The organism is Nocardia sputorum, assembly GCF_027924405.1.
Lineage (GTDB): Bacteria > Actinomycetota > Actinomycetes > Mycobacteriales > Mycobacteriaceae > Nocardia > Nocardia sputorum.
On sequence record NZ_AP026978.1, the window covers coordinates 5,033,990 to 5,091,330 of the forward strand.

The 57,341-nt window shown below is 69.5% G+C and carries 53 protein-coding genes, 1 tRNA gene and 1 pseudogene (2 of these 55 running past the window's edge); 22 read left to right on the forward strand and 33 right to left on the reverse strand.

The genetic code is table 11. From position 1 onward, the window contains the following. Window positions 1-313: the 3' portion of a helix-turn-helix domain-containing protein gene (locus tag QMG86_RS22760; protein ID WP_281874709.1), read on the forward strand. It extends 506 nt beyond the left edge of the window; only the last 313 of its 819 coding nucleotides appear in the window; its start codon lies off the left edge, out of view; the stop codon is at window positions 311-313. A 7-nt stretch (window positions 314-320) separates the two neighbouring features. On the opposite strand, the gene QMG86_RS22765 is transcribed toward QMG86_RS22760, so the two are convergent. The 7 genes from QMG86_RS22765 to cobC form a co-directional block, all read right to left on the reverse strand. After that, entirely contained in the window at window positions 321-7,574 is a 7,254-nt protein-coding gene (locus QMG86_RS22765) for an amino acid adenylation domain-containing protein (RefSeq protein ID WP_281874710.1), read from the reverse strand. 177 nt (window positions 7,575-7,751) lie between these two features. Then, window positions 7,752-10,223, reverse strand: a complete 2,472-nt coding sequence (locus tag QMG86_RS22770) for an FAD-dependent monooxygenase (RefSeq protein ID WP_281874711.1) — start codon at window positions 10,221-10,223, stop codon at window positions 7,752-7,754. 315 nt (window positions 10,224-10,538) lie between these two features. Next, window positions 10,539-11,726, reverse strand: coding sequence for a bifunctional RNase H/acid phosphatase (locus QMG86_RS22775; RefSeq protein ID WP_281881090.1), 1,188 nt, complete (start codon window positions 11,724-11,726; stop codon window positions 10,539-10,541). Between the two features lie 37 nt (window positions 11,727-11,763). After that, the gene (locus QMG86_RS22780) at window positions 11,764-12,501 is read right to left on the reverse strand and encodes a zinc ribbon domain-containing protein (RefSeq protein WP_281874712.1); all 738 of its coding nucleotides are present in this window, start codon (window positions 12,499-12,501) and stop codon (window positions 11,764-11,766) included. A gap of 72 nt (window positions 12,502-12,573) precedes the next feature. Beyond that, a complete protein-coding gene (locus QMG86_RS22785; RefSeq protein WP_281874713.1) occupies window positions 12,574-13,218 on the reverse strand; it encodes a hypothetical protein in 645 nt (214 codons plus the stop codon). 123 nt (window positions 13,219-13,341) lie between these two features. Next, window positions 13,342-14,463, reverse strand: coding sequence for a Nif3-like dinuclear metal center hexameric protein (locus QMG86_RS22790; RefSeq protein WP_281874714.1), 1,122 nt, complete (start codon window positions 14,461-14,463; stop codon window positions 13,342-13,344). After that, window positions 14,460-15,524, reverse strand: a complete 1,065-nt coding sequence (cobC, locus tag QMG86_RS22795) for an Rv2231c family histidinol phosphate aminotransferase CobC (protein ID WP_281874715.1) — start codon at window positions 15,522-15,524, stop codon at window positions 14,460-14,462. Before cobC ends, QMG86_RS22790 begins: the two co-directional genes overlap by 4 nt. A 44-nt stretch (window positions 15,525-15,568) precedes the next feature. Between cobC and QMG86_RS22800 the strand changes: the two genes are divergently transcribed. Both QMG86_RS22800 and QMG86_RS22805 read left to right on the forward strand, forming a co-directional pair. Further along, window positions 15,569-16,090, forward strand: coding sequence for a low molecular weight protein-tyrosine-phosphatase (locus QMG86_RS22800; RefSeq protein WP_281874716.1), 522 nt, complete (start codon window positions 15,569-15,571; stop codon window positions 16,088-16,090). Further along, the gene (locus QMG86_RS22805; protein ID WP_281874717.1) at window positions 16,090-16,989 is read left to right on the forward strand and encodes an SURF1 family cytochrome oxidase biogenesis protein; all 900 of its coding nucleotides are present in this window, start codon (window positions 16,090-16,092) and stop codon (window positions 16,987-16,989) included. Before QMG86_RS22800 ends, QMG86_RS22805 begins: the two co-directional genes overlap by 1 nt. A gap of 26 nt (window positions 16,990-17,015) precedes the next feature. On the opposite strand, the gene QMG86_RS22810 is transcribed toward QMG86_RS22805, so the two are convergent. Continuing rightward, window positions 17,016-17,414, reverse strand: coding sequence for a VOC family protein (locus tag QMG86_RS22810; RefSeq protein WP_281874718.1), 399 nt, complete (start codon window positions 17,412-17,414; stop codon window positions 17,016-17,018). Between the two features lie 258 nt (window positions 17,415-17,672). Then, window positions 17,673-18,590 (reverse strand): cobalamin biosynthesis protein, encoded by a 918-nt coding sequence (locus QMG86_RS22815; protein ID WP_281874719.1) that lies wholly within the window; start codon window positions 18,588-18,590, stop codon window positions 17,673-17,675. Window positions 18,591-18,737: 147 nt separating this feature from the next. Here QMG86_RS22815 and sigJ point away from each other — a divergent pair, with 147 nt between their 5' ends. After that, window positions 18,738-19,697, forward strand: a complete 960-nt coding sequence (gene sigJ, locus QMG86_RS22820; RefSeq protein WP_159840242.1) for an RNA polymerase sigma factor SigJ — start codon at window positions 18,738-18,740, stop codon at window positions 19,695-19,697. On the opposite strand, the gene ald is transcribed toward sigJ, so the two are convergent. Further along, on the reverse strand, window positions 19,698-20,807 hold the full coding sequence (gene ald / locus QMG86_RS22825; protein WP_281874720.1) for an alanine dehydrogenase: 1,110 nt from the start codon (window positions 20,805-20,807) through the stop codon (window positions 19,698-19,700). Between the two features lie 129 nt (window positions 20,808-20,936). Beyond that, complete coding sequence (locus QMG86_RS22830) at window positions 20,937-21,704, reverse strand: MBL fold metallo-hydrolase (protein WP_281874721.1); 768 nt, start codon at window positions 21,702-21,704, stop codon at window positions 20,937-20,939. A gap of 71 nt (window positions 21,705-21,775) precedes the next feature. Between QMG86_RS22830 and QMG86_RS22835 the strand changes: the two genes are divergently transcribed. From QMG86_RS22835 to QMG86_RS22845, 3 genes are all read left to right on the forward strand, one after another. After that, window positions 21,776-22,723 (forward strand): GlxA family transcriptional regulator, encoded by a 948-nt coding sequence (locus QMG86_RS22835; RefSeq protein ID WP_281874722.1) that lies wholly within the window; start codon window positions 21,776-21,778, stop codon window positions 22,721-22,723. A 62-nt stretch (window positions 22,724-22,785) separates the two neighbouring features. Then, on the forward strand, window positions 22,786-23,301 hold the full coding sequence (locus tag QMG86_RS22840) for a gamma carbonic anhydrase family protein (protein ID WP_281874723.1): 516 nt from the start codon (window positions 22,786-22,788) through the stop codon (window positions 23,299-23,301). 167 nt (window positions 23,302-23,468) lie between these two features. After that, window positions 23,469-23,654, forward strand: coding sequence for a hypothetical protein (locus tag QMG86_RS22845; protein WP_039803648.1), 186 nt, complete (start codon window positions 23,469-23,471; stop codon window positions 23,652-23,654). A 27-nt stretch (window positions 23,655-23,681) separates the two neighbouring features. On the opposite strand, the gene QMG86_RS22850 is transcribed toward QMG86_RS22845, so the two are convergent. Together QMG86_RS22850 and QMG86_RS22855 are read right to left on the reverse strand one after the other, a co-directional pair. Next, window positions 23,682-24,674 carry a GAF domain-containing protein gene (locus QMG86_RS22850; protein WP_281874725.1) on the reverse strand — a complete coding sequence of 331 codons (993 nt, stop codon included), beginning with the start codon at window positions 24,672-24,674 and terminating at the stop codon, window positions 23,682-23,684. Between the two features lie 128 nt (window positions 24,675-24,802). Then, on the reverse strand, window positions 24,803-25,615 hold the full coding sequence (locus QMG86_RS22855) for an SDR family NAD(P)-dependent oxidoreductase (RefSeq protein WP_281874726.1): 813 nt from the start codon (window positions 25,613-25,615) through the stop codon (window positions 24,803-24,805). A gap of 342 nt (window positions 25,616-25,957) precedes the next feature. Here QMG86_RS22855 and QMG86_RS22860 point away from each other — a divergent pair. Next, window positions 25,958-26,353, forward strand: a pseudogene (locus QMG86_RS22860) (TetR/AcrR family transcriptional regulator); the annotation flags it as partial. Here the strand turns inward: QMG86_RS22860 and QMG86_RS22865 are convergent. After that, window positions 26,282-28,231 carry an Eco57I restriction-modification methylase domain-containing protein gene (locus QMG86_RS22865; RefSeq protein WP_281874727.1) on the reverse strand — a complete coding sequence of 650 codons (1,950 nt, stop codon included), beginning with the start codon at window positions 28,229-28,231 and terminating at the stop codon, window positions 26,282-26,284. The pseudogene QMG86_RS22860 and the gene QMG86_RS22865 overlap by 72 nt on opposite strands. Before the next feature lie 172 nt (window positions 28,232-28,403). Between QMG86_RS22865 and QMG86_RS22870 the strand changes: the two genes are divergently transcribed. Further along, a complete protein-coding gene (locus QMG86_RS22870) occupies window positions 28,404-29,090 on the forward strand; it encodes a nitroreductase (protein ID WP_281874728.1) in 687 nt (228 codons plus the stop codon). A gap of 86 nt (window positions 29,091-29,176) precedes the next feature. Here QMG86_RS22870 and QMG86_RS22875 read toward each other — a convergent pair whose 3' ends face one another. The 8 genes from QMG86_RS22875 to aceE form a co-directional block, all read right to left on the reverse strand. After that, the gene (locus QMG86_RS22875) at window positions 29,177-29,932 is read right to left on the reverse strand and encodes an SDR family oxidoreductase (protein ID WP_281874729.1); all 756 of its coding nucleotides are present in this window, start codon (window positions 29,930-29,932) and stop codon (window positions 29,177-29,179) included. Between the two features lie 243 nt (window positions 29,933-30,175). After that, on the reverse strand, window positions 30,176-30,658 hold the full coding sequence (locus QMG86_RS22880) for a winged helix-turn-helix transcriptional regulator (protein WP_281874730.1): 483 nt from the start codon (window positions 30,656-30,658) through the stop codon (window positions 30,176-30,178). Between the two features lie 190 nt (window positions 30,659-30,848). Then, window positions 30,849-32,282 carry an acyl-CoA carboxylase subunit beta gene (locus tag QMG86_RS22885; protein ID WP_281874731.1) on the reverse strand — a complete coding sequence of 478 codons (1,434 nt, stop codon included), beginning with the start codon at window positions 32,280-32,282 and terminating at the stop codon, window positions 30,849-30,851. 123 nt (window positions 32,283-32,405) lie between these two features. Continuing rightward, on the reverse strand, window positions 32,406-33,656 hold the full coding sequence (locus QMG86_RS22890; RefSeq protein WP_159840133.1) for a KasA/KasB family beta-ketoacyl-ACP synthase: 1,251 nt from the start codon (window positions 33,654-33,656) through the stop codon (window positions 32,406-32,408). A 10-nt stretch (window positions 33,657-33,666) separates the two neighbouring features. Then, on the reverse strand, window positions 33,667-33,969 hold the full coding sequence (gene acpM, locus QMG86_RS22895) for a meromycolate extension acyl carrier protein AcpM (RefSeq protein ID WP_039796877.1): 303 nt from the start codon (window positions 33,967-33,969) through the stop codon (window positions 33,667-33,669). A 120-nt stretch (window positions 33,970-34,089) separates the two neighbouring features. Next, entirely contained in the window at window positions 34,090-35,004 is a 915-nt protein-coding gene (locus QMG86_RS22900) for an ACP S-malonyltransferase (protein WP_281874732.1), read from the reverse strand. Between the two features lie 128 nt (window positions 35,005-35,132). Next, window positions 35,133-36,467, reverse strand: coding sequence for a PucR family transcriptional regulator (locus tag QMG86_RS22905; RefSeq protein WP_281874733.1), 1,335 nt, complete (start codon window positions 36,465-36,467; stop codon window positions 35,133-35,135). An 11-nt stretch (window positions 36,468-36,478) separates the two neighbouring features. After that, entirely contained in the window at window positions 36,479-39,421 is a 2,943-nt protein-coding gene (gene aceE / locus QMG86_RS22910; RefSeq protein ID WP_491565751.1) for a pyruvate dehydrogenase (acetyl-transferring), homodimeric type, read from the reverse strand. A 185-nt stretch (window positions 39,422-39,606) separates the two neighbouring features. Here aceE and QMG86_RS22915 point away from each other — a divergent pair, with 185 nt between their 5' ends. The 5 genes from QMG86_RS22915 to QMG86_RS22935 all read left to right on the forward strand — a co-directional run bounded on the left by QMG86_RS22915 (window position 39,607) and on the right by QMG86_RS22935 (window position 42,178). Further along, complete coding sequence (locus QMG86_RS22915) at window positions 39,607-40,164, forward strand: Rv2240c family protein (protein ID WP_281874735.1); 558 nt, start codon at window positions 39,607-39,609, stop codon at window positions 40,162-40,164. Between the two features lie 126 nt (window positions 40,165-40,290). After that, window positions 40,291-40,713 carry a DUF3052 domain-containing protein gene (locus QMG86_RS22920; RefSeq protein ID WP_159840357.1) on the forward strand — a complete coding sequence of 141 codons (423 nt, stop codon included), beginning with the start codon at window positions 40,291-40,293 and terminating at the stop codon, window positions 40,711-40,713. 77 nt (window positions 40,714-40,790) lie between these two features. After that, window positions 40,791-41,255, forward strand: a complete 465-nt coding sequence (locus tag QMG86_RS22925) for a peroxiredoxin (RefSeq protein ID WP_067800944.1) — start codon at window positions 40,791-40,793, stop codon at window positions 41,253-41,255. A gap of 17 nt (window positions 41,256-41,272) precedes the next feature. Further along, window positions 41,273-41,347: transfer RNA gene (locus QMG86_RS22930), tRNA-Val, on the forward strand. Window positions 41,348-41,626: 279 nt separating this feature from the next. After that, window positions 41,627-42,178, forward strand: a complete 552-nt coding sequence (locus tag QMG86_RS22935; protein ID WP_281874736.1) for a hypothetical protein — start codon at window positions 41,627-41,629, stop codon at window positions 42,176-42,178. Window positions 42,179-42,389: 211 nt separating this feature from the next. Here QMG86_RS22935 and QMG86_RS22940 read toward each other — a convergent pair whose 3' ends face one another. Beyond that, entirely contained in the window at window positions 42,390-42,635 is a 246-nt protein-coding gene (locus QMG86_RS22940; RefSeq protein ID WP_281874737.1) for a hypothetical protein, read from the reverse strand. Between the two features lie 116 nt (window positions 42,636-42,751). On the opposite strand from QMG86_RS22940, the gene QMG86_RS22945 reads away from it, so the two are divergent. Continuing rightward, window positions 42,752-43,330 (forward strand): GNAT family N-acetyltransferase, encoded by a 579-nt coding sequence (locus tag QMG86_RS22945; RefSeq protein WP_281874738.1) that lies wholly within the window; start codon window positions 42,752-42,754, stop codon window positions 43,328-43,330. Between the two features lie 32 nt (window positions 43,331-43,362). Next, window positions 43,363-44,085 (forward strand): hypothetical protein, encoded by a 723-nt coding sequence (locus QMG86_RS22950; protein WP_281874739.1) that lies wholly within the window; start codon window positions 43,363-43,365, stop codon window positions 44,083-44,085. A 71-nt stretch (window positions 44,086-44,156) separates the two neighbouring features. Here QMG86_RS22950 and QMG86_RS22955 read toward each other — a convergent pair whose 3' ends face one another. The 3 genes from QMG86_RS22955 to QMG86_RS22965 form a co-directional block, all read right to left on the reverse strand. Continuing rightward, window positions 44,157-44,975, reverse strand: coding sequence for a class I SAM-dependent methyltransferase (locus tag QMG86_RS22955; RefSeq protein WP_281874740.1), 819 nt, complete (start codon window positions 44,973-44,975; stop codon window positions 44,157-44,159). A gap of 328 nt (window positions 44,976-45,303) precedes the next feature. Then, complete coding sequence (locus QMG86_RS22960; protein WP_281874742.1) at window positions 45,304-45,459, reverse strand: hypothetical protein; 156 nt, start codon at window positions 45,457-45,459, stop codon at window positions 45,304-45,306. Further along, window positions 45,446-46,465 carry a hypothetical protein gene (locus tag QMG86_RS22965; protein ID WP_281874743.1) on the reverse strand — a complete coding sequence of 340 codons (1,020 nt, stop codon included), beginning with the start codon at window positions 46,463-46,465 and terminating at the stop codon, window positions 45,446-45,448. Before QMG86_RS22965 ends, QMG86_RS22960 begins: the two co-directional genes overlap by 14 nt. Before the next feature lie 359 nt (window positions 46,466-46,824). On the opposite strand from QMG86_RS22965, the gene QMG86_RS22970 reads away from it, so the two are divergent. After that, window positions 46,825-47,667 carry a methyltransferase domain-containing protein gene (locus tag QMG86_RS22970; protein ID WP_281874744.1) on the forward strand — a complete coding sequence of 281 codons (843 nt, stop codon included), beginning with the start codon at window positions 46,825-46,827 and terminating at the stop codon, window positions 47,665-47,667. Between the two features lie 558 nt (window positions 47,668-48,225). On the opposite strand, the gene QMG86_RS22975 is transcribed toward QMG86_RS22970, so the two are convergent. The 4 genes from QMG86_RS22975 to QMG86_RS22990 all read right to left on the reverse strand — a co-directional run bounded on the left by QMG86_RS22975 (window position 48,226) and on the right by QMG86_RS22990 (window position 50,600). Next, window positions 48,226-48,576, reverse strand: a complete 351-nt coding sequence (locus QMG86_RS22975; protein ID WP_281874745.1) for a hypothetical protein — start codon at window positions 48,574-48,576, stop codon at window positions 48,226-48,228. A 226-nt stretch (window positions 48,577-48,802) separates the two neighbouring features. Then, window positions 48,803-49,021 carry a hypothetical protein gene (locus tag QMG86_RS22980; protein WP_281874746.1) on the reverse strand — a complete coding sequence of 73 codons (219 nt, stop codon included), beginning with the start codon at window positions 49,019-49,021 and terminating at the stop codon, window positions 48,803-48,805. A gap of 116 nt (window positions 49,022-49,137) precedes the next feature. Then, a complete protein-coding gene (locus tag QMG86_RS22985; protein WP_039796858.1) occupies window positions 49,138-49,671 on the reverse strand; it encodes a DUF3145 domain-containing protein in 534 nt (177 codons plus the stop codon). A gap of 95 nt (window positions 49,672-49,766) precedes the next feature. Then, window positions 49,767-50,600 carry a serine hydrolase domain-containing protein gene (locus QMG86_RS22990; protein WP_281874747.1) on the reverse strand — a complete coding sequence of 278 codons (834 nt, stop codon included), beginning with the start codon at window positions 50,598-50,600 and terminating at the stop codon, window positions 49,767-49,769. A 42-nt stretch (window positions 50,601-50,642) separates the two neighbouring features. On the opposite strand from QMG86_RS22990, the gene QMG86_RS22995 reads away from it, so the two are divergent. The 4 genes from QMG86_RS22995 to QMG86_RS23010 all read left to right on the forward strand — a co-directional run bounded on the left by QMG86_RS22995 (window position 50,643) and on the right by QMG86_RS23010 (window position 53,396). Further along, the gene (locus QMG86_RS22995) at window positions 50,643-51,836 is read left to right on the forward strand and encodes a serine hydrolase domain-containing protein (protein WP_281874748.1); all 1,194 of its coding nucleotides are present in this window, start codon (window positions 50,643-50,645) and stop codon (window positions 51,834-51,836) included. 80 nt (window positions 51,837-51,916) lie between these two features. Further along, window positions 51,917-52,195 (forward strand): helix-turn-helix transcriptional regulator, encoded by a 279-nt coding sequence (locus QMG86_RS23000; protein WP_281874750.1) that lies wholly within the window; start codon window positions 51,917-51,919, stop codon window positions 52,193-52,195. Then, a complete protein-coding gene (locus QMG86_RS23005) occupies window positions 52,192-52,728 on the forward strand; it encodes a hypothetical protein (protein WP_281874751.1) in 537 nt (178 codons plus the stop codon). The genes QMG86_RS23000 and QMG86_RS23005 overlap by 4 nt, the downstream gene beginning before the upstream one ends. Beyond that, entirely contained in the window at window positions 52,728-53,396 is a 669-nt protein-coding gene (locus tag QMG86_RS23010; protein ID WP_281874752.1) for a GOLPH3/VPS74 family protein, read from the forward strand. Before QMG86_RS23005 ends, QMG86_RS23010 begins: the two co-directional genes overlap by 1 nt. Window positions 53,397-53,555: 159 nt before the next feature. Here QMG86_RS23010 and QMG86_RS23015 read toward each other — a convergent pair whose 3' ends face one another. From QMG86_RS23015 to QMG86_RS23025, 3 genes are all read right to left on the reverse strand, one after another. After that, on the reverse strand, window positions 53,556-54,686 hold the full coding sequence (locus tag QMG86_RS23015) for an NDMA-dependent alcohol dehydrogenase (protein WP_067800980.1): 1,131 nt from the start codon (window positions 54,684-54,686) through the stop codon (window positions 53,556-53,558). A 145-nt stretch (window positions 54,687-54,831) separates the two neighbouring features. Continuing rightward, window positions 54,832-55,362, reverse strand: coding sequence for a DinB family protein (locus QMG86_RS23020; protein WP_281874753.1), 531 nt, complete (start codon window positions 55,360-55,362; stop codon window positions 54,832-54,834). A 72-nt stretch (window positions 55,363-55,434) separates the two neighbouring features. Continuing rightward, window positions 55,435-56,490, reverse strand: a complete 1,056-nt coding sequence (locus QMG86_RS23025; RefSeq protein ID WP_434085504.1) for a phosphotransferase family protein — start codon at window positions 56,488-56,490, stop codon at window positions 55,435-55,437. Window positions 56,491-56,579: 89 nt separating this feature from the next. Here QMG86_RS23025 and pabB point away from each other — a divergent pair, with 89 nt between their 5' ends. After that, window positions 56,580-57,341 carry the beginning of an aminodeoxychorismate synthase component I gene (pabB, locus tag QMG86_RS23030; protein ID WP_281874755.1) on the forward strand. 1,470 nt of this gene lie beyond the right edge of the window, so the window shows 762 of its 2,232 coding nt (coding positions 1-762); it begins with the start codon at window positions 56,580-56,582; the stop codon falls past the right edge of the window.

Below are 57,341 nucleotides of genomic sequence, written 5' to 3' on the forward strand. Positions count from 1 at the left end.
GGAGCGGCTGGGCAGGCAGGTCGGCGCGAGCGGTGACGCGGAACTGGCCGCACTGTACGAGGAGGTGTCGGCCTACCCCCATCCAGCCGGAGCGGGCGGATCGGAAGCGGAGGCAGGCGCGCCGCCGAGCCCGTTCGAGGTGCCGATCCGGATCCGGACGCCGGTCGGCGAATTGTCGATGTTCAGCACGATGGCCACCTTCGGCGCGCCCGCCGACGTGACGCTGTCGGAGCTGGCCATCGAATTGTTCTACCCTTTGGACGACTTCACCGCGGCCGCGCTGCGCGAGGCGGCGGCCGCGGCGAACACGTGAGCGACGCTCAGGCGTCCAGCATGGTTTCGTCCCACTCGCGATCCAGGTCCGGGTCGGCGGCGGAGAGCACCTCGTCCAGGCGCAGGCCCAGCTCGCCGATGTTCGGCTCGCTCATCATGTTCAGGTGATCGCCCGGTACGTCGATCACCGTGAACCGGCGGGCCGCGTACTGCTTCCAGCCGTTGTCGGCGCTGTCGAACATGCTGCCGACGGTCTTGTGCGCCAGGTCGACGCCCGGCGGCAGCCCCTCGGTCGCGCGCAACAGCGTGATATCGCGGTCGTACGGCGCGAGCTTGTAGTCCAGCATCGCCGAGTAGTTGGCGTAGAACACCTCGTAGAGCCGCCGGATCGCCTGCGGCGAGCTGTCGGCGGGCAGGATGCCCGACCGCACCGACTCCGCCAGCATCGCCGCGAACAACTCCTCGGAATTGTGCACGTCGGGCTCGAAATCCACCAAGGCGGACCGGCTCCCGCGCGCGTACCACAGCAGCTCGAGGAAGAACCACCGGATGAGTTTCTCCTCCGGGATCGGCGTCCGCGTGCGAGCGCGCAGCGCCATCGTGTCCAGCAGCGTCACGCTGGATACCTCGTGCTCGGGAAGCTGCCGGGCCATCTCCAGGGCGACGTAGCCGCCGAACGACCAGCCCGCCAAGTGATACGGGCCGGTCGGATGAACCCGTCGTACGGCCTGCAAGTACGACTCGGCCATCGCCGGGATGGTCTTCTCCGGCGCGCTACCGGGATCCGCGCCCGCCGCCTGCAACCCGTACACCGGTCGATCGGGGTCCAGGTACCGCGCGAGAGTCAGGTAGCACAACACGTTTCCGCCGATCGGGTGCACCAGGAACACCGGCGGCTTGGCACCGCCCACGCTGATCGGCACCAGCGGGTCGAACGTGCGCCGGACGTCGCCCGCCCGCACCAGCGTGGCGAGCCCAGCGGCGGTCGGCGCGCCGATGAACGCGTCCAGCGGCACCTCGACGCCCCATCGGCGCGACAACGCCATCACCACGCGCATCGCGCCGATCGACGTGCCGCCCGCGGCGAAGAAGTCGTCGTCGACGCCGATCGCGCGCAGTCCCGCGTACTCGGCCAGCAGTTCGACCGCCGACCGCTCGTACTCGTCGGCGGGCTCGCGCCGCGCCGACACCGAATCCGTGGCGTCCTCCCCGTAATCGCGCAGCGTCGCGTCGTCGCGCTTGCCGCTGGGCGTGCGAGGCAGTTCGTCGAGCCAGACGAACCGGGTGGGCACCATGTGCGCGGGCAGCATCGAGCGCAGATCGTGCCGCAGCGCGGCCAGATCGGTCTGCTCGGCCGCGCCGACCAGGAACGCGATCAGCGAGCCGTCGATGCCGCCGAAACCGCGGGCCACCACGGCGGCCTCGGTGATGCCGGGGAACTTCTCGACCAGGCCCAGGATGCACAGTTCCACTTCGGCCGGCTCCACCCGGAAGCCGCGGATCTTGACCTGGCTGTCGCTGCGGCCGAGGCAGACGATGTCGCCGGAGAACAGCCGGACACCGAGGTCGCCGGTGCGGTAGCGGATGCCGCCCGCGTGCGTGGCGACGAACCGCTGTGCGGTGAGCGCGGGCCTGCCCTCGTAGCCGCGGGCGATGCTGCGGCCGCCGAGGTAGATCTCGCCGATCACGCCGTCCGGCACCGGCCGCAGGGCGCTGTCGAGCAGTTCGACGGTGTCGCCGTCGACGGCGCGGCCGATGGGCGGCAGCGCGGGGAACTCGTCGGCCGGACCCGTGAGCGTGAACTTGGTCGCGACATGGGATTCGGTGGGGCCGTACTGGTTCTCCAGCACCAGGCCCGGCACCACTTTGCAGAGCGCGCGGATCTCATCGGTGATGCGCAGCTGCTCGCCGGAGGAGATCAGCACCTTGAGCTCGGTCGGGAACATCCGCCGCCCCACGGCGGCCTCGGCGAACGCCTGCAAGGCCACATACGGCAGGAACAGTCGTTCGATGCCCTCCTCCACCACCGTGTGCAACAACTGCTCGACGTTCGAGCGCAGATCGGCCGAGCTCACGCGCAGGGTCGCCCCGGCCGCGAGGGTGGTGAAGATCTCCTGGAACGACACGTCGAAACTCAACGGCGCCAATTGCAGTGTGCTCAGCAGGCCGGTGCCGGTGACCGCGCGATTCTGCCACTCCACCAGGGAGGTCAAGCCGCGGTGCGGCATCGCGACGCCCTTGGGCTCCCCGGTCGACCCGGACGTGAACAGCACGTACGCCACCGCGTCGGGCGAGATGTGATCCGGCAGCGCGACCTCGGCGCCGGGCGCGGAGTCGTCGTAGAGCGCGGAGTCGTCGAAGAGCGCGGCACTGTCCAGCACCAAGGCGGCGTCGTCGACGATGTCGCGATAGGCGGTGTCGGCGATCACCCGGTGCGGGCGGGCGCGATCGATCATCAGATTCAGCCTGGCCCGCGGATAGCTGACGTCCAGCGGGACGCACGCGGCGCCGATCCTGGTCAGGGCGAGCACGAGCAGCACCAGCTGCGGGCGGCGCCCCATCAGGATGCCGACCCGGTCGCCCGGCGACACCCCGAGTCCCACCAGGCGCCGGGCCAGCCGATCGGAGCGCTCGATCATCTCGTCGTAGGTGACCGATTCGTCGTCACCGGCCAGGGCGACGCGGGCGGGGTTGAGCGCGGCCGCCTCGGCCACCAGCGTGCCCACGTCACGCGCGGTCGCGGGACCGACGCCACGGTCGATCGCCCCGTCGGGATCGGCGACTATGCCGGCCAGCATGCGCAACTGGGTCAGCGCCACGGTCTCGCACTGCTCGGCGGTCAGCGTGTGATCGCCGTCGACCCGCAACCACATCCGGCCGTCGCGCGGGTCGGTGGCCGCGGTCACCAGCAGCTGGAAGTTGGTCTCCTCCCGCGCGTCGAAGTCCAGCAGGCGCACCCCGTCCAGCACCAGCATGGGCTGGAAGACGTGATAGTTGACGAAGTTGAACGCCGTCTCGAAGACCGGCCCGCCGTCGGCCAGGATCGACCGCAGCGGGTAGCGGCGGAACGGGTAGGCCTCGCGCTCGCGCCGGGCGAGCTGCTCCACCGCGGCGCGCCAGGTGGTCGCGGTCCGGTCCAACCGGATCGGCAGCGTGTTGAGGAACAACCCGGCCACGCGTTCGGCGCCGGCCCGGTCCGGGCGGCCGTGGCTCACCACGCCGGTGGTGACGTCCGTGCGGCCGGTGAGCGCCCGCAGCGCCAGGCAGTGCGCGGCCAGATAGACCGATTTCTCCGGAACCTGGTGGCGCGTGGCGAACGCCGACACCCGTTCGGCCAGCGCGCGCGGCACCAGGGCCCGGGCCTGCGGCACGCCCGCGACCACCGGCTGGTGCACCCCCAGCGCGGTGAGCGCGGTGGGTTCGGCCCCGGCCAGCGCGGTCCGCCAGTACGCGCGGGCCGCGGGGTCGTGCGCCGCGCCCTGCTCGGCCTGCGCGTACTCGGCCAGCACGGTGGCCGGATGCGGGGTGGCCTCCACCTGGGTCCGGGTCATGCCGAGGTGGTTGAGGTAGTCCAGCAGCAGTTCCAGCACCGACGTGGCGACGCTCCAGCCGTCCAGGATGGCGTGGTGGAAGCTCAGCACCAGGTCCACCGTGCCGACCGGTTCCTGCGGGCCGGGGCGGACGAACGCCCGGATGGCGAACAGCGGGGCCACCGAGATGTCGTACTGGGCGTGGGTGCGCTCTTGGAGATAGATCTCGATCAGGTCCTCGCCGTCCGCCTCGTCCATCGCCCCCAGGTCGACGATCTCGAGCTCGTAGGGCGGCGCGACGTGCACGATCTGCAGCGGGACCGAATGCCTGCTCAGTTCGAACGACGAACGCAGCGCGGGTTGCCGCCGCACCAGCCGGTCCACTGCCTGCCGGAATTGCGCTGTATCCCAGGGGATTTCGAGCCGGTAGCGGAACGCGTCCTTGTAGGTGACCGAGTCGGTGCGTTCGATGCTGTGATACAGCATGCCCAGTTGCAGGGCCGTCGCCGGAAAGGCGTCCTCGGCTTGGTGCAATGCCGCCCGGTCGATCAGCGGCACCGTCTGCAGGGGCGCCGCGACGAGCTCACGGTCGTCGCGCCGGTCATCGCGCACGACGCGGGCCAGCTCGGCGATGGTCGGCGCCTGGTAGAAGGCGTCCACGTCGAAGTAGAGCCCCGCGCGTTCGGCGGCGGTGCGCACGGCCAGCGCGAGGATGGAATCGCCGCCGTGGGTGAAGAAGTTGTCGTGCACGCCGATCGACTCGACGCCGAGCACGGTTTGCCAGACCTGCGCGAGCCTGGCTTCGACAGCGGTTCGCGGTTCGCGGCCGACGACCGGCTCGGCGCCGTGGCCGAGCACGAGGTGTTCGGCGAGCGCGCGCCGGTCCAGCTTCCCGTTGCGGGTCAGTGGGATGCGGTCCACCCGGATCAACCGGGAGGGCACCATGTAGCGGGGCAGCCGGGCCGTGAGCTGCTCGGCGATCCGCTCGCCGGAGACGTCCTCCCCGACGAAGTAGCCGACCAGTTGCACGCCGTGTGCCTCTGAGACTTCGTCCACCACGGCCGCCGCGCGCACCCCGGCGCAGCCCAGCATCGCGTTCTGCACCTCGCCGAGGGTGATCCGGTTGCCGCGGATCTTCACCTGGTCGTCGAAGCGGCCCAGGTACTCGAGGTTGCCGTCCGGCAGCCACCGCGCCAGGTCGCCGGTGCGGTACCGGCGGCGTCCCGGCACCCCGCGATCGTCGACGAACGCCGCCGCGGTCAGCTCCGGCCTGCCGCGATAGCCGCGGGCCACGCCGACGCCCGCGATGTTCAGCTCCCCCGGCACGCCGACCGGCACCCGGCGTCCGATGTGGTCGAGCACGAGCAGGTCGATGTTGTCGATGGGGCGCCCGATCGGCACCACGTCGAGCGGTTCGTCGGCGGGGCAGTCGAAGTAGGAGACGTCGACGGTGGCCTCGGTCGGGCCGTAGAGGTTCACCAGCTGCGGCGCTGTCGCCCCGGCCGCGGCGAAGACCGCGTGGAACCGGCGCACCAGCGCCGGCGGTAGCGCCTCGCCGCTGCAGATCACCCGGCGCACGCTGCCGATCCGCGCGACCGTCGCCGGATCGGCCGCCAGCTCGTCGACGAACGCCGCCAGCATGGAGGGCACGAAATGCAGCACCGTCACGGCGTGCGCGGCGATCGCCTCGGCGATGCGACGCGGATCGCGCTCCCCGCCCGGTTCCAGCAGCGCCACCCGGGCGCCCGTGATCGCCCACCAGAACAGTTCCCACACCGACACGTCGAACGTGACCGGCGTCTTCTGCAGGATGACGTCCGCCTCGTGCAGGGGGTAGCGCCGCTGCATCCAGACAAGGCGGTTCACCACCGACCGATGCTCGATCATGACGCCTTTGGGCACGCCCGTGGAACCCGAGGTGTAGATGATGTAGCTGAGATCCGCTGGATGCGAGACGTTTTCGATCCCGCGCGCCGGGACGGTGTCGGCGACCGCGATCCTGGTGACGCCCAGCTCGTCGAAGACCGCCCGATGCCGCTCCCCCGCCACGACGAAGCGAGCCCCGCAATCGGCGAGCACTGTCTCGATGCGGGCGGCCGGGAAGTCCGGGTCGAGCGGCACGTAGGCGCAACCGGCCCGCAACACACCGAAGATCGCGACGAGCATCTCGGTCGAGCGGGCCAGCACCACCGGCACGCATTCGTTGCCGGTCGCGCCCAGCGCGCGCAGCCTCGCGGCGAATCCGTCCGCCAGCGCGGACAATTGGGCGTATCGCAGCGGTTCTTCCCCCGACCCGGCGACCGGTTCGATCGCGATGCGTTCCGGATGCCGGGCGGCCACCTCGGCGACCAGCCGGTCGAGGGTGGTGTACGGGAAGTCCTCGCGCGGACCGGATTCGAACGCCGCGATGGCCGCCCGCTCGCGCGCGGGCATCAGCGGCAGCGCCGAGATCGGCTCCTCGGGCCGGTCCAGCGCCGCCACCAGCAGGGCGCCGATGCCGCGCACGACCGACTCCAAGGGGAAATTCTCGTCGAAGACGTCCCGGTCGTAATAGAGCTGAAGGTTCAGCGAGCCGTCGCGCGCGTGCTCGACGCCGAGGATGTTCAGCGCCTCGAGTACCGTGCCCGGATTGACGATGTCCAGGGTGCCGAGGATCTTGTCTAGGTGATCCGACGGCGGCATCTTGATGTAGGAGTACGCCACGTCGAACAGCGGGGGCGCCGTCGGGTCGCTGCTGAGCGCGCGGGCCAGGTCACCGTAAGGAAAACGCTCGTAGCGCTTGAGTTCCCGGATCTGCGCGGCGACCTCGGTGGCGACCGCCGACAGCGGTCGGGCGGGGTCGACGCGGATGCGCAGGGGCACCACGTTCGTGCGGTGCCCGGAGGTGCGGAAGGTCTCCGGGCTGTGCCGGTTGAGCATCGGGACCCCGATCACCACCTCCTCGGAGCGGTGGATGGTGGTCAGGTAGGCGGCCAGCGCCGAAACGGTGAACGCGAAGACGGAGAAGCCGGTGGCTCGGATGCGGTCCAAGAACGCCGGTTCCACGACCACGCGCTGCCGTCCCCGGTTGACGTCGGGCGTGCTCGCCCGGCCGGAGAACAGGGCGGGGACCACGCCTTCGAAGCGGCGCACCAGCGCGTCGCGATCGGCCACCCACTGCGCGGAGGACAGGTATTCCTCGTGCTCGGCGGCGATCTTGCGGTAGGTCGCGGCGCCGCGGTCGGTCTGCTCGGTCACCGGATCCGGCTCGGCGAGTTCTTCGAGCGACAGGTCCGTGCGACCGTAGGTGTCCACCAGGGCGCTCCACAGCGCGTTCACGCCCCAGCCGTCGATCATGGCGTGGTGCATCGCCACGTACAGGTGGAAGTGGTCGGGCCCGTCGACCAGCGCGGCGATCCGGAACGGCTGCCGCGGCGGCGACGGCGTCACGTTGGCCCGGTTCACCCAGTCGCGACGGGCCGCGGCGGGATCCGACGCCCAGCTGAGATCGACCAGCTCGACCTCGGGTAGCTCGTCGGAGACCCACTGCCAGAAACGACCCTCGGAGAACTCGAATCGCAGGCGCAGCGCGTCATCGGCGAGCAGGGCCCGGCGCACCACCGCCCGCAACCGGGCCATATCGAAAGGCTCGTCCAGAAACGCGCAGTAGGCGTTTCGGGTGACCGGCGCCGGGGCATACCGGTAGGCGACGGACAGCACATCGCGCTGGTACGCGCTGACCGGCCAGGCTTCGGGGGGTCTCTCGGAAGTAGCACTCGGTTCGAATGTCACAGTCACTCCTATCGCGACAGTCGCGGCACCGGCCGTGCGCGGATCTAACCAAGCCCACCCTGATCGCTGACACGCAAAGCTGCTACCACACTTATCCAGTTATCGATATCGCGAATCACGGCATCGGCTGTGCCGATGCCGCGACTCTGCTGTTGTATCGCGGTGTATGCGGGCCGGTCAGCAGGCCGACAGCAGCGCGCGCACGCTTTCGTCGGCGAGCCGATCGGCTCGTTCGCGCGAGACCGCGGGCTCGACGTAGCCGATGTTGAGCGACAGCTCGTTGTGCGTCGCGTTGGCGGTGGCCATGATGAAGCCGCTGACGGACATGCCGGAGACGAATTGCGCGCCTTCCAGCTGCCAGGCGCCGATCTTGTCCGGGAAGGGGTAGCTGCCCAGGTAGGTCATGCAGAGATGACCCGGGCCGCGGGTGTCCATGAGCTTCACCGTGGACGCGCTGGCGGCCACCGACTTCGGCGCGGCCACCTTCAGTAGGTTCAGCGCGGACAAGTGATCACGTCGTTGCATCCGCGCGCCGTATTCGCGCTCGATCTCCGCGGCGATCTCCCACAGCGAGGCCCACGGCGCGTACTTCGCCGGGGTGGCGATCATGCCCTGATAGGTGCCGACCTCGGTGTCACCGGCGGCGCCGTCGAGGTGGTCGCGGAAGTTGACCGAGCTGCCGACGGTGTACCAGGTCGCCTTCTCGGTGCCGGCCTCCCTGGCCGCCGCGATCAGCAGCGCGGCCGACAGCGCAGCCTGCAGGCCGACGCCGTGGCGGTCGCATCCCGCGGTGAGCGCCTCGAGCTGGTCGCCGTCGAGGCTGCGGTGCACCACCCGGCTGCGCCGCTGCGCGGGCGGCGCGAGCGTGGTCGGCTCCAGCCTGCGCGGTTTGCGCAGCTGCGACTTCTGGTCGCGCAGAAATGAACTCGCGGTGCGCAGCGCACCGCCGGCACCTTGGAAGCGCGGCGGGAACAGCTCCTCCGGGCCCGGCCGGACCGGCGCGGGCGCGAAGTCGCCCCCTTCCCCGGCGGCCACTTGGAGCACCTGCTTGGCCACCGACAGCGCGCTCTCGCCGTCGGCGATGGCGTAGTGCAGCGTGACGATCAGCTCGTTGGTGCCGTCGGTCTCCTTGATCAGCACCGCCCTGGCCAGCGGGCCGGTGCGCCAGTCGAACGGCTCACGCAATTCCACCTCGTCGGCCTCGGCCAGCCAGTTCGTGCTGTCCTCGGATTCGATCACCCGCAGCGGGATCGGCGCCTGTACCGGCACGAATCGCGGTGCGGTGCCGTCCGGTTCGGCGGCGACGGCGACCCGCAGGAGCGGATGTCGGCGCTGCACCTCGTCCAAGCCCGCGCGAATCCGCTCGACCTCGACGTGTCCGCGGATTCGCACGCGCGACAGGATGTGCAGCGGCGCCAGCTGATCGGCGATCCAGTGCCAGCGCTCGACCGGCGAGAGTGGACGCGGCAGCCGCGCGGTCGGCCCGTCCGGCGCCGGGAAGGACATCGGCTTGCCGAGTTCCCGCAGGAAGAATTCGGTAGGCGCGTGCCGGAAATAGGTGTCGCGCACCCGCACCAAGCGCGGATCGGTGGTCTGTTCGATCTTGGCCAGCGAGGCCGAACCGTTGACGAACATGGCGGTGCGGTCGGCACGCAGCTTCTCGTAACGACGCAGCCCGGCAACCGGATCCAGGGCGTTGCGCAGCACACTGGCCAGCACGACCGCGTCCTCGATGGCGGCGTTGGCGCCCTGGCCGAGGCTGGGCAGCATCGGGTGCGCCGCGTCGCCGAGCAGCGTCACCCGGCCGCGACCCCACTGCGCGAGCGGCGGCCGATCCTGCGCGGGCACGGCCAGGATCGCCGATTCGTCGGTCTGCTCGATGCAGGCGCGCACCTCCGGCGCCCATCCGGCGTACAGGCGCAGCAGGTCTTCCTTGCCGCCCTGCCAGTTCGCGGCCTCGTCGGCGGGCAAGGTCTTGGTGCCCCACCAGTAGACCCGGCCGTGGCCGATGTCGTGGATGCCGAAACGCATTCCGGTGCCCCAGAAGTGCGCCGACAGGCCGCGGGCGACGTTGCGGTGCTCGAACGGGATGCAGGCCAGCCAGCACACGAAATTGCCGGGGCGCGGCTCGGCGCGGCCGTGCAATTGGGCGCGCACCATCGAGTGGATGCCGTCGGCGCCGACGAGCAGGTCACCCTCGGCGACCCGGCCGTCGGCGAACTCGACGCGCACGTGCTCGCCGTCGTCGACGAAGCGGGTGGCTTGCGCGCCGACGAAAGTCGGCGTATCACCGATCGCGCTCAACAGCACGTCGTGCAGGTCGGTGCGGTGCAGCGCCACGGCGGGCGCGCCGAGCTGGGCGTCGAGCCGATGCACCGGGAGCACCCGGATCGGGCTGCCGTCGGGGTTGCAGAAACGGAAGGTCTCGACCCGGCCGCCGCGCTCGAGCAGTTGCTCGTCGAGCCCGAGGCCGAGGGTGCGCAGCGCGTTGATGCCGTTGGCCTGCACGGAAAGTCCGAAGCCCTGCGCCCGCAGTTCCGGACCGGCTTCATATAGTTCGACGCCGAAACCCGCATGCCGCAAGGCGGCCGCGGTGGTGAGTCCTCCGATCCCCGCCCCGAGAACGACAACCTTGATCGGACTGCTCATCGAACCTGCACTCTCATCGAACCACTCGACGGCACAGGTGCTTTCTGCCGCGACGCGGCCCACGGGCCACACTGCCCGCGCGAAACCATCCCAGCGAGCAGCGCTGACCGAGGTCACTGCGTCGACCCCGGCCAAGCAGGCCCCTGGGACGCCTGTGCCTGACCGACGGGAAGCCTACCGCTACTCGGCGCGCAAGGCAGAGTTGAAGTGAGATTCACCGCATCGCGCGAATGTGAAACGCAAATGTGTTGCAATGGGGCATAATTCGCCCTCCGCGCACCGCGTTCGCCCTCGATTCCGGTGCGGCGGAGGGCGTCAGAGGTAGGACGTGTCGTTCACCAGGCGCACCGAAGACCCACCGTCGGGATAGAACTCCGCTATCGATAGCGACGCCAGATCCAGATGCAACCGGTACAACAGCGACGGGCCGGCATCGAGGGCCAGCCGCAGCAGCGTCTTGATCGGGGTCACATGACTGACCACCACCACATTGGCGCCGGGATACCGCTCGACGAGATCGCGCAGAGCCGCGTCCACCCGCGCGAGGACCTGCTCGAAGCTCTCCCCGCCGGGCGCGGCGACGGTGGGATCACCGATCCAGCGGGCGTGCAGGCCGGGATCGCGTTGCGCGGCCTCGGCGAAGGTCAGGCCCTCCCACGCGCCGAAGTCGGTCTCGATCAACCCGTCGTGGATCTCCACCGGGACCTCGAGCGCGCCGGCAGCCGCCTCGGCGGTCTCCCGGGCACGGCCGAGCGGCGAGCTGACCACCGCGGCGATGCCGCCCTTGGCGGCCAGCATTTTCGCGGCGCGGGCGGCCTGTTCCCGCCCGAGCGGGGTGAGCGGCGGATTGCCGCGACCGGAATAGCGGCGCTGCACCGACAACTCGGTCTGGCCGTGGCGAAGCAGCAGCAACCGGGTGGGACGACCGGTGGCCCGGGTCCAGCCCGGACCGTGCTGCGCCGGGGCGGCCTGCTCGGCGTGCACGTCCCTGACTTCATCGATCCAGCTCGGCAGGTCGCGCTCGGTGACCGCGAGGGCCGGATCGGCGGCCTCGGCGGTGCGCGCGTCCGCGGCCGCCGCGCGGTTCTCGGCGACGCCGCTTCCCTCGTCCATGGCCTCGTTGGCCAGCCGGTCGGCGTGCGAGTTCTGCGCGCGCGGAATCCAGCCGTAGCTGACCCGGGTGAATCCGGCGGCGAGCCTGCGGGCCTGGTCGGCGAGCGGAATCAAGGACGCGTGCTTGATCTTCCAGCGCCCGGACATCTGCTCGACGACCAGCTTGGAGTCCATGCGCACGACGACCGACTCGGCGCCCAGTTCGGCCGCCGCCGCCAACCCCGCGATCAAACCGCGATATTCGGCGACGTTGTTGGTGGCCACGCCGAGGAACTCCCGGCGCTCGGCGAGCACCCGGGCGTGGTCGGCGTCGTAGACCACGGCTCCGTAACCGGCCGGGCCGGGATTGCCACGGGAACCGCCGTCGGCTTCGACGATCACCTCGGGCACTCTCATCGCGATCGCCCGGCAACCGGTCGCGACGAACTCACAGCCCCGATTCCTTGGTCCGGACCAGGATCGCGCCGCACTCCGGGCAGCGCACGACCACGTCCGGCGCCGTCTTGGCGATGCGCGCGATCTCGCCGCGATCGAGTTCGATCCGGCACGCGCCACAGCGGCGAGCCTGCAACAGCGCCGCGCCCGCGCCGTGCTGTATGCGCTGCCGGTCGTAGATGGCGAGCAGCTCGCCGGGAACCTTCGCCACCATGCCCGCGCGATCGGTCTCGCAGCGCGTCTGCGCCACGTCCAGATCCGCGAGCGCCTCGTCGCGCTGCCGCCGGGCGGCGGCGAGTTCGTCCTCGGTCTTGCTCAACCGCGCGCCCGCGTGCTCGTAGTCGGCGGCGGAGGCCTCCCGCCGCTCCATCACCTCGAGCAGCTCGTCCTCCAGTACGGAGCGGCGCCGCTGCAGACTGCCCAGCTCGTGCTGGAGCTCCGAAAGCTGTTTGGCGTTCACCGTTCCCGCGGTGAGCATGGCCTGGTCGCGCTCCTCGCGCTTGCGCACCGCCTCGACCTCGCCCTCCAGCTTGCGGATGTCGCGGTCGAGGTCGTCCAGCACGATCTGCACGGCCACCGCGGCGTCGGAGTGCGCGTTGCGCTCGGCTTCCAGCCGCGCCACCTCCTGCTGCTCGGGCAGCACGGTGCGACGGTGCGCGATCCGGGTCAGCTCGGCGTCGACGGCGGCGAGCCGCAGCAGCTCGGCCTGGATCGGGGGTTCGACATTCAACGCGGACAAACTCCTGGGCGGGGTGGACGGGACCGAAGTTCCACCGTACCGCGCCGGATCGGCGAACCGGCGTCAGCCGCCGACGGGGCGAGTTTTGATGGCGTCGCGGGAGATGTAGACGTCGTACTCGCCGGGCACCGCGATCACCGCGTTGCCGTAGGCGGAGCGCACGAACGGCTGGGTCCACCAGCGGCCCTCGCGCATGTCGGCGAAGAAGTCGCTGTCGCCGTCGTTGAGGAAGATCTGGTTCTGCCGGGTCGCGACGCCGTCGAGGCGCTGGCCGTACAGGCGGCTGATCCGGTAGCCGGAATGGAAGCCGAGGGCGTTGACCCACGGCTCCAGCTCCACGATGCCCGCTTGCAGCACCCACATGTCACCTTCGACCCGGTAGGTCCGGCGCTGCTCGGGGTGATCGTCGTCGCCGTACAGGACGAGGTCGACGTCCATCTGGTGTTCCTGCCCCGCCACCGGCTTGGCCACCACGTGCGCCGCCTTGATCTCGCCGGTCAGTCCGAGGTAGGTCTGCAGCAGGGTCGCGATCCACAGCAGCACCGCCGCGACCAGCAGCAGCGCGAGCCCGCCCGACCCGCGCGCGAGCAGCGGCCGCATCCCCACCCGGCGCCACGCGACCAAACCGGAGACGATCAGCGCCACACCGACGACCAGCAGCAGGATCAGCCCGATCTGCACGAGCCCGAAGTCAACCGGGAAGTTCATGCGGTAGTTGTACCCCGCACGAACTACTCGATTCACGCAATCCGCCCAACCCGTCCCGGCTCGGCGCGGACACGCCCCGACACGCCGCTACCACTCCGTCGGCGCGCCAACGGTTTCGGGCGCTCAGCCGGTGCCGCGCACCGTCCACGGGTCGGTGCGCAACGTGGACACCCTGGTCTCCAGGCCGGGCAGGGCGCTGCGCACGACCGCTTCGGCCTGCGCGCACCAAGGGAATTCGGTGGCCCAGTGCGCGGCGTCGACCAACGCGGGACCGCCCTTGCGCAGGTGCTCGTCGACCGGATGGTGGCGCAGATCGGACGTGACGTACACGTCGACGCCGAGCGCGGTGGCCCGGCTCAGGTAGGAGTCGCCCGCGCCGCCGCAGACGGCGACGGTGTAGACGGAGCGGTCCGGGTCACCAGCGGCGCGCACGCCCCATGCCGTGGGCGGAAGCGCGCGCGCCACGCGATCGGTGAAGGCGCGCAACGATTCCGGTTCCGGCAGGGTGCCGACCCGGCCGAGGCCCAGAGACGACGGCAGCTGGGCGCGTTCACCGATGTGGTAGACCGGGTCCTCGCCGGGATGCGCGGCGCGCAGCGCGGCGAGCACGGCGGAACGGGCCGACGAGGGGGCGGCGACCTCCACCCGCTCCTCCTCGGCGTACTGGAGTTCGCCCAAGGTCTCTTGCACGGGCGAGCCTTCGGTCGTCGGGCGGGACTGCGCCTTGGCCGGTACCAGCACCGCGCAGTCGCAGTGGTCCACTCGTCGGCCCGCACCCGCGGCGAAGAGCGCGGCGAGCACCGCGTCGGTGTGCGTGCTCGGCACTTGTATCACCCAGTTGTCCACAGCCGATTCGGGTTTCGCATCCAGCGGGCCGGTGACCGTCAGTCCGAGGGCGGCCGCGAGTGCGTCGGAGACACCCGGGGCGGCGGAGTCGGCGTTGGTGTGCGCGGTGAACAGCGCGCAACCGGAACGGATCAGCCGATGCACCAGTGCGCCTTTCGGCGTGCTCGCCGCGACGGTGTCGACGCCGCGCAGCAGCAGCGGGTGGTGCACCACCAGGGCCTGCGCGCGCCAGTCGATCGCCTCCTCGACGACCGCGGCGGTCGCGTCGACGGCGAACAGCACCCGGGTCAGCTCCTCGGCCGGGTCACCACAGACCAGGCCGACCGAGTCCCACGGCTCGGCCAGCGTGGGCGGGTAGGCCGCGTCGAGCACCCCGATGAGATCCGCGAGCGTGGTCATCGTCCACCTTCCTTTGCTTCGATCCCGACATCTGCCGACCGGATCGCCTCCACCAGCAAATCGACCTCCGCCGCACCGCGGACCGCGACGCGCAGATGGTCCGGGCCGAGGCCGGGGAAGGTGTCCGCGCGCCGGACCGCGATTCCCGCCGCGGCCAAGTGCTTGCGCAGCAGTTCGCCGTCCGGGACGCGCAGGAGCAGGAACGGCCCCTCGGCCGGAGTGTGGACGGCGATGCCGAGGCCGGTCAGGCGCTCGATCATCGCGGCGCGATGCACGGCGAGCGTGCGCGCGCAGCGCTCGGACTCGGTCACGGCCGCCGGGCTCGCGGTGGCGGTGATCGCCTCCAGTTGCAGCGTGCCCAGCGCCCAGTGCGGCCGCCCTGCGCCGAGGCGCGCGAGAACGTCCGGTGCTCCCAGGAAATAGCCGCAGCGCAGGCCCGCCAGCGCCCAGGTCTTGGTGAGGCTGCGCAGAACGAGCAGGTCGGGCGCGGGGTCGGCGGCGAGGGATTCCGGCTCGCCCGCGACCGCGTCGGCGAAGGCTTCGTCGACCACGATGACGCGGCCCGGCCTGCGCAGGGCGCGGATCGTGTCGGCCGGGTGCAGCACCGAGGTCGGGTTGGTCGGGTTGCCGAGCACCACCAGGTCGGCTTCGGGGGGCACCGCGCCGGGATCCAGGCGGTAGGGCGATTCCAGAACGACCCGGGTGACGGGGACGCCGGCCTCCCGCAACACGAGTTCCGGCTCGGTGAACGACGGGTGCAGCACCGCGGCCGAACGTGGCGCGAGACGGGGCAGCAGCGCGAAACCTTCGGCCGCCCCTGCCAGCAGCAACACCTCATCCGGGACACGGCCGTGCCGGGCCGCGACCGCCCGGCGCGCGGCCTCGGCGTCCTCGGCGCTGGGATAGCGGCCCAGATCGGACAGCCGCCCGGCCAGGCGCAGGCGCAGCCACTTCGGTGGCGCCGTCCCTTGGACGTTCACCGCGAAATCGAGCATGCCCGGGCGCGCGTCCACGTCGCCGTGGTGACGCAGTTTCGCGCGATCGACGGTGTCCTCGGCCACGAGATCACACCCTACGTGGCGCTGCGGGAGCGGGACCGGCCAGAATGGCAGGCGTGGGTCAGCTGCACGTCTCGTTCGTCTGTACCGGCAACATCTGCCGCTCTCCGATGGCGGAAAAGATCTTCGCCTCGCACCTCTACCGGGCCGGGCTCGCCAACCGGGTGCGGGTGAGCAGCGCGGGCACCGGGTCGTGGCACGTCGGCGACGACGCCGACCCGCGGACCTGCGCGACCCTGCGCAAGTACGGATACCCGACCGGCCACGTCGCCGCCGTGTTCGGGGCCGAGCACAGCGACGCGGATCTGGTGATCGCCTTGGACCGCTCGCACCAGCGCGACCTGGCCCGGCTCGGCATCCCGGCCGAGCGACTGCGGTTGCTGCGTGCCTTCGACCCCGACGCCGACGGCCAAGACGTGGCCGACCCCTACTACGGCGACGCGACGGACTTCGAACTCGTGCGCGCGCAGATCGAGGCCGCCGTGCCCGGCCTGCTCGACTGGGTGCGCGCCGAATTGGCCGCCGCCGAACCGCCCGATCCGCGCCTCGTCTCCGACGAGCGATCCTGATGCGCAGGCTCGCCTTCCTGCTGCGCCCCAGCTGGCTGATCCTGGCGGTGCTGGTCGCCGCGTTCGCCTACCTGTGCTTCACCGTGCTCGCGCCGTGGCAGCTCGGCAAGAACACGGCCACCTCGCACCGCAACCAGTTGATCGCCGACTCGGTGAAGGCCGAGCCCGTGGACGTCACCACCGTGCTCTCCGGAACCGGCGAGCACACCGAGTGGCGGCGCGTCACCGCCTCCGGCAGCTACCTGCCGGACTCCACGGTGCTGGTGCGGCTGCGCCACCTCGACGGCGCTCCCGGGTACGCGGTGCTCGCGACGTTCCGGCTGGACGACGGCCGCGTGCTGCTCGTCGACCGCGGACTGGTGTCGGCGGTCGACGGCACCCGCCCGCCCCAGGTCCCCGAGCCGCCCGCGGGACCGCAGCGCATCGAGGCCAGGGTCCGGATGTCCGAGGGCGTCACGCCCGGCAAGGACCCGAGCGTCCAGGACGGCTATCGCCAGGTGTACTCCATCGACACCGCCCAGGAATCGACGGTTCTGCGACAACCCCTCACCGCCGTTCCCACCGGCGGCGAACGCGGCGGCTACCTGCAGCTGAGCGAGAGCCAACCGGGCGCGTTCACCCCGACTCCGCTCCCCCAGCTGGACGCGGGCCCCTACCTGTCCTACGGCCTGCAATGGCTGGCCTTCGGCATCATGGCTCCGCTCGGCCTCGGCTACTTCGTCTACGCGGAGATCCGCGAACGACGGAAGGAGAAAGGCTCCGCCGCCGAGCCGGTAGGCGCGCCCTCCCCCACCGAACGGCCGCGATCCGAGCCGGTTTCCTCGACCACTCCGCCCGCACCCGCCGCGCCGACCACGGAAGCCCGCCTCGCCGACCGCTACGGCCGCGGCCGCGGGTGAGCACCCCCGATTCGGCGTTCGTCGAGTCAGGACCGATTCGGCCCCAGTAGGTCCCACCGGTTACCCGCGATGTCGAGGAAGACCGCCACCCGCCCGTACGGCTCGTCGCGGGGCGCGCGCACGAACTCGACGCCGCGCGCGACCATCCGGTCGTACGCCGAGTGGAAGTCCTCGACCTGTAAGAAGAAGCCGACCCGGCCCGCGACCTGCTGCCCGATCACCGCGGTTTGCGCCGCACCGTCGGCCCGGGCGAGCAGGATGCCCGATTCGGCGCCGGGCGGGCGCACCACCACCCACCGTTTCGCGCGACCGTCGTCGGTGAGCGCCGCCGAGTCCTCGACCAGCTCGAATCCCAGTGAATCGACAAAGAAGGCGATCGCGGGGTCGTACTCCGCCACGACGATGGTCATCAGTCCGATCCGCATCGCGGAAGCCTATCCGGATCAGCACGCGGGCTTGCGAGGCCGACGGCACTCGCGCCGGTCCCTGGGAGCCGTCCAGGTGCTCTACCCGCGTGCCATGTCTACGGCGTGCCGCGCGGCATGGGCGGGCTGTCTCCGCGGACGACCGGCGAGCGAACCGACAGCGCGTTGGGAGCGTGTGTCGTGCGGTCGCGCGACCGGGCCCGCCGTATGCGCGGTGCGCATTCCCGCTGGAGCGCGGCGGCGGCCCGGTCGGACCACTCAGCGCCTGGTCAAGGCGACGGCGGCGGCGAGCAGCGTGGCGGCAAGCTGCACTGCTTCGGAAAGACGGACCGCGCGGCGCAGGTCGTGCACCGTGGGAGCCGGGCCGTCCCCGAGGATCGGGCGCATCTCGACACCGTGCGGGTACTCGGTACGGCCACCCAGCCGGACGCCGAGCGCCCCGGCCATCGACGCTTCCACCACCCCCGCGTTGGGGCTGGGATGGCCGGCCGCGTCCCGCCGCCATGCGGCCAGGGCGGCAGCGGGCCCGCCACCGATCAAGGGGGCGAGGGCGGCGGTGAGCAAACCGGTGATCCGCGCCGGGATCAGGTTGGCCGCGTCGTCGACGCGGGCGGCGGCCCAGCCGAAACGCCGGTAGCGCTCGTTGCGGTAGCCGATCATCGCGTCCAGCGTGTTGACCGCGCGATACCCGAGCAGACCCGGGATGCCCGCCACCGCTCCCCACACCACCGGCGCGACGGACGCGTCGGAGGTGTTCTCGGCGATGGACTCCAGTGCCGCGCGAGCGAGCCCGTCCGCGTCCAGCGCCTGCGGATCGCGGCCACAGAGAGAAGGCAGGAGCGCGCGAGCGCCGTCGAGGTCGCCACCGGCCAACCGGTCGGCCATCGCGCGACCGGTCCGGGCCAGACTGCGTCCACCCAGCACGGTCCAGGTGGCGGCGGCGGTCGCGGCCACGCCGCCGCGCCGCACGGCCGCCCCGAGCCCGACCACCGCGCCGACGGCCAGCGTCTCGTGCAGCAACCCCGCCGCGCGCCGGTCGGCGTAGGTCACCGACTCCAAAGCCGCCACCGCCGAGCCGAATCCGGCCACCGGATGCCACCGGCGCGGATCCCCGAACACTCGATCGAGCGCGAATCCGAGCAGCAAACCGAGCGCGGTGGAGGTCCCCTTCTGCACCCGGCGACAGTATCGGGCGCGCGTCGACCGGCGCGCGCGGCCCGGACCGCCCGCCCCCGTGTCACACTCTGTGCCCCTGCGTCGTCGACCCGGTGACGCATCCATAGACTCGCCCGGCGGGGCCCGAACGACGAACGGCGAACAGCAGTGACTTCCGAACAGCCTTCCCCCGAGTCCCTCGACCAGGCCGAGCTGGCGCGGCGGTTCGAGGAGCACCGCCCCTATCTGCGCAGGCTCGCCTACAGCACGCTGGGCAGTCTGAGCGACGCCGACGACGTCGTGCAGGAGGCGTGGTTGCGATTGCAACGCCAGTACGAGGCGGGCGCCGCGAGCGAGATCGACAACCTGCGCGCCTGGCTGTCCACCGTCACCGGCCGGCTGGCCCTCGACCACCTCGGCTCCGCCCGCGTCCGCCGCGAGCAGTACGTCGGCGAATGGCTGCCGGAGCCCGAGGTGACCAGCTGGGACGACCCCGCCGACCGGATCACGCAGGACGAGCGGGTCACCACCGCGCTGCTGGTGGTGCTCGAATCCTTGTCCCCGGCCGAGCGCACCGCGTTCGTGCTCCAGGACGTCTTCGGCATGAGCGGCCCCGAGGTCGCCGAAGTGGTCGGCCGCACCCCGGCCGCCGTCCGCCAGCTCGCCTCACGGGCCCGCAAGCACGTCGAGCAGGGCACGCCGCGCTTCCCGGCCTCGCCGGACGAGCAGAAGAAGGTGGTGTCCGCCTTCTCGGTGGCCTGGCGTTCCGGCGACCTCAGCGCCCTGCTGGGTGTGCTCGACGCGAACGTCAGCCTCACCGCCGACGGCGGCGGCAAGGTGCCCGCGATCCGGCAGCCCGTGCGCGGCGCCGAACTCGTGGCCAAGCTGCTGCTCGGCTGGTACCACTCGCCGTCCGCGGTCGGTGGCTGGGGTCGCGCGGTGCTCGTCAACGGCCAGCCCGGCCTGGTGGTGTTCGACGGCACCCACACCGGCGTGTTCTCCTTCACCGTCGACGACGGACGCATCGTCGCGATCGACGTGGTCCGCAACCCGGACAAGCTGCGCGACCTGCCCACGGACGGTATGCCCGACTGGTTCATGGGCGAGGGCCGCACCGAGCAGGAGTAGTCAGCCCGCGACGCCGAGCGGCCGCGAATACCCGTGCGCGGCCGCCACTTCCGCCGACAGCAGCCGCCCGGCGTCCGCGGTCAGCCCGTGCGCCAGATCGGGATGTGTGGCGCATGCCTCCTGCCAGCCGAGGTCGGCGATCGCCCGCACGTAGGGCAGGGTCGCGTTGGTGAGCGCGATCGTCGAGGTGTGCGGCACCGCTCCCGGCATATTGGCCACGCAGTAGAACAGCGAATCGGCCACCCGGAAGGTGGGATTGGCGTGCGTCGTCGGGTGCGCGGAGGCGAAGCAGCCACCTTGGTCGATGGAGATGTCGACCAGCACGGCACCGGGACGCATGCCGGCGACGAGGTCGTCGGGAACCAGTTCCGGCGCACGCGCCCCCGGTACCAGCACCGCGCCGATCACCAGATCGGCCGACAGCACCGCGCGCCGGATCTCGGCGGCGTTCGACGCGACGGTGGCGATCCGCCCGTCGAAGCGAGCGTCGAGCTCGCGCAACCGATGCAGGTTGGTGTCCAGCACACTGACCCGCGCGCCCATGCCGACGGCGACCGCGGCCGCGTTCGACCCCGCGACGCCGCCGCCGAGCACCACGACTTCCGCCGGGCGCACGCCCGGAACGCCGCCGGGCAGCAGCCCCGCGCCGCCGAGCGGGGCCATCAGGTGGTACGCGCCGACCTGGGCGCCGAGCTTGCCCGCGATCTCGCTCATCGGGGCCAGCAACGGCAGCGACCCGTCGGCGGCGCGGACCATCTCGTAGGCGATGGCGGTGATACCCGAGCGCAGCACCGCGTCGGTGCAGTCGCGCGAGGCCGCCAAGTGCAGAAAGGTGAACAACACCTGCCCGCGGCGCATCCGCGGGTACTCCGGTGCGATCGGTTCCTTCACCTTCAACACCAGCTCGGCTTCCCGCCACACCTGGTCGGCGTCCGGGACCAGGCGGGCTCCCGCCGCGGCGTAGTCGGCGTCGGGGAAGCCCGATCCGACGCCCGCGCCCGCCTGCACCAGCACGTCGTGTCCCTGCCCGGCCAGTTCCCCGGCGCCCGCCGGAGTCAGGGCCACTCGGAACTCCTGCTCCTTGACCTCCTGTGGTACTCCGATCCTCATACCGTCATCGTCGCCCCGGGGCGGGGCCCGCGCCACGATCGACGCGCCGAGCGCGCACCGCGACCACCCGCGCCCCGCGCCGGGGCGAGTTTCTCGGCACGTTGCCCAGCTGAGCGCGGGCGGCCCGCCTCACACGGTGGCCGGGCGACCCAACGGCGGTATCCGCAACTGCTCGGCGCGGCCGCCGAAACGGAAAACGTGCCCCAGGTAATCGAGCGTCTCGCTGAAATGCGCCCAGCCATCGGAGTGGACCGGCACGATCACCGCGTCGCCGAGTACTTCGGCCGCCTGTAGCGCGGTGCGCGCGTTCAAGGTGACGTCGGTGTCCCCGAAACGTCCGACGTTCGCGCCGCCGACGTTGAGCACGGCGATGTCGATGCGGCCGATCCGTTCGGTGATCTCCCGCACCACGTCCACGGAGGCGTTGTCACCCGAGACGTACACCGTCGGCTCCCCGTCGGCGCGCAGCACGAACCCGGTGACGATCCCGCTGAACGGCTCGCACCCCTCCGGTCCGTGCAGGGCGGGCACACCGGTCACCCGCACTCCGTGCACCGTCACGGTCTCCCAGTTCTCCAGTCCGCGCACACCGTCGATGCGGGTGGCGGCGCCGGGCGTGGAGAGCACGGTCGGCACGGTGGTCAGCAGCTTCCGGCCGGAGTCGTCCAAGTTGTCGGCGTGTTCGTCGTGCGAGAGCAGCACCACGTCCACCGGGCCGACCTCGTCGGCCGACACCGCGGGTCCGGTGAGCTTGTGCAACGTGACGGGCCCTGGGTAGTCGCCCGGCTCGTCGAAGGTGGGGTCGGTCAGCCAGGTGCGGCCCGCGTAGCGGAACCGCAGGGTCGGACCGCCGACGTGCAGGATTTCCAGGCCGGTGCGTTCGATCGTGTCGCTCATGTCGTTGATCTTGTCCCGCCCGCAACGGCGACAACAGTGGCCCGAGAGCCGCTTACCGTTAAGATCGGGCCATGCGCACCGTGGCCGTGTTGGCGTTCGACGGGATCAGCCCGTTTCATCTGTCCGTGCCCAGCCTGGTCTTCGGCCGGGTCGGCGTCGAAGGGCCCGCGCCGTATCGCGTGGACGTGTGCGCCCAACAGCCCGGAAGCCTGCGCACACCGGCGGGCTTCGACATCCACGTCCAGCACGGCCTGGAGACGCTGACCCGCGCCGACACCGTCGTGATCCCGAGCTGGCGTTCCGGCGAACCGTTGCCCGGCGAACTGCGCGCCGCCCTGCGAACCGCCCACGCGGGCGGCGCCCGGATCGTCGGCCTGTGCCTGGGCTCGTGGGCGGTGGCGGCGAGCGGGCTGGCCGACGGACGGGAGGTCACCACGCACTGGGCCTCCGCCGCCGAGCTGGCCCGCGCGTTCCCCGCGGTCCGGGTTCGCGCCGACACGCTGTGGTCGGATCTGGGCGACGTCGTGACCTCGGCGGGCGTGGCCGCGGCGCTGGACTGCTGCCTGCACCTGGTCCGCCGGGATCTAGGCAGCAAAGCGGCCACCGAACTGGCCAGGGCGCTGGTCACCGCTCCGCACCGCAGCGGCTCACAGGCGCAGTACATTCCCGTCGCGGTGCCCGAGGCCGCCGACGACGATCCGATCGAGCGGGCCATGGTCTGGGCACGGACGCATCTCGGCGATCCGGTCGACCTGGACGGCTGGGCCCGCGTCGCGCTGATGTCGCGGCGCACCTTCACCCGCCGCTTCCGCGATCGCACCGGCACCAGCCCCCAGCAGTGGCTGCTGCTCCAGCGCACCGACCGGGCGCGGCTGCTGCTGGAGTCCACCACCGACACCGTGGAACGCATCGCGGTCGACACCGGCTTCGGCACGGCGATGAGCCTGCGCCACCACTTCCACCGCATCCTCGGCACCAGCCCCGCCGCGCACCGCGCCAGCTTCCAAGGGCAGAGCTGACCGGAGATCCCGCCGCGCGGGCCGTGGGCGGCCCGGACAGCGGGGCGGCTAAGTTCGTGACCATGCGGATTCAGCTGGGCGAACATGCGCCGGAGATCGAGGAGAGCGCGTGGATCGCGCCGAACGCCACGGTGATCGGCCGGGTGCGGCTCGGCGCCGAGGTCAGCGTCTGGTACAACGCGGTGCTGCGCGGTGACCTGGAGACGATCGAGGTCGGCGCGCGCAGCAATATCCAGGACGGCTGCGTGCTGCACGCCGATCCGGGCTTCCCGCTCACCGTCGGCACGGGGGTCTCGGTGGGACACAATGCGATCCTGCACGGGTGCACGATCGGCGACGACGTGCTGGTCGGCATGGGCGCCACCATCCTCAACGGGGCCGTCGTCGGGCCGGGCAGCCTGATCGCGGCCAACGCGCTGATCCCGGAAGGCGCGCAGATTCCGCCGGGCTCGCTCGTGGCGGGCGTGCCCGGCAAGGTGCGCCGGGAGCTGCGCGCCGAGGAGCAAGATCGCATTCGCCTGAATGCGTCTGTCTACCTAGCAAATACAGCTCAACATCGCACGGCGAATGAGGTGTGAAACACGACACATCGCTCGAGGGTCCAGTACGGTTCGCTGATAGCATTCAGCCAGCGTGCCCGGCGACCCGGGCTCTCCTGTCGACACGGTTGTCGTGCGACTTGTAGCGCAGTGGGGAACCCACCCGGGTCGGTGGGTGGGTGAGCGTGCAGGCAGGAGGTATCACGGTGTCGTACGTGCAGTCGGGTGTGCACGGGCCCAAGGGCCGGATCAGCGTCGCCGACATCGCGGCCCAGCCCGGGGGAGTCGAGGCACTCCAGCGCCGGGTTCATGAGTTGCGTTCCCGCGGCGTGGATTTCGCCGCGAATGCGATCGAGAAGGAAATGGCCGAGCTGGATCTGCCGCGCCAATGACTTCGACGCCACGGTCACCGCGGCCGGCTATGCCGCGGTGACCGTGGCGAGTCCGGCCGTGGTGTGCTGATCCAGCGCCATCAACGCGGCCCGTATCCGCACCGGTTGCCAACCACCGTCCAGTCGCCGCAGGCGCACCGTCCCTTCCGTGCGATGCCGCGCCAGGTCTCGTGACATGGTCTTCGCGGTCGCCAGGTCCTCCGGATGAATCTGCGGCCTCGGCTGCCCCGGGAGATCCTCCCAGGCGATGTCCGGCATGGGCTGACCGATCCACCGGATCAGCCGCAACGAGCGCAGGTTGACGATCGCGCGGTACTCCCCGGGTTCGGTGGCGGCTTCCAGCACCGCGTACTCCAGGATCGTCGGCGGCGGGGCGGCGGAGACCGCGGTGGCCGCGCCGATGTCCTGCGTCACGCCGCGCAGCAGCACGTGCCGTTCGCCCGCGTCATCGAACTCGGTCACGATCCGGCAGGCGAAATGCCCCGCCCGCAGGGCGCCGTCGTCGCGCCGGATGGTCCAGACCGCCTGATGCTCGGTGCCCGGCGCGGAGTTGACGATCTTGGCCAGCGCCTCGCTCTCGTCGCGGTTGGTGACCAGCCGGGTGAACGCGCCTGCGATGGCCAGCTCGGCGGCACGGTCTCGCGGCGCGACGCCGTACAGGTCCAGCAGGTCGATGCTGCGCACCGAACGATTGGTCGTCAGGTCGAAGTGCCAGGCACCCATCGGGTCGGCCGCCGCGACCGCCTCCTGCCGCGGGCCAACCCACAGTCGCACGGCATGCGTCTTCCCCGGCGCGATCAGCAGCGGCTCGGCCCGCACCGTGCGCCGCCCGTCACCCGAGACCCACCCCACCGGCACGCCGGCGGCGCACGCCTGCCGCATCGCGGACTCGGCGTCGGCCAGCGACGCCGGATTGCGCACGATATTGGTCAGCGGCACGAACGATTTCGGCGCCGACCCCACCGCGATCACTCGTCCCGGAGAACCCGAGAAACATTCGAGGAGAATCCATTTCGTCACCGCTGACGCCCCCGCGCGCCGTCACCGGCGCGGCGCGGAGCGTCGACCAACCCCCATAACGTGAGATACGTTCTACCAGTTATCATTTCGACATCCCCGTCCCTGACCGCGGATCCGTGCGCGCGGTCTCAGGAACGGAATACCATGTCCAGCACCTTCTCGTGGCAGGACCCGGCGATCCGTGTGACCAGGTCCACAACGACGGCGTCCAGTCCGACCAGCACCTTCGCCTCGCCGCGCGCGGCGCCGCGCAGAATGGTCCGCGCCGCGGCGGCCGGGCTGGTCCGCGCCACGTGCCCTTCGAATCGGCGCACCACCTGCCCCGCGTCGACCCCCGGCGCGAGGCTCGCCGACCGGGCGATCCCGGTGAGCACGCCGCCGGGATACACCCCGGTGACCCGCACCGACCCGCCCGCCGCGCGCATGTCCTGGCGCAGCGAATCGGTGAAGCCCCGCACGGCGAACTTCGCCGCGTTGTACGGCGCGTGCCGCGCCACGGCCACCAACCCGAAGGCCGAGGACATGTTCACCACATGCGCGCGATCGGCGGCCAGCAGATGCGGCAGGAACGCCTTGGTTCCGTTGACCACGCCCCAGAAGTCGACGGCCATGACCTCTTCGAAATCGCTGAACGGCGACTCCAGCACACCGCCGACGTGCAGGATGCCCGCGTTGTTGAACAGCGCCTCGACCCGCCCGTACCGTGCGACGGTGCGCTCCGCGTAGGCGAACACGGCCGCGCGATCGGTGACGTCCACCGTGCTCACCGCGGGCTCCCGGCCCGCGGCGGCGCACAACCGCGCGGTCTCGGCGACGGCCTCCGTCGATTTATCCGACAGTGCCAACCACGCCCCCGCACCGGCCAGGGCCACCGCCAATTCCCGGCCGATACCCGCGCCCGCGCCGGTGACCGCCACTACGCGATCCGCGAAATACCCCACCGTTCAACCCCTTTCCGCACCGGCCGAGGAAGCGGCCGGACGTCATCCACAGGCTAGCCAGTCGGATCTGGACACGCGACCTGCTCGACGGGATCGTGCGGTCGGGCAATGCCCGGTCCCGCTGCGCCCGCCCAATGAAATAATGGACGTTCCCGTCCGCACCCGTCGCGAGGCCGCGCCCACCGGCCACGGCCCGGCCACCGCGCCGAACCCACTGGAGATCCGATGCCAACCATCTCGCCCATGCTGCAGCGCATCCTCGAGAAGCCGGTCGCCGACGGCGAAAAGCTCCTGGAAAGCGCGCTGTCGGCCTTCCTGGATTTCGGCATCAAGCGGACCAGCATGGGCGAGATCGCCCGCCGCGCCGGAATCAGCCCGGCCACGCTGTACCGGCGCTACGAGTCCAAAAACGATCTCGTCGAGGCGGTCAGCGTCCGGGAGGCACAGCGCTTCGTCGCCTCGATCGAGAAGCAGGTGCACACCGTCTCCGGAAACGACGATCAGCTGGTCGAGATCTTCGTGGCGTTCATCGGCGCCATCGCGGGCAACGAACTGCTGCGCAGGCTCCTGCGGACCGAGCCCGACCTGATCCTGCCCCGGCTGACCACCGAGGCGGGGCCGATCCTCGCCGTCGGCCGCGACTATCTGGCCGAGAAGCTGCGCGAGTTACGGAATGCCGGTGGCACGCACGACTTCGACGCCGATCTGGTCGCCGAGATCATGGCCCGGCTGGCGCTGTCGCTGGCCCTGACCCCCGACGGCCTGATCCCGGTCAGCGACCGGAACGCGGCGCGCGAATTCGCCCGCCGCACCCTGCTGCCGATGGTCGGCGTCCGGGTCGACGCGTAAACCGACACCGAACGCGGCGGCCACCCGCTCGTCGAGTTCGGCCCGCGCCGCCGGATCCGGCGTCCGGCCCTCGACGAACTCCCGCACCAGGTCGATCACGTCCGCCGACCGGGCGGCCGCGGGATCGGGCACCGGCAGCCGCGACACGTACTGGGTGATCCAGCGCCGCCGGCCCGAGTACAACCGATTGCCACAGACCACGTCGTAGAACCGCAACCCCAGCGCCGAATTGGCCACGCCCATCAACAGATACGCGAGGCGCGTCGCCTCGGCGGGCGCACCGGCCAGATCGGGCAGCGAGATCCAATAGCAGTCGCCGTTGACCACCGCGCCCGAACTGTCCAGCGCGAAGCGGGGGCGGTCGCTGATATCGGGGAAGACCAGTTTCGGCTCCCGCCACAGATGCGGACGCTGCGGAACCCAGATCTCGTACCAGGCGCGACCGCTCTCGGCGACATAGCGTCGCCCGGCCAGCGTCTCCCGATGCGAACGCAGATACGCGGCGGCGCCGGGATACTCCTCCAGATCGATCGGCGTGCGACGCGCACTGGCCAGGTCGTAGGGGTAGAGCACGCGCACGTCGCGGGCGCGCGCAGTCCGCCACGGCGCGAGGTCGTGGTGCGTGATCAGATCGAGCAGCAGTTCGGGCTCCGGGCACGGGTCGGCCTGCGCCCAGCGGTCGGAGATGAACACGCGGTCGGCGGTCGTCTTGATGCCGACCCGGATGCGCGCGAGGTCGCCGAAACTGCGCCAGGTCGTCGTCGCTATCCGCGCCAGCCACGCATCGATCGCCTCGTGCGACATCCGCCACGCCGCCTCCGTCTCGCCGCGGCGGGTCGTTCGTCCGGCGGCGAGTTCCGGCGGCCCGTCGCGCGTCACCGCGCCGATCGCGCTGTCGCCGCGGCTCCTACCGGCTCCGGAACTGCCGACGGGCCCGCATTCGGTCACGAGCGTGCCGACCTCGACCACGAACGTCCGGCCGTTGTACGCGACGATCGAGCCGTCTTGGCCGACCAGCGCCTCGAACAGCGTTCCGGCGCCGGGTTCAGCGCCGCTGACCTCGTAGGCGGAGACATAACGGCAGCGGTCGTCGCGCTCGGAACGGCGCGCGATGGTGATCGCGGGGAGGACGGCGGCGGTGAACAGTTTGGTGTCCCCCAGGTCGTACAGCTCGACGGGAGCCAGGTCGGTCAGCAGCAACCGCCGGATATTCGCACCGGCCTTCGTGGTCAGGAATCGGTTGGCGCACAACAGGCCCAGCACACCTCCCGCGGTCAGCAGGCGGGGCAGCGTCGCGACGAACGGGTGGGTCAGATCGATCCGCCCGCGCAGATCGAACCGCTTGCTCAACAACCGCGCGGTCGATCCGCCCAGCTGCTGGGTACGCACATACGGCGGGTTGGTGATCACGGCGTCGAACGAGCCGTCCGGGAGCCGCGCCTCGACGGCGAGGAAATCGGCCCTGCGCCAGTGCGCGGCGATCCCCGCCGCACGGGCGCGCTCGCGGGCGACCGCCAGCGCGTGGGCGTCCAGGTCGTAGCCGATCAGCACCAAGCGGACACCGGGGAACCGGGTCGCGGCCTCGCGATGCACGGCGAACAGCAATTCACCGTCGCCGCAGGCGGGATCGAGCACGCGCAGCACGCCGGCGTCCGACGGCTCGACATGGCGCAGTAGCCGTTGCGCGAGAAACCGGGCCAGCACGGGTGGTGTGTAATGCCTGCCGTGCCGCTTGCGGTCCCGCGCGGCGGGGGCTTCGGACGCCATATCGGGATTCTGCCTGCTGCGGCCGCGCCGATCGCCGCAACGGGGCAACTGGATCGCGCGATCGCGCGCGTCGCGATCGACTCGCCCGGCACCACCGCGGCCAGTGCTTTCGCGCCGAGGGGTTCGATGCTAGCGTTCGGTCTCAAAATAAGACTCCCAAAGGAGGCGGGGGATGACCGTGACGACCGACGACTTCGCGGCGCTGACGCGCGTGCTCGACGAGCGGTGGACCTGCAGGCAGTTCCGTTCCGAGCCGGTCGAGCGCGACACCATCCGCGCGTTGCTGCGGCTGGCTCAGCGGACGCCGTCGTGGTGCAACACCCAGCCCTGGCAGGTCGTGGTGACGGAGGGCGCCGGAACAGATCGCTTCCGCAAAAACCTCATCGAGCACATCGCGACCGCTGTCCCCGCACCGGATTTCGAATTCCCCGCGCAATACACCGGCGTGTACCGGGAGCGCAGGCGCGAATGCGGGAAGCAACTGTACGACAGCGTCGGCATCGCAAAAGGCGATCACGAGAAGACCATGCGGCAGGCCGTGCGGAATTTCGAACTCTTCGACGCGCCGCACGTCGCGATCGTGACCAGCGAAGCGGATCTGGGCGTCTACGGGGCGGTGGACTGCGGGCTCTACATCGGCAGTTTCCTCTTGGGCGCGCAGAGCCTCGGCCTCGGCGCGGCGCCGCAGGCCGCACTGGCCTCCTACTCCCCCTTCATCCGCGACTATTTCGGCATTCCCGATCACCGAAAGGTGGTCTGCGGAATCTCCTTCGGCTACCCGGACACCGATCACCCGGTCAACGGTTTCCGCACGACACGGGCGGAGCCGGACGAAGTCGCCACTTGGTTCGCCGAGTGAGGTCTCGGGCCGCGGGCTCCGCCACCGCCCGACACTGCTCGGTGGCGGCGGAGCACGCACGATGGCCCCTGGCCCCGGCGGTCGTGTCACCAGGGCAGCACGCCGTATTCGTCGTCCCCGGCAGCGCCCCAGCGGTATCCCCACAGCTGCCCGCTCGGTCCGTCGGCGGGCAGCGTCGCGAGACGCACGGCGACTTCGGCGCCCTGCGCGGCTGTACGAAAACCGCTGTGGCCGTTGAAGTCGGTCGCACAATACCCGGGGTTCGCGGCATTCACCTTGATCGGGGTATCCCACAACTCCTTGGCATACATCGCGGTCACCATGGTCAGCGCGGTTTTCGAGGACGGGTATGCGATCGCGGCCATCGGCCACATGGGCCCGTCCGGATCCATCATCAAGGCCAGTGATCCGACCTCGCTGGACACGTTGACGATTCGAGCGGCCTCGGCCCGGCGCAGCAGCGGCAGCATCGCATTCGTCACCGCGACGACACCGAAGACGTTGGTCTCATAGACCTTTCGCAAGGTGGACAGCGCGGTGGACGACGGTTTGCCATCCCCGTCGAGGCGACCGGCGATGCCCGCGTTGTTCACGAGCACGTCGAGCTCCCCGAACTCCTCCTCGATTCGGGCCGCCGCCCGCGCGACCGAATCGGCGTCGGTGACATCCAGTCGCACGAAGTGCGCGTCGGCGCCCTCGGCGTTCAACTTCTCGGTGGCCGCGGCGCCGCGGGCTTCGTCCCTGGCGCCGACCAGGACGGTCGCGCCACGTGCGCCGAGTTGCCGAGCGATTTCGTATCCGATGCCTTTGTTGGCGCCGGTGATCAATGCGGTTGTCGTCACACCACGAGGCTGTCATCCGCCGCTGCCGCCGGGGAGGACCGATTTGTACCACCCCCGGACGGCGATCGTGGGCCAAGCATGCCAAGTGCTGCACATCTCCGACACCGATCAACGCATGATCGTGTACTGCGCGACACCGGGGTCACCCACCGCCCGGATCTTCGACGCGCTCGTGCGGACAGGCCACTGACGCGCGTCTTCCGGCCACCCCAGCACCGACGGCATCGTCCTTTCGAGCATGCCTCAGCGCGTGCGACCGGCGGCCTCCGCACCGGCGGCGCCGAGCAGGCCCGGCCCCGGCTCGGGGATGACCTCGCGCGCGGTGAGTTCGGTTCCGCACGAGTCGCATTCGAGCCGGATGTGCGCCTCGCCCGGGCAATCGCGGTGGCCGTAGCGCACCGGCGGACCTTCGGGCGCCATGTAGGTGTCGCCCCAATCGCGGATGGCCAGCAGGATCGGGTAGATGTCGTGGCCCTTCGGGGTGAGGCGGTACTCCTCGTGCGCACCCACGGCAGCCTTCTGTTTGACGAGGATGCCGTTGTCGATCAGCCGGTCCAACCGATCCTGCAACCTGCTGCGCGAGATGCCCAGTGCGCTCTGGAAAGCGTTGAACCGCCGGATACCGGAGAAGCACGACTTGAGGATCAGCAGCGTCCAGCGGTCACCGAAGATCACGAGTGGGCGCGTGATCGAGCACGGCACATCGGCCAGTTCTTCGTAGCGCACCTTCCGATGCTACCGACCACCCAGCCGCCCCCGCCCCGTGAAACCTCACGACCGCCGCCTGCCCGGACGAGTACATCGCACGAAACCACCGAGTGGGCTCGCACCGCCCGTTCGCGGACGCGGCATTGGCGCGGAGTCCGGAAACGCGAAGCGGGCCCCGGCAGTGCCGGGGCCCGCTTCGATGCGTGGATCAGAGCGGAATGTTCTTGTGGTGGCTGGCGCGAGCCGGAGCCGCGGCGAGCGCTGCGGCGATGATGCTGCGGGTCTTCGCCGGGTCGATGACCTGGTCGACGACGCCGATCGCCATGGCGCGCTCCACACCGCCCGCGATGCGCTCGTGTTCGGCGGTGAGGCGCTCGTGCAGCGCCTCGCGCTCCTCCTCCGGCGCGGCCGCGAGGGCCTTCTTGTGCAGGATGCCGACCGCGGCCTTGGCGCCCATGACGGCCACCTCGGAACCGGGCCACGCGTAGACCGCCGTCGCACCGAGCGAGCGGGCGTTCATCGCGATGTAGGCGCCACCGTAGATCTTGCGGGTGACCAGCGTGACGCGCGGAACGCGCGCCTCGGCGAACGCGTGCAGCAGTTTCGCGCCGCGCCGCACGACGCCTTCCCATTCCTGGCCCACGCCGGGCAGATAACCCGGCACGTCGGTGATCACGATCAGCGGAATGCCGAACGCGTCGCACAGCCGCACGAAACGCGCCGCCTTCTCCGCGCTTTCGGAGTTCAAGCAGCCGCCGAGGCGGATCGGGTTGTTCGCCAGCACGCCGACGGTGCGGCCACCGAGACGGCCCAGACCGGTGACGATGCTGCGGGCGTACCCGCCCTGCAGTTCCTCGAACGACGACTCACCGTCGACGTTGTCGAGCAGCTCGTGGATGATCGGCTTCACGTCGTAGGCGCGCTTGGCCGATTCCGGCAGCATCGCTTTCAGATCCACGTCGCCGTGCTCGGCCGCGACCAGGTCGAACTCGCCCTGCTCGGCGAACATCGACACCAGCCTGCGCGCGCGGTGCAGGGCGTCGGCTTCGTCGTCGGCGACGATGTGGGTGACGCCGGACTTCTTGCCGTGCGTCTCCGGCCCGCCCAAGGTGGCCATGTCGACCTGCTCGCCGGTCACGCTGCGCACCACGTCCGGGCCGGTCACGAAGACGCGGCCTTCCGGAGCCATGATGACGATGTCGGTCAGCGCCGGACCGTAGGCGGCGCCACCGGCTGCGAAGCCGAGCACCACGGAGATCTGCGGAACCAGGCCGGACGCGCGGACCATGGCCTCGAAGACCAGGCCGACCGCGTGCAGCGCCTCGACGCCCTCGGCCAGGCGGGCGCCGCCGGAGTGCCACAGGCCGACCACGGGGACACCGGAGTCGATGGCGGTGTCGATGGCGTCGACGATGTGCTTGCAGCCCTCCACTCCCATCGCGCCGCCCATGACGGTCGCGTCGGAGCAGTAGGCCACGGTGCGGACGCCGTCCACCTCGCCGATGGCAGCGAGCACGCCGGACTTGTCACGCGGGTGGAGCGGAAGAATGGTGCCCGGATCGAAGAAGCGCTGGAGTCGACCGAGCGGATCACGCGGGTCGGTCGCCGTCTCCTGATGCAACGCGGGAGCGATGATTGTCATCGCGTTGTCTCCTCAACCTCAATGAGTGCGCCGCTGCCGCGGCTGCGTATGTCGAAACACGGCGGGGCCGAGCCACTACAGATGGCCGGCCCCGCCGGGATCGTTGTGCAGTCGATCGCGCGGCTACGCCCGACCGAAGGCGAGCGCCACGTTGTGCCCACCGAATCCGAAGGAGTTGTTGATCGCGTACTCGATCTCCTGGCGGCGGGCTTCGCCCTTCACCACGTCGAGGTCGATCTCCGGGTCCTGGTTCTCCAGGTTCAGCGTCGGCGGCACGATGCCGTCGCGGATGCTGAGCACGGTCAGCACGGACTCCAGTGCGCCGACGGCGCCGATCGAGTGGCCGAGTGCCGACTTGGGCGCGTACACCGAGGCGTGGGTGCCCACGGCTTTGGTGATCGCGTTCGCCTCGGCGGTGTCGCCGATCGGCGTCGCGGTCGCGTGCGCGTTGATGTGCGTGATGTCCTTCTTGGTCAGACCCGCGGACTGCATCGCCCTGGTCATCGCCCGCGCGGCACCGTCACCCGTGGGATCGGGGGCGACGAGGTGGAAGCCGTCGGAGGTGATGCCCGCGCCCAGCAGGCGCGCGTGGATGGTCGCGCCACGGGCCTTCGCGTGCTCTTCGGTCTCGATGACCATCAGAGCGCCCGCCTCGCCGAAGACGAAGCCGTCGCGATCCTTGTCGAACGGCCGCGACGCGCCCTTCGGGTCGTCGTTGCGGGTGCTCATGGCGCGCATCATGGTGAATGCCGCGATCGGCACCGCGTCGATGAAGCCTTCGACGCCACCGGTGACGACGATGTCGGCGTCACCCATGACGATCATGCGCCAGGCGTTGGCGATGGCCTCGGAGCCCGACGAGCATGCCGAGACCGGAGTGACCACTCCTGCCCTGGCCTTCAGTTCGAGGCCGACAACGGCCGACGGGCCGTTCGGCATGACCATCTGCACAGCCAACGGCGAGATCTTGCGATAACCGCCGTTCTTCAGCTTGTCCACCGAATCGATGAGGGCGTCACCGCCGCCCAATCCGGTGCCGATGGCCACACCCAGCCGCTCCGGGTCGACTTCCGGGCTGCCCGCGTTCCGCCAGACCTCGCGACCGAGCACGGTCGCGAGCTGCTCGACGTAGGCCATGCGCCTGCATTCGACACGAGACAGCAGAGTGTCGGGCCGGACCTTCAGGTGACCGCCGATGCGGACCGGAAGGTCGTATTCCTCGACGAAGGAATCCTCGAGAACGTCGATGCCGCTCTCGCCGTTGAGGAGTCCCTTCCACGTCGCATCGACGTCACCCGCGATCGACGTGGTCGCCGCAAGGCTGGTTACGACGACGTTGGGGAAGTTCCCGTTCAAGGTGGAAGGAGTGGTCACAGTTTCGGCCCTACTCGGCGTTGTCGAACTTGGCCTTGAGCTCGGCCGCCGCCTCAGCGTTCTCGGCTTCGAGCTTCTGGATGTAGTTGACGGCGTCGCCGACCGTCTTCAGGCTGGCCAGATCCTCGTCGGGGATCTTGACGCCGTACTTGTCCTCGGTCTGAACCGCGATCTCGACCATGGACAGCGAGTCGATGTCCAGGTCATCGACGAAGGACTTCTCGATCGTCACCTCGGAGGGCTCGATGCCGGTTACCTCTTCGATGATCTTGCCGAGTTCCTCGACGATTTGTTCCTGGGTCAGAGCGGCCACTTCGTGGCTCCCTTCTTGATACTTTGTAGGGCTCTACTGGTTTTTTTCGGATCGAGCGCGGTAATAGTTACCGCCTCTCGGTCACGACCTCGCATCTGCATGCATGGTCGCGGAGGAAAGCTAGCCGGATACGGTCAGCTCAGCCAACGCGGGGAGGTCTTGCGGGGTCTTCAGGGCCAGCGTGGGCGTGCCCTTCAGTTCCCGCTTGGCGATGCCGACGAGGGTGCCCGCCGGCGGCAGTTCCGCCACCGCCGAGACGCCGGCTTGCCGGACGGTCTCGGTGCACAGGTCCCAGCGCACGGGCCGGGTGACCTGCGCGGCGAGCTTATCGATCGCGTCCTGTCCGGACGCGACCGGCTTGCCGTCGAAATTCGAGAGCAAGGTCCTGGTCGGCTCGTTCGGCGTGATCTTCGTTATGGCATCGGTCACAGCATCCTGCGCCGGGGCCATGAACGCCGTGTGGAACGCGCCCGCGACGGGCAGCGCCCGAACCCTGGCCTTCTCCGGGGGGTTCGCGGCGAGTTCGGCGAGAGCGTCCAACCGACCCGCGGCCACGATCTGACCCACCGCGTTGCGGTTGGCCGGCACGAGGTCGAGTTCGGTGAGCCGTTCGAGCACGGCGGCCTCGTCGCCGCCGAGCACCGCGGACATTCCGGTCGGCTCCAGTGCACACGCCTTGGCCATCTCCGCTCCGCGGATGGCGGCCAGCCGGACCGCGTCGTCGGCGGAGATGACTCCGGCGACCGCGGCGGCGGCGAGTTCACCGACCGAGTGCCCGGCGACGATGGTAGCGGCGGGAAGCTCGTCGGGCGAGATCTCCGCGAACGCCAGCAGCGCCGCGGCGACCACCAGGGGCTGGGTGACAGCGGTGTCGGTGATCTCCTCGGCCGTCGCGGTGGTGCCGAGACGGACCAGGTCCAGGCCGGAAGCCTTGGACCACAGCGTCAGGCGCTCATTCGCGCCGGGAAGGTCGAGCCAAGGCGCGAGCATGCCGGGTGTCTGAGAGCCCTGTCCAGGGGCGAACAACGCGATCACGCCTCTAAGAAAACACTGTGAGGCGGGCCGCACGAGATGTCGACGCGAATGAAGGTTCGGAAGCGCTTTTGTGGGGGTTCCACAAAAGACCACGTGGGCTGTCCGAATCGACCGATTCCACGGATGCGTTACAGGCCCTCGGTACCGAAGGCCACCGAAGTGACCTCTGGGGCAGAAGCTGATGATTCGTTACGGGTTCGTGTCAAACGACCCACGGTGGCGGCGATCCGGAGCACATACGCGTCCCGCGGATTCATCGGATCACGGCCGGTGACCTCGGCGATGCGCTTGAGCCGATACCGGACCGTATTTGGATGGACGTACAGCTGACGCGCACACGTCTCGACCGCTCCGCCGCAATCCAGGTAGGCATCGAGCGTGTCCGCCAGCGACGACCCCGCTGCGGCCAACGGTAGGACAAGGTACTCGTTCAGCGCGTCGATCGCAGCTCGATCACCCAGCAACGCGCGTTCCGGGAGCAATTCCGCCGCGTGCACCGGTCGCGGCGCCCCGCGCCAGCCCACCACGGCTTCCATTCCGGCCAGCGCCTCCACCGCACTCGCGTGGGCCGCGCCCAGCGTGCGCGTGGTCGGCCCGATCACCACCGGCCCGTCGGAGAACACCTCGGCGAGCAGGTCGGCCAGGAACGGGGAGACTTGAGCGGTCTCCCCCAGGTGCCCCGAGACCACCATCACCAGCCTGGTGCCCTGGACGACCGCGAGCGCGGCCCGCCCGTGCCGCGCCGCGATGGAATGCACCGCACCCACCGACGAGACGCCCTGCTCGCCGGGCGGGGTGCCCACCAGCACCGTCGCCGGTGCGGTGGCGTCCCAGTTCAGCGTCGCCGCCCGGGAGAGCATGTCCGGCCCCGTGTCGCCGCGCACCACGGCGTCGACGACGAGCGCCTCCAACCGGGTGTCCCACGCGCCGCGCGACTCGGCGGCGCTGGCGTACACCGAGGCGGCGGCGAATCCGAGCTCGCGCCCGTATCGCAACACCGCCTCGGTCAGAGCGACCAGCTGCCGATCGTTGCGCGCGAGCGCGGGCAGCCACTGCTCGAAGAACTCCATGGCGACGCGGACCATGTCCACCGTCTGGCGCAGCGTCAGCCGCCGCGCGAGATCCTGCGGGATCACCTGGAAGGCGTCCAGGCTGAACCGGATGTCGCTGTCCGGGTCCTGCAGCCATTCCAGGAAGTTCACCACCGCGGTCTGCACCAGCATCTGCACGCCGGCGCGCTGCGCGGCGTCCAGATCGGCGAAGAACGGCAACCGATCCTGCATCGACCCCACCGCCTCGGTGGAGAGGCGGCCGGAGAACTGCTTCACGCGTTTGAGCAGCGTGTCCGGGAGGGGGTCGCGAGTCTGCCGGTTCGGGGAGAGCGCGCCCGTCGGCAGATACACCTCGTGCTCGGAAGAGCCCTCGGAGATCCGTCGCGGCCGCGGCGGTTTACGGTCCACCATCCAATATTCCGCTACGCGAGGTCTTCGTCCGAACTCACCGCTGCCTTCGGCGCGGCGTCCACGTCGGCGATCCGGTACTTCGCCGCCGCTTCCACGGCCTTCGCGGGGTCGATCTTGCCCGTCCGGCCGAGACCGGCCAGCGCGGCGACCACGATGGACTGGGCGTCCACGTTGAACACCCGTCGCGCGGCCGGGCGGGTGTCGGAGAAACCGAAACCGTCCGTGCCGAGCGTCGTGAAATCGCCGGGCACCCACTTGCGCACCTGATCCGGCACCGCGCGCATCCAGTCGGTGGCGGCCACGTACGGGCCCTCGGCCCGCGACAGTGCCTCGGTGACGTACGGAAGGCCCGGATCCGCGCCCGGGTCGCGCAGCGCGGCGATCTCCTTGTCCAGCGCCTCCTTGCGAAGCTCGCCCCACGAGGTCACCGACCACACGTCCGCCTGCACGCCCCACTCCTGCGCCAGCAGCGCCTGCGCGCGCAAACCGTCCGGCACGGTGACGCCGGAGACCAGGATCTGGGCGCGCACCGCGCCCTCGCCCCCGCGCTTGTACAGGTAGATGCCCTTGAGCAGACCGGCGACGTCGAGGTCCTCCGGCTCGGCCGGCTGCGGGTACGGCTCGTTGTAGAGGGTGATGTAGTAAAAGATGTCCTCGCCGCCGAACTCGCCCGCGCTGCCGTGCGGATGGGTGCCGGGCAGCGGCGCGGAGCCCTGCGGCGCGGCGCCGCCGCCGTACATCCGGCGCAGGCCGTCGCGCACGATGTGGGCGATCTCGAACGCGAACGCCGGGTCGTAGGTCACCACGGCCGGGTTGGTCGAGGCGAGCAGCAGCGAATGCCCGTCGTTGTGCTGGAGACCCTCACCGGTCAGCGTGGTGCGCCCCGCGGTCGCCCCGAGCACGAAGCCACGGGCGAGCTGGTCGGCGGCCGCCCACAGTCCGTCGCCGGTGCGCTGGAAGCCGAACATCGAGTAGAAGATGTACAGCGGGATCATCGGCTCGCCGTGCGTGGCGTAGGAGGTGCCCGCCGCGGTGAACGACGCCGTCGACCCGGCCTCGTTGATGCCCTCGTGCAGGATCTGCCCGACGGCGCTCTCTTTGTAGGCAAGCATCAATTCCGCGTCGACGGATGTGTACAACTGTCCGTTGCGGTTGTAGATCTTCAACGAAGGGAACCACGAGTCCATGCCGAAGGTCCTGGCCTCGTCGGGGATGATCGGGACGATCCGCTTGCCGATCTCCTTGTCCCGCAGCAGCTCCTTCATCAGCCGCACCAGGGCCATCGTGGTGGCGACGTTCTGCTTGCCCGACCCCTTGCGCACCGAGCGGTAGGCCTCGTCGCCGGGCAGCTTCAGCGGCTTGGCCGCCGTGCGCCGCTCGGGCAGGAACCCGCCGAGCGCCTTGCGCCGGTCGAGCATGTACTGGACCTCACGGGCCTCCATACCGGGGTGGTAGTACGGCGGCAGGTACGGGTCCTTCTCCAGCTCGGCGTCGCTGATCGGGATGCGCTGCAGATCGCGGAAATCCTTGAGGTCCTGCAAGGTCAGCTTCTTCATCTGGTGCGTGGCGTTGCGGCCCTCGAAGTGCTTGCCGAGGGTGTAGCCCTTGATGGTCTTGGCCAGGATCACCGTGGGCTGACCCTTGTGCGCCATCGCGGCCGCGTAGGCGGCGTACACCTTCCGATAGTCGTGACCGCCGCGCTTGAGGTTCCAGATCTCCTGGTCGGACAGATCCTGCACCAGCGCTTTGGTCCGCGGATCGCGGCCGAAGAAGTGGTCGCGGACGTACGCGCCGTCGTTGGCCTTGTAGGTCTGGTAGTCACCGTCGGGGGTGCTGTTCATCAGGTTCACCAGCGCGCCGTCGCGGTCGGCGCCCAGCAGCGCGTCCCACTCCCGGCCCCAGATCACCTTGATGACGTTCCAGCCCGCGCCGCGGAAGAACGACTCCAGCTCCTGGATGATCTTGCCGTTGCCGCGCACCGGACCGTCCAGGCGCTGCAAGTTGCAGTTGACGACGAAGGTCAGGTTGTCCAGACCCTCCATCGCCGCGACGTGCGCGAGACCGCGCGACTCCGGTTCGTCCATCTCGCCGTCGCCGAGGAACGCCCATACGTGCTGGTCGGAGGTGTCCTTGATCCCCCGATCGTGCAGGTAGTGGTTGAACCGCGCCTGGTAGATGGCGTTCATCGGGCCCAGGCCCATGGACACCGTGGGGAACTCCCAGAAGTTGTTCAGCAGCCGCGGATGCGGATAGGACGGCAGCCCGTGGCCGGGACCGCCGTTGCTGTACTCCTGGCGGAACCCGTCGAGCTGATCGGTCGACAGCCTGCCTTCCAGGAACGCGCGGGCGTAGATGCCCGGCGAGGCGTGGCCCTGGATGAAGATCGAGTCGCCGCCGCCCGGGTGGTCCTTGCCACGGAAGAAGTGATTGAAGCCCACCTCGTAGAGCGCCGCCGAGGAAGCGTAGGTCGAGATGTGGCCGCCGACGCCGATGCCGGGGCGCTGGGCGCGATGCACCATGATCGCGGCGTTCCAGCGGATCCAGGCGCGGAAGCGCCGCTCCACCTCCTCGTCGCCGGGGAACCACGGCTCGTTCTCGGTGGGGATGGTGTTGACGTAGTCGGTGGAGGTCAAAGACGGGATGGCGACCCGACGTTCACCGGCCCGCTCCAGCAGACGGAGCATGAGGTAACGCGCACGGCCGGGGCCCTCCCGGTCGAGCATCTCATCGAACGACTCGAGCCATTCGCTGGTTTCCTCCGGGTCGATGTCCGGTAGGTAGGACGCCACCCCTTCGCGGATCACCCGCACCCGTCCGGCCGGCTGCGGCGCGGGCGACCCGTTCGGATCGCGGCTCGCGGCGGGCGCGGGAGCGGAGTTGGTACCGGCGGATTTCGCCGGTGCGGAAGAGTGGATCAGGTCGGTCAAATCTGCTCCTCGTACAGGGGTGGACATGCTGATGGCGTCGGTATCCCCGGGCGGGTTCGCTGGTTGGCGGACCGCCCGTTTACGAAAGGTTCGGGCGCACCATCCATCCTTGCCGATGACGCGTCCCAAATCATCATGTCAGCCGGAAATCCAGTACCGTTCGACAGGCAAGGTGAGCATTGAGCGTGGCAGCCCTGAGGAGCGGGAGGACGATGAAGCTGCTGAACCCACGCGGGTTCGGAATGGTGTGCGCCACCGGCGCCGTCGCTGTCGGACTGGTCGTCGCGGGGTGCGCCAACCGGGTGGACGGCGTGGCGGGTCCGAACGCGAGCGATCTGGCGGCGTACAAGACCGAGGCGGCGTCCTCGTCGGCGGCGGCGACCTCTTCCCGGCGCGCCGCGGCCCAGGCCAAGGCCGTCTCCGACAATTGCGGTCAGTTCCCCACCATCACCGGAGCGGGCGTAAGCAAGTACAACGAATTCGTCGACGCGCACGACTCGAACGCCCCGGACTACGTCGCCAAGCGCGACTCGGCGGCGCAGACCCTCGAGGACGCGGCGAACAAGGTGGAGAGCGGCGTGAACTCCGCCAAGGAGGCGCTCCCCGGGGACCTGGCCGGCTTGTTCACCGAATACGTGAACGCCGCCCGCGCGCTGGCCGCCGAGACGCGCAAGATGACCTACACCGCGCCGGTCGCGGCGCTCAACGACGCCAGCAAGCGGGTCAACGACGCGCGCAACGCCGTGCGCGACTCGTGTCCGAAACGCTGAGAAACCCCTTGACACACCATCGCAACGCGACATTCGGTAGCTATTTCGCCGGATCGGCTTGCGCTGAAGCCCATAACCATGTTCGCTTGCAACTACCTACTGTCGGGAGTTGAGGAGGACGCCACCGTGGTCGCCGCGGCGGACGCGCAGAACTACGCTCAGAAGCTTGGCATCTCACACGGCTTGGTTGTCCAGGAATTGGGCTGGGACGAGGACGTCGACGACGACCTGAGGGCCGACGTCGAGGAAGCGATCGGCGGTGAACTCGTCGACGAGGACTCCGACGAGGTGATCGACGTCGTGCTGCTGTGGTGGCGGGACGGGGACGGTGATCTGGTCGACGCCCTGATGGACGCCATCGGCCCGCTCGCCGACGACGGTTTCGTCTGGGTACTCACCCCCAAGACCGGACAGCCCGGCCACGTCGAGCCGAGCGAAATCGCCGAATCCGCACCGACCGCCGGTCTGACCCAGACCTCGGCGATCAGCCTCGGTTCGTGGACGGGTAGCAGGCTCGTGCAGCCCAAGGCGCCCTCGAAGCAGCGCTGAGCCACCGCGCTATGGTTTCCACCAGGGTGGTGTCGCACGCCCGCCCGGTGGAAACCCGACACGATGGAGGATTCGCTATGCCGCTCGAGGTTGGCACTGTCGCGCCGGATTTCACGCTGAAGGACCAGAACAACCAGGAAGTCTCGTTGTCGGACTACCGGGGCAAGAAGAACGTCCTGATCGTGTTCTACCCGCTCGCCTTCACCGGCATCTGCCAGGGCGAGCTGTGCAAGGTCCGCGACGAGCTGCCCAAGTTCCAGAACGACAACGCGGAGATCCTCGCGATCTCCGTAGGCCCGCCGCCCACGCACAAGATCTGGGCCGCCGAGCAGGGCTACACCTTCCCGCTGCTGTCGGACTTCTGGCCGCACGGCGCGGTGGCCCAGGCCTACGGCGTCTTCAACGAGAAGTCCGGCTACCCCAATCGCGGCACGTTCGTCGTCGACCGCGAGGGCTACATCCGCTTCGCCGAGATGAACGGCCCCGGAGAACCCCGTGACCAGGCGGCTTGGGAGAAAGCGCTCGCCGCGCTAGATTCATAAGCCGCCGGTAACGGCACGGGCGTATAGCTCAGCGGTAGAGCACTGGTTTTACACACCAGCGGTCGGGGGTTCGATCCCCTCTGCGCCCACCACGAGTAGGTGAGCCGTGCGTCGGCGGGGCGCCGGATCAGGGCCAGAGCGTCGAGCACCGGCCGGTGGGTGGGCGTTGTTCGACTCGAGGTCAGCCGCGCAGTCAGCTTGTCCACGTCGACGACCGTGCACTCCCGGAAGCCCAAGTGCGATCGATTCTGCGCCCGGTGGTACCGCATCGGCCTTCGTGTACTTGGTGACACGATCCTCAACGGCACAGCGAGAAACGGTGGCGCAATTCACTGTCCCAACCAATCCCGGCATCGTGGCATTATCTCGGGGTGTTCACGACTCTCTCCGGACGAGGTGCCCAGCTGGCGATCATCTGTCTCGGTTGGGTGGCTCCGGTGTTCGTATTCTGGCTCTTGGTCGCACTGCCGGAGTCCTTTTGGTTGGCTGGAACGCTGATTGCTGCATTGGTTGCCGGCGCCGTGACACTTACCGCGGCCGTGCACATTGTCAGACCCCCGGACTCGCCTGTAACAACAGACGACGAGCTGACCGATTGCGGGTTCGTGGTCGGAAGTGCCGCGTGGTTGCTCGGCGGGGCGCTGTGCCTTGTCCGCTACTTGTTGCTTCCGGATTCGTGCGGCGGTTCAGGCGGGCTTGGTTCGTTCGCGTGTTTACATCGAGCCGGGCCTGTACTCGAGGTGATGGGTGTGGCGTGCGCGCTTGCCGCGACGCCCGTGTTTGCGGTGCTTTTTCGCGTCGGGCGTCGTTCAGCGGCGGCCGCATGGCTGTCACCCGCGATCGTGGTCAGCTTCTACCTGCTCGCGGCATGGCTGTGGTCACCGCACACGGGCTTGGGTGTCCCGCACCGGATCGCTGGTTAGCTCCGCGCCCTGCGCCAACGGGGTCGATGCGACGCGACTACCAAATCCATAGCCTGTCTCCAGGCGGACAATGCCTCAGGGGAAGGGAGCGGCCGGGCCATCCAGCGCCCCAGCACCTAGACTTCAGCGGTCGGCCCTGGCACTGTCGCCCGGCTCTGTCCTAACGATTTTCCGGCTACAGGGTGATGGGATTGCCCTTCGCCAGCGGCCACTACCTGGCGCTGAGCCAGCCCATGCTTCCTCTCGGGACCCAGCCCTCGTGGGTGTTGTCCGAATCCATGAACAACTCCCAGTGGTGCACCCCGGGCAGCCTCGGCACATATCGCCCAGCGATCCAGATCACCAAGTCGTAGATCGTGGAGACGGCCGGGAACATCCAGCGCTGACCGTGCGGCAGTGCGTCGTCGCCGGCGTCCAGCGACGCACGATCAAGGACAACCTCCACCCAATCCGGCACGATCGGATACTTCCAAAGGCGGGCGACGACCCGGAACAGGCACGCCGGGCGGTGGCGTTTTCCGCGGCTCCTTCGGAGCACCTGTTGCCGTGCAGCCGGCTCTGTATCGTCGCGATATGCCCGCGTTGATCGCTCCGACGACACGTCTGCATACGGCCTGGCTGGAGGCGCACGACGAGTGGGGTCCGGGCCCGCACGAGGACGGTTTCGGACTGCGGCCGTACGACGAAGTGCGTTCGCCGACCGGTTTCGCCGCCTGGGTGGCCCGTCTGGCCGACGAATCGGGTCAGGCGTGGGCCGAGACCGGCCGGGCGCGGTGCACCTACCGATGGATCGTGGAGGACGACCGAGTGCTCGGCGGGATCGCTCTGCGGCACGGCTTCGACGATTTCGTGCGATGGGCCGGTCACATCGGCTACGGCATCCGGCCGTCCGCGCGCCGACGCGGCCTCGCCACCTGGGCGCTGAGCCGGATGCTCGGCGAGGCGGAGAAGCTGGGCATGGACCGGGTGCTGATCGTCTGCGCGGCCGACAACGCCCCCTCCGCGAAAACCATCGAGCGCCGAGGCGGCGTCCTCGAGCGGATCGTGGACACCCCGCTCGGTCCGGCACGGCGTTACTGGGTGTCCACCGGCGACCACGACCAGCGGCCCGCGCTGCGGCAGACGGGAAACCCAGCGGCGGACGTAAAATGATCGGCACGAGCCCACTCCTCGAGGAGGCTGCGATGCCCGACAGCCCGCGCTCGATCGCCGCAGTAGACAAAGCGCTCCCCCCGGGTACGGACGAGGAACGATTTTCCGGCTACGGGGTGATGGGATTGCCCTTCGCCAGCGGCCACTACCTGGCGCTGCGGCATTTCCCTGCCAGCTCGGTCGGTGCCGGGTACGACGCGGTGTGGCATCGCGACCCCGACGCCAGATGGGTGATCTACAGCAGCGTCTCCCCGGCGACCAGCTGTGCCCGCTATTTCGGATCAGCACTCGAAGACGCGCGGGTCGAGGACATATCGGTCGACTGGACGGGACCGTCCACATTCACGGTGCGGGTCGGCGACAAGATCGTGTGGGATCTCGAACTGGGCCGCTCGGCGGCGACGAAGGCGATGACGGGTATGGGCCGGATGATGCCTGCCGCCTTGTGGCGACGTCCCGCCGTTCTGTCGCTCGTGTCGCGGGTGGCGGGTCCGGCGCTCGGCGTCGGGCGGGTGCAGCTCAGCGGTACTTCCCCGAACGGTCAATGGTTCCTGGCCAATCCCCGGATGCTGTGGACGGTCGAGAACAGCACTGCCCGGATCGACGGAATCGACATCGGCCCTCCGGGACCACTCGCCGAACAAGCCACATTGGGTGAGTTCTGGCTGCCGCAACGCGGAATGTTCGCCGTGGGCGAGTCCTACTTCGAACGGTTCGATCCGACGCGCCATCGTCCGGCCCGCCCCGGCGTCTGAATGGCGGCACCGGTTTCCGAGCTTGTGCATCCCCAAGCGAACGGCGCACGAATAGCGCCGGACCCGGCCGATCAGCCCGACCGGCGGGCGGTAACCAACAGGTACTCCCACTCCATCCGCCCGTTGCCGCGGTCGTACCGGGCGGCGAGTTCGGCGAGTGCGTCGTCCAATTGCGCGATCCGGTCGGGCTCCCCGGCATTGGCCTTGTACACCGCGACCGTCGGTCCGTAGTAGGACTTGAAGAAGTCACGGAACTCCGCGCCGTCGGCGAAACGGTCGATGACCGCGTTCTCGCGGCGCAGTTCCAGATCGGCGACGCGATCGCCCAGCAACGACCGCACGTGTTCCTCGTCGCCCCACAGCGGCGGCGGCTGCGCGCCGGGCGGAGGCGGCGGAGCGAACGGTTTCATCGTGGCGAACATCTGCCCGATGAAGCCGTCGGGCGTCCAGTTGATCAGCCCGATCGTGCCGCCCGGTTTGGCCACACGCACCAATTCGTCCGCGGCCGCTTGGTGGAACGGTGCGAACATGACGCCCACACACGAGATGACGGCGTCGAATTCGGCGTCGGCGTAGGGCAACGCCTCGGCGTCGGCTTCCTGCCACCGCAACTCGACGCCCCGCGCGGCGGCGATTCGCCTGCCTGCCTCGAACAACTCCGGCGTCAGATCGCTCGCCACGACCTCCGCACCGGCCTCCGCGGCCGGTATCGCGGCATTGCCGGATCCGGCCGCGACATCCAGCACCCGCTGGCCACGACCGATGCGGGCGGCCTCGACCAGACGCCGACCGAGTTCCGGGATGACTTCGGTGGCGATGGACGAATAGTCGCCCAGTGCCCACATCGCGCGGTGCCGCCGCTTGAGATCCGCGGAGCCGGAATCGGTCATCTGAACGCTCCCTCTGCAGTCGGGCCGGTCGACGCTGCCGAGAGAGGAAACTCCTCCGCGCCGAACCACTCATCGAAACCGCAAGCCGACCAGGTGTTACCCGGCGAAATCCGCGACAAACGATGTCCGGGCGGCTGGCTCCGCACGGCACGCGGGTCTACCCCACAATCCGGCCGCGTGACCGGGCGGCGCGGCCGCGATCCCGGCGGATAAGCCGCCGCCGGAACTGGGCCAACGCCGTCTGCCCGAGTGTCCCGGCGAGGGACGGTCCTGCGGAGGGCCGGTCGGGAGCCAGACCGAGGATGCCGGTCAGATCACGCAGACATTCCTAGAAGACCGGTTCCAGGTCGGTGAAGGCGAAGTCCAGTTGGTGCAGAACTTCCATGCAGAGCAGCCCGAACGTCAGATCCAGCAGCACCCCCTCCGAACCGCTGCCCGGCTCGATGGCGTTCGGACTCCGGCTGCCGGTCCTAGCAGCGTTCATACTGACGCGCGTAGGGCTGCGACTCCGGTGGAACGTCGCGCCAGGATGGCTGGCAACCGCCGACGAAGACCGCGAAAACGGGGACGTTGCGGTCTCCGATCGTGTAGTCGACCACGGCACCGGGCTGCGCCAGGTAGGGAAGATGCCGATCGGCGAGTTGTGTTGCCTGCGAAGCGGTGAGTTGCTTTCCGACAGGAGGGTATATCGCGACGTCCAGGGTGCGGCCTGCTTTGCCGGGCGGTTCGTATACGGAAATCTCGACGAAGAACGGGGTGGGTTGATCGGTCAGAAACCACTCCCACATCTCGAGTTCACCATTGGACGGGAAGCGGGGTCGGCCGTGCGGGATGGGGGGGTCCGTGTTGAGCCACCCGGGTTCCAGTCTCGAGTGATTGTTGAGCCCGCTCTCCTCATGAACGGTGGACACCGTCCAGTAATTCGATGCCAATTCGGGGAAGTCCTGGATGATTCGGCGCATCGCCGCTGTGGCACGGTGGGGTTCCGCCTCGGAGCCCGCTCCTACGCTGATGGCGTTGCTCATCTTGTCTACGTCAAAGCCGCGTGACCTCCAGCCCACCTGTGTGCCGGGGGCCGAGACTCTCACCCAGGTGTGTGCCGAGTTCGCTTCCCTGCTCACGTCCCGACCGAACCGCCAATCCGCAGAATAAGAACCCGTCATCCGGTCGATGTCGACCTCGGTGTAGTCCCCTTGGTAGCGCGGCGGAAGCTGCTGGGTGCCCATGGCACGCACCACGGACGCGGCCTCGTCCGGTGTGGCGTCATCCTCCAGGCGTACGAAGAGTCGGGATGCGTACGTGCGGGACTTGCCCTCGTAATCGAACCAATGTGACGCATCGACCACCCCGGGAAGAGCCGCGATGGCAGTTTCGATCACGCGTGACCAGCTGTCACGCTCGGTCTGGTCGGGTCCTCGTGTCGGAAGAGTACATCCTGTCAGCAGGACTGCCGCCATCATCAATATGGCGGTCGGGGTGGTTGAGCGCATAACGTTTCATTCTGGCGTCCAGAGGGGCGCCAGGCGCTGCTAGCGGATTTCGGTCATGACGTTGGTCGGATCCGTGGGTCGGACCGTATCGAGCGCCCGCCAGACGGTGATCTATCGCAGCGCGGGTGCTGGGAGGTCGACTGTGCGGGCCTCCGAGCGGATCTTCCGTATCTGGATGAGCTTCTTGTTCGCTGTGTAGAGCCTGATCCGGAGGTCGTCGACCTCGCCGAGCCAGCCGCGTTCGGTGACTTCGCGCAGCCCGTCGTTGAGGTTGACGACGATCGCCAGCCGCCGCGTAACGAAAGTCGATCAGGACCAGGGCGCTGTCGTCAGTAGCGGTGCGCGGTTACTGTCGTGATATGCCGAGCGAGTCAGCGCCGCCCGTCCCGTCCTTCCACGAAAACGCGATTCCGGACGCTTCGCGCACCACCGGCGACGATCCGATGGCCGCGCTGGTCGGCATCCTCGATCTGCAAGCAGCGCTGCCGGGCATTCGGCGTATGCGGGCTTGGGGGCACGAAGTTCTGCACGTCCAGCCGGGCGAGCGCGCACTGGATATCGGAGCGGGCACGGGTACCGAGGTGATCGAGCTGGCCGGCCGGGTCGGCCCCGATGGCGACGCGGTCGGCGTCGACCCGAACCCCGCGATGATCGCCATCGCTCGTGGGCGCGCGGAGAGCGCGGACTGCCGGGCCCGCTTCGTCGAAGGCACCGCCTATCAGTTGCCCTTCCCGGACGATTACTTCGACGCCGTGCGCTGCGAGCGGGTCTACCAGCACCTCGACGACCCGGCGGCCGCCACCGCCGAGATCACCCGAGTCCTGCGACCGGGCGGTCGCGTGCTGCTCATCGACAGCGACTGGCACACCGTGATCACCCACCCCGGCGACCCCGAGGTGGTCGCCCGCTTGACGAAGGCGATGCTCGCGACCACCCCCAACCCCGCATCGGGCCGCCGCCTCCGGGGCCTGCTCACCGCGGCGGGCTTCGTCATCGACGACATGGGATCGGAAGCGGTGATCTGGAACCCGGAGACCGCCCGTCCCCTGTTCATGCAGATGATCGCGTCCGCGACCACCGGCGGAGCGATCACCGAGGTGGAAGGGCGCGACCTCCTCGCCATCATGGAGGCGGGGATCGAGAAAGGCGACTACCACCTCTCGGTGACGATGTTCGCGGTGCTCGGCCACTTGGGTGGGTGAGCCTCCGGCTCTCACCGTTGCTGCTTGGCATCCGGCTTGATTCGCCCGACCTCCCAGCACCCGCCACGCCGCCGTCTTACGCGGACATTCCCCCACGCGACAAGCACGAGCCGCTGCATGGTCATCTGCGCCTCGCCCACCCCCATCACGTAGTCGGGCGGGTCATGCGGAAACCCATCGGCCACAACGCTGATCCATGTCGCTGCGCTCCATTCGCACTCGCCGGGTGATCTCGTCTACGCTGCGCCCCTCCGGCACCCGCACCGGCCACAACCACAACCCCACGCCGACCAGCGCGGCAAGTAGGGCGCGCGACCGCCAGCCACTGCCATCCGGTCACGGCAATCTACGGGTGATCCATGACGGCTGTCCGTGGCCACCGCGAAATTCCCGCGTACGGCCAGTTGCGATTCCCCGCAGGCGGCCAGTTGTCGCCGCTGCACACTGCCAGCATCCCGCCGAACATCGGATGTTGCCGACGAGGTGTGGCACGCAACTCCGGGCTACGGCTGTAGCCCTAGGTGTGCGCGGGGCGGTTCGCGGCTACCGTACGGACGGTCAGAATCGCGTGAAGCCGGTGAGCGCTCGCCGTACCGTCACCTCGCCGACAGGTCCAGCACGCAGCCCGTCGAGCACCTCGTCGGACATCTCGCCGTAGGTCTCGAACGACTGAATACTGCAGTGCTCCATCACATCCTGGATGTAGGGATCGGACAACTTCCAGTGTGCGAGCACTGCCTCCGAGTCGCGATAGAGCTGAAAACTGTGTGCAAGCCCGCGGTCTTCGTCGAGAAAGACCTGCACCAACAGCTGCGGGCCATGCTCTGCGACGAACGCCACCGCCCGCTGTACGGCCACCTTGAACTGTTCGAGATGACCGTCGGTAATCCGCATGGTGTTGTGGAACAAAATGCTCATTCCTCGAGAATGAAACCTCGATCATGGTTGAGGTCAAGTCGAACCGGCACGACGTTTCATACGACATGCTGCACGCGCTCCGGAACCGACCGCCCTCCGGGATGCGTGACGACGTTCGAGCTCTGTGCGACCGAGTCGGCGTCGCCGCGCACTGAGTGGATCCACGCTCTCCACTCGACGGGACACGTGACCCACTGTCCGTGCGGCCTTTGCCCTCTCAGAACAGATGGCACTGGTCCGGCGGAAGAATACGCGCCACGCACAGGCCGACGATGCCGAAGAACAGGACGCTCGCGATGGCCCCTCGGACGGCGTCGACGATGCCCGGGGGCACTTCCACCACCGCGATCGGTTCGGCGGTGATCTCGGCGGCTGCCGCCGCGGGGACGGCTGTCGCGGCCGTCAGGGCAATCGTCGCGGCGGCGATGATGCGCATACCGGCATGCTTCATGGTCGACTCCTCGCACTCGGCCCCGACCGTATGACGACCCTACGTCTGTCGGCGGATCCCGGGCAGCCGCCAATTCCATTGGCTGCCGGAGCCGCGAGCCCCTACCCCACGTCGCGGCGCAGCCAGGTGACCTCGGCTCCGGATTCCGTTCCGTAGCGGTAGATCTCGAGGTCCTCGTCCCAGGCCGTGCCCAAGGCGCGGTCGATTTCGGCGGCCAGGTCGTAGGCGGAGTACTTGCCGAGTTCGCGGGTCGCTTGGAGCATGGCGCGCAGGCGCATCTCGCCGATCATGACGTCACCGTTGGCGCTCGTGGAGCCGTGCCACAGACCGAGACCGGGGACGAAGCTGTAGCGCTCGCCGTCCACGCCGTCGCTGGGATCCTCGGTCACCTCGAAGCGCAGAACCGGCCAGGAGCGCAACGATTGAGCGATCTTCGAGGCGGTGCCGACCGGACCGATCCACTCACTGGTGGCGCGCAGTTGACCGTCGGCCGGTTGGGCGGTCCAGCGCAGTTTCGCCGGGGCGCCCAGGGCCGAGGTGAGTGCCCACTCGACATGCGGGCACAGCGCGGCAGGCGACGAGTGGATGTAGACCACACCCGCCGTCGCGTCCGCGAACTGACTCGATGCGCGCACCACCAACACCTCCAGCTTCGACGAGGACCGTCTTCCCCAACGATTCGTCGAACTGGCGTTGCCTGAGTGTACTGGAGTGCCCGAAGTTACACGTGTTACTTCACGACCGTGTTGCGCGCGGCTGTCGCCTCCGCGATCACGGCATCGCTCAGCGGTGGCCAGGCCGCCCGCGCCCAGTCGCCGAAATTCTCGTCGCTCAAGGCGAGACACGCCAACCCCGTTCTCGGGTCAACCCATAAAAATGTCCCGGATTGGCCGAAATGTCCATAGGTTTGTGGCGAATTCGTGCCACCGGTCCAGTGCGGCGACTTGCCGTCGCGGATCTCGAAGCCCAGTCCCCAGTCGTTGGGGCGCTGCGAACCGAAGCCGGGCAGCACGCCGTTCAGACCCGGGAACTGTACGCAGGTGGCCTCGGCGTGCGTCTGCGCCGAGATCAACTCGGGGTTCAGCAATTCGGCGGCGAAGCGGGCGAGATCCGCGGCGGTGGACCGGGCCGCGTGCCCCGCCGGGCCGGCCAGCACCGAAGCGGTCATGCCAAGCGGCTCGAACACCGCGTCGCGCAGGTACTCGTCGAACGCGATCCCGGTCTGCGCGGTGAGGAATTCGGCGAGCACTTCGAAACCCGCGCTGGAGTAGATCCGCCGGGCCCCGGGCGAAGCCTGGACCTCGGTGGTGTCGAACGCGAGCCCGGACGCGTGCGCCAGCAGATGACGCACCGTGGCGCCGGGCGGGCCCGCGGGCTGATCCAGTTCGACCGCGCCCTCCTCCACGGCGACGAGCACGGCGTACGCGACGAGAGGCTTGGTCACCGACGCGAGCGGGAACACCCGCTCGGCATCCCCTTCGCTCGCGATGTCGCCGTCGGCGGTGACCACCGCGGCCGCCGCGTGCCGGACCGGCCATTCCCGAATCTGCTCGAGTGAACGCACCCCCCGAGCCTACGAGAACCGGGTGGCTACGATCGACTCGCCATGAGTGAAAAGCCCACTGTTCACGGCGACGTAGCATCCGGTTTCGAACCGGTCGCCGACGCCTTCCGCCGCAACTTCGAGCAGCACGGCGAGATCGGCGCCGCCGTCGCGGTCTACGCCGGGGACCGCCCCGTGGTGGATCTGTGGGCCGGCTTCCGCGATCGCAGGCGCACGCTGCCGTGGGAACAGGACACGATCGTGCCGGTGTTCTCCTCGACCAAAGGCATGGCGGCGTTCACCGTGGCCACGGCGGTAGCCAAGGGTCTGCTCGACTACGAGCAGCCGGTGGCGAAGTACTGGCCGGAGTTCGCCGCCCACGGCAAGGACGCGATCACCGTGCGCCAGCTGATCGACCACCAGGCCGGGCTGTCCGGCCTCGGCGAGATCGTCCGCCTGTCCCAGATCGCCGACCTGGACGGCCTCGCAACCATTCTCGCCGCACAGAAACCGGTCTGGCGGCCCGGCACCAGACACGGCTATCACGCGATCACCCTCGGTCTGTACCAGGGCGAACTGCTGCGCCGGGTCGATCCGGATCGCCGCACGCTCGGCCGGATCTTCGCCGAGGACATCGCCGCGCCGCTCGGCGTGGACTTCTTCATCGGCCTGCCCGCCGAGCAGAGCATGGACCGGGTCGCCGCGATGTCGGCCACCCGCGGCCTGGACGTCGTGCGCTACGAGCGTGATCTGCCGCTGCGGATCGGTGCGGAGATCTACGCCAAACGTGGGTTGTCCTATGCGGCGCTGACCAACCCGCGTTGCGGGGCACCGGCACGGGCGGCCCGGCGCGAGTTCCTCGAAGTGGAGCTGCCTGCGTCCAACGGAGTGGGCAACGCCCGCGCGCTGGCCAAGGTCTACGGCGCGGCCGCCGGGCGCACCGGCGCGCTCCCGATCGACGACGCACTGCTGGACCGGCTCGCCGCGGCCGAGACCGCCGACGACGTCCCCGCCGAAGACCTGGTGCTGCACACCAAGAGCCGCTATCACCTCGGCTTCCGCAAATCGCGCGGAACCTTCCGCTTCGGCTCCGACAAGCGCGCCTACGGCACCACGGGACTCGGCGGCTCGTTCGGATTCGCCGATCCGGCAACGGGTCTGGGCTTCGGTTACACGATGAACCGGCTGGGTTTGGCCGTTCTCGACGACGTCCGCAGCCGAAATCTGCGGTCCGCCCTGCTGCGCTGCCGGATCTGAGCACCGAGCTTCGCGGCCCGCATAGCTCGGCGGCCGGGCCACTGTTGACGTACTGTTGGGTTTATGCAACGGTTTGTTGTATGAGTCCCGTGAGACGTGGGAAAAATCTTCCCATCTATAACCGTATCGGGGTGTTACGTGCCGAGCGGAGAATGAGCCGGGCCCAGCTTGCCGAGGTGATCGAGGTGAATCCGCAGACGGTGGGTGCGCTGGAACGGGGCGATCACTATCCGAGTCTCGATCTGGCGCTGCGGATCTGCGATGTGTTCGGGCTGCCGGTCGAGGCGGTGTTCTCGCGGGAGGAATTCGCGCCGCTGTCCACGGCGGTCTACCGGAACGACAAAGGGGATGTTCGATGACGCGCCCGAATCTGCTGGAGCGCTACCAAGCTCGCCGGACACGCCGGTTCGTGTTGTTCGCCGAACGCGGGGCCCACCTGTTGCCGCGGTGGCGGACGCGTCGCCGCCGCCGACTGCTGGTGGTGGCCCTCGCGACGATATTCCTGGCCCTTGCGGTCGTCGCGGTGCTGATCGCGTGCGGTCTGGAGCGGGGACCGCTGCTGTGGGCGCCGGCCTGCCTGGTGTTCTTCCCGCTGTGGATATCGCTCCAGATCGTCTCGGGACGCCACGCCGACGCGCCCGTCGGCGCCCTGGACGAATGGGAACTCGAGCAGCGTAACGCAGCTCGCTCGGTGGGGCTCACCCTCACACAGACGCTGGCGATGATTCCAGCGATCTGGCTGATCGTCGTCGGCGGATTCACCGACCTCGACAATATCCAAACGGCCTACGCCGGCGGGCTGATGCTGCTGACCGCGCTGCTCGTCGGCGGCTGTACCCCGACGATGATCCTGGCCTGGACCCGGCCCGACACGGAACCGGAGGACGAGTGATGAGCCTGCTCGCCGGAGACCTGATGCTGCTGCTTCTCGACGAACGCACTGGGCACTCGATGGCCGACAGCACACGTACACCGAGGGTTCTCGCCGGAGCGGTGCTGCTAGACCTGATCGACGCCGGAGCGATCCGGCTGGCAGGGCCGTGCGACGAGGCGAAACCGGGCCGAATCGTGGTGAGCGCGAACAGGAGTGCCGATCCGATACTGGGCGACGCGCTCGCCAGGATCGAGGCGGCGGGTCCGATCAAAGCCCGGGCCGCGATCGAGAAACTGTCGAAGAGGTTGCAACCGAAGGTGCTGCACCGGCTGGCGGACGAGGGGCTGGTGCGCGTCGAACGCCACCGGGCCTTGGGCGTCTTTCCCCGGACCGCCTGGGTGCCGCGCGGATACCGCAAGGAGCTCCGGGACCGGCTGACACCTCCGTTCGCACACCCTGACGTCCCTGTCGAGCCTCGCGCCGCCGCCTTGATCTCACTGCTGTCGGCGGCTGACGCGGCACCGAAGGTCTTCCCCGACCGCGACCGCCGAGTTGTGAGGCAGCGCGCCAAGGAGATCGCCGCCGGGGACTGGGCAGCGAAGGCGGCCAGGGAAGCGGTGCAAGCGGTCGAAGCGGCGCTCACCGCCGCCGTCGTGTTGAGTGCCGCGGCAACGGGCTCCGCGTAGGTCGCAAAGCAACAGGATGTGCGATTCCCGCTCGGCGAGCCGGTCGGCGTACGACTTGATCGCACGGATCGCCACCGACTCGGCGAGCGGGATCAGAGCTGAGCTGTCCCCCGCGACGGCGAACGCCGCATCCGAGCGGCCGTCCTGGATGGGCCGGGATTACCAGTCGGCTTCGGTGTACTTGATGATCCCGCGGATGTTCTTGCCGTCCAGCATGTCCTGGTAACCCTGGTTGATCTCCTCCAGGGAGTAGCTGCGAGTGACCATGTCGTCCAGGTTCAGCTGACCGGACTTGTACAGCGACAGCAGGCGCGGCGCGTCCTGGCGGGCGTTGCCGCCGCCGAAGATGCAGCCCTTCACCGTCTTCTGCAGCATGGACAGCAGGAAGCTGTTCAGCTTGACGTCGTTCTCGTCCATCCGGCCCATCGAGGTGACCACCAGGGTGCCCGCCTTCGAGGTGAGGATCAGGCCCTCCTCGATGTACTCGCCGTGCATCTCGCCCATGGTCAGGATGACCTTCTCGGCCATCCGGCCCTCGGTGGCCTCCATCAGCGGCATGATCGCGGCGGCCATGCTCTCGTAGGTGTGCGTGGCGCCGAACTTCTGCGCCTGCTCGCGCTTCCACGGGTTCGGATCGATGGCCACCACTTTCGAGGCGCCGGACAGCACCGCGCCCTGCAACGCGCTCATGCCGACGCCGCCGATGCCAGCGATCACCACGGTCTCGCCCGGGGCCACCTGGGCCACGTGGGTGGAGGAGCCGAAGCCGGTGGGGACGCCGCAGCCGACCAGGCAGGCCACCTCGAACGGAATGCTCGGATCGATCTTCACCACGGAGGTGTGGTGCACCGTCATGTACGGCGCGAAGGTGCCCAGCAGGCACATCGGGATGACGTTCTCGCCGCGGGCCTGGATGCGGTAGGTGCCGTCGCTGATCGCCTGGCCCATCAGCAGGCCCGCGCCCAGGTCGCACAGCGCCATGTGTCCTGCCACGCAGGCCGGACAGCGGCCGCAGGCGGGGATGAACGACAGGATCACGTGGTCGCCGACCTGTAGGTCGGCCGGACAGTTCGGGCCGAGCTTGGTGATGACGCCCGCGCCCTCGTGCCCGCCCATGACGGGGAAGGACGGCATCGGGGTCGCGCCGGTCACGATGTGGTGGTCGGAGTGGCACATGCCGGCGGTCTCCATCCGGATCTGCACCTCGCCCGCGACCGGGTCACCGACCTCGATCTCCTCCACCGACCACGGCTGGTCGATCCCCCACAGGATCGCGCCCTTCGTCTTCATTCCTGTCGACCCTCTCGCATGCACGTGCTTATATGTGACTGCACCCACAGTACGAGAAAAATGTAACGCGTTCTAGTGCCGGTCGGAAAATTCGTCGGCAGAGCGTGACCTTCCCGGCGAACGCGTTACAGTTCCGCGATGCGTTTTACCCGCGCACGTCGTGCACGTGGTGCACCAGATCGTGCAGGATGTACCGGGCGAACGACGCCACGGTGAACTCCGCTCCGTCACTGCGCGCACCGCGCAGACCGCGCCGCTCGGGCGGCACCGACTCGAAGGACCGCGCGGCCCGCTCCGCGGCCTCGGCGAACTCCTCGGCCACCCGGGCCGGATCCTGCTCGTTGTAGCGGTCGGCTTCGGCGGTCGCGTCCTGATCCCAGTTCTGGAAGCGCGGCGGCTCGCCCTCGGCGTCACCGGCCAGCATCAGGCCGAGGCGAGTGTCGGACATACGGCAGACGTCGCGCACGTGCGCGCCGTATTCCAGAGCCGACCACGTCGATTGGTCCGGCCGCACGCGCACGCCGGGGCGGTCGAGCACCGCGGCGAAACGGACGGCCGTCTCGCGGATCAGCGCGGGCACGGCCTCGTAGGCGGTCGCGGCGGCGTCGAAACCGCATTCGGGACAGGGGCGGCTCAGCACCCAGGTCCAGTCCTTGACATCGGGAACGATCGGCATGCGCTCAACCTAGGCGCGGCCGGGCGACGCCTTCCACCGATATTCGGTCAACTATCGGGCACATCCCGACAGTCACTCCATCAGCCGCTGCGCCCGCTCGAAGAGCTCCAGTGTGATCGCGTGCAGGAAATCGCCGACCTGCTTGGGGGCCTTGCCCGCGAACGCGCGGGCGTGCGTGCCCTCCAGCACGATGCCGAGCTTGAAGCAGGCCAGCACGGTGTACCAGGACATCGCGCTCAGGTCGCGATCGGAGAACTGCCCGTAGTGCGCGATCATCTCCTCGGCCGTCGGCAGCCCGCCGACCGCGCCGAGCTTGCCCACCAGCGCGGCGCCGGTGGTGCCGGGCTCCGGACGGGTGGCGATCTGCCAGCCCAGGTCCAGCAACGGGTCGCCGATGGTGGACATCTCCCAGTCGACCATCGCCGCGACCTGCGGGCCGTCGAAGGAGAACATCATGTTCGCCAGATGGCAGTCGCCATGCAGGATGCCCGGCGTCCACTGGGCGGGGCGGTTGCGGTCCAGCCACTCACCCACCGCCGCCACACCGGGGATCTCCGGGCCGGGGTAGCCCTCGTTGGACGAATACGACTCCAGTTCACCCAGCCAGCGCGGCACCTGGCGCTCCAGGAAACCTTCCGGCTTGCCGTAGTCGGCCAAGCCGAGCGCCTGGTAGTCCAGTGCGCCGAGCCGCGCGATGGCCTCGACCGCGGACAGGCCCATCTGCCTGCGAATCTCCGGATCGCCCGCGTGCGGTTCGGGCAGTTCGTTCTGCGGATTGAACCCGTGGATCGGCTCCATCAGATAGAAGACCGCGCCGAGTACCGACTCGTCGGTGCAGGCGGCGATCACCCGGGGCGCGCGGACCTCGGTGCCGCCCAGCGCGCCGAGCAGCCGCGCCTCCCGCCGGATCACGTCGTTGCTCTTGGCGCGCAGATGCTTCGGGCCGCGGCGCAGCACGTACGTCCGGCCGCCGCGCGTGAAGCGGAGCATGATGTTCTGCGTTCCGCCGCCCAGCGCGATCACGTCCTCGAACTCGCCCCCGGACAGACCCTGCTCATCCATCCACTTTCCGACGACGGCGAAGTCGACGACCGCGGGATCCACATCGACCGGTTGCGCAACAGACATGCCCCACATTGTGCACCACCCGCCGAACCGAACTGAAGGCAGACGACAACAGTTAGCTCCGACCGGCGCGGCGTAGGGTTTCGGGCACCATGCACACGCTGTTGATCGACAACTACGACTCGTTCACCTATAACCTGTACCAGCTGATCAGCGAGGTGAACGGCGTCGAGCCGACGGTCGTGCGCAACGACGAGGCGCGCACGGTCGCCGAACTCGGTCTGGAACGCTTCGACAGCATCGTCGTCTCGCCGGGGCCCGGAGGGCCGTCGGTGGCGCGCGACATGGGCATCTCCGCGGCGGTGATCCGCGAGACCGATCTGCCGTTGCTCGGGGTGTGCCTGGGCCATCAGGGCATCGTGGTCGCGGCGGGCGGCATGGTCGCCGAGGCGCCTGCCGCCAGGCACGGGTATCTGGATCGCATCGAGCACGACGACCGGGACCTGTTCGCCGGAATTCCGCAGGGCTTCACGGCGGTGCGCTACCACTCGCTGTGCGCGCTGCGGCCGCTGCCGGACGCCCTGGAGGTCACCGCGCAGGCCGGCGACGGCGTCGTGATGGGCGTGCGGCATCGCACCCGCCCGCAGTGGGGCGTGCAATTCCATCCGGAATCGATCGCCAGTGAGTACGGAGCGGCTCTGCTGCGCAACTTCGCGAAACTCGTCGCCGCGCACCGAAGTGCGCCCGCGTCACCGATACCGAGGCCCTCGATCGCCCTCGGTCGTGCGGCGGAGCCGGTGGCCGAGGGAGCCCCGCTTCCCGCCGCGGCCGCGACCGCGCCGCTCGCGGCCGAGCAGTTCCCCGCCGCGGCGGTGGAACTCGAGCGTCCGGCCGGTCGGGCGTCGTCTCGCGCA

Bases quoted from the DNA above. Each gene is read 5' to 3' on its own strand.
- QMG86_RS22915 (WP_281874735.1), top strand. From the start codon at position 39,607: ATGAAGCTGCTGAACCCACGCGGGTTCGGAATGGTGTGCGCCACCGGC.
- QMG86_RS23005 (WP_281874751.1), top strand. From the start codon at position 52,192: ATGACGCGCCCGAATCTGCTGGAGCGCTACCAAGCTCGCCGGACACGC.
- QMG86_RS22970 (WP_281874744.1), top strand. From the start codon at position 46,825: ATGCCGAGCGAGTCAGCGCCGCCCGTCCCGTCCTTCCACGAAAACGCG.
- QMG86_RS22810 (WP_281874718.1), bottom strand. From the start codon at position 17,414: ATGCGGATCGGACTGATGACCATCGTCGTGGCGGAGTACGACCCCGCG.
- QMG86_RS23000 (WP_281874750.1), top strand. From the start codon at position 51,917: ATGAGTCCCGTGAGACGTGGGAAAAATCTTCCCATCTATAACCGTATC.
- QMG86_RS22785 (WP_281874713.1), bottom strand. From the start codon at position 13,218: ATGAACTTCCCGGTTGACTTCGGGCTCGTGCAGATCGGGCTGATCCTG.
- QMG86_RS22800 (WP_281874716.1), top strand. From the start codon at position 15,569: ATGGCAGGCGTGGGTCAGCTGCACGTCTCGTTCGTCTGTACCGGCAAC.
- QMG86_RS22840 (WP_281874723.1), top strand. From the start codon at position 22,786: ATGCGGATTCAGCTGGGCGAACATGCGCCGGAGATCGAGGAGAGCGCG.
- QMG86_RS22835 (WP_281874722.1), top strand. From the start codon at position 21,776: ATGCGCACCGTGGCCGTGTTGGCGTTCGACGGGATCAGCCCGTTTCAT.
- QMG86_RS22995 (WP_281874748.1), top strand. From the start codon at position 50,643: ATGAGTGAAAAGCCCACTGTTCACGGCGACGTAGCATCCGGTTTCGAA.
- QMG86_RS22905 (WP_281874733.1), bottom strand. From the start codon at position 36,467: ATGGTGGACCGTAAACCGCCGCGGCCGCGACGGATCTCCGAGGGCTCT.
- QMG86_RS22805 (WP_281874717.1), top strand. From the start codon at position 16,090: ATGCGCAGGCTCGCCTTCCTGCTGCGCCCCAGCTGGCTGATCCTGGCG.
- QMG86_RS22830 (WP_281874721.1), bottom strand. From the start codon at position 21,704: ATGAGCGACACGATCGAACGCACCGGCCTGGAAATCCTGCACGTCGGC.
- QMG86_RS23025 (WP_434085504.1), bottom strand. From the start codon at position 56,490: ATGTCTGTTGCGCAACCGGTCGATGTGGATCCCGCGGTCGTCGACTTC.
- QMG86_RS22960 (WP_281874742.1), bottom strand. From the start codon at position 45,459: ATGAACGCTGCTAGGACCGGCAGCCGGAGTCCGAACGCCATCGAGCCG.
- QMG86_RS22955 (WP_281874740.1), bottom strand. From the start codon at position 44,975: ATGACCGATTCCGGCTCCGCGGATCTCAAGCGGCGGCACCGCGCGATG.
- QMG86_RS23020 (WP_281874753.1), bottom strand. From the start codon at position 55,362: ATGCCGATCGTTCCCGATGTCAAGGACTGGACCTGGGTGCTGAGCCGC.
- QMG86_RS22865 (WP_281874727.1), bottom strand. From the start codon at position 28,231: ATGGCGTCCGAAGCCCCCGCCGCGCGGGACCGCAAGCGGCACGGCAGG.
- QMG86_RS23010 (WP_281874752.1), top strand. From the start codon at position 52,728: ATGAGCCTGCTCGCCGGAGACCTGATGCTGCTGCTTCTCGACGAACGC.
- QMG86_RS22885 (WP_281874731.1), bottom strand. From the start codon at position 32,282: ATGACAATCATCGCTCCCGCGTTGCATCAGGAGACGGCGACCGACCCG.
- QMG86_RS22790 (WP_281874714.1), bottom strand. From the start codon at position 14,463: ATGACCACGCTCGCGGATCTCATCGGGGTGCTCGACGCGGCCTACCCG.
- QMG86_RS22950 (WP_281874739.1), top strand. From the start codon at position 43,363: ATGCCCGACAGCCCGCGCTCGATCGCCGCAGTAGACAAAGCGCTCCCC.
- QMG86_RS22870 (WP_281874728.1), top strand. From the start codon at position 28,404: ATGACCGTGACGACCGACGACTTCGCGGCGCTGACGCGCGTGCTCGAC.
- QMG86_RS22770 (WP_281874711.1), bottom strand. From the start codon at position 10,223: ATGAGCAGTCCGATCAAGGTTGTCGTTCTCGGGGCGGGGATCGGAGGA.
- QMG86_RS23015 (WP_067800980.1), bottom strand. From the start codon at position 54,686: ATGAAGACGAAGGGCGCGATCCTGTGGGGGATCGACCAGCCGTGGTCG.
- aceE (WP_491565751.1), bottom strand. From the start codon at position 39,421: ATGTCCACCCCTGTACGAGGAGCAGATTTGACCGACCTGATCCACTCT.
- ald (WP_281874720.1), bottom strand. From the start codon at position 20,807: ATGAGGATCGGAGTACCACAGGAGGTCAAGGAGCAGGAGTTCCGAGTG.
- QMG86_RS22965 (WP_281874743.1), bottom strand. From the start codon at position 46,465: ATGCGCTCAACCACCCCGACCGCCATATTGATGATGGCGGCAGTCCTG.
- QMG86_RS22980 (WP_281874746.1), bottom strand. From the start codon at position 49,021: ATGCGCATCATCGCCGCCGCGACGATTGCCCTGACGGCCGCGACAGCC.
- QMG86_RS22945 (WP_281874738.1), top strand. From the start codon at position 42,752: ATGCCCGCGTTGATCGCTCCGACGACACGTCTGCATACGGCCTGGCTG.
- QMG86_RS22925 (WP_067800944.1), top strand. From the start codon at position 40,791: ATGCCGCTCGAGGTTGGCACTGTCGCGCCGGATTTCACGCTGAAGGAC.